Source organism: Vibrio rumoiensis (genome assembly GCF_002218045.2).
GTDB classification, from domain to species: domain Bacteria; phylum Pseudomonadota; class Gammaproteobacteria; order Enterobacterales; family Vibrionaceae; genus Vibrio; species Vibrio rumoiensis.
On sequence record NZ_AP018685.1, the window covers coordinates 2,705,464 to 2,763,134 of the forward strand.

Here is a 57,671-nt window from a genome sequence, read left to right on the forward strand (position 1 = left end):
AAATGGTCCTTCAGTAACGCGAACCACTTCACCTGCTTCAAATAACGTTTTCGGTCTTGGAGCTTCGCTCGCCTGCTCTAAACGATTCAAGATAGCTTCCGCTTCTTTATCCGTAATTGGAGCTGGACGGTCAGAGGTTCCACCAATAAAGCCCATAACACGTGGAATACTACGTACTAAGTGCCATGAATCATCATTCATTACCATTTGAACTAACACGTAGCCTGGAAAGAATTTACGTTCACTCTTACGACGTTGACCAGCGCGCATTTCCACCACTTCTTCAGTAGGTACTAATACATCACCGAAAAACTCTTCCATAGCGTGCATTTTGATATGTTCGCGAAGAGATTGTGCAACACGGCCTTCAAACCCAGAAAAGGCCTGAACGACATACCAGCGTTTTTTTGGTGCTTCACTCATGTTTAAAACCCCTTACACTCCAGTAGCTAGAGCAATTAAACGGACCATAATGCCGTCAATTCCCCATAACAATAGAGCCATTACAATACTTACAGCTAATACGATAAATGTCGTTTGCATTGTTTCTTGGCGTGTAGGCCAAACCACTTTGCGAACTTCAAGTTTTGCTTCTCGAGCAAACACGATCGTAGCTTTACCTTTCGTTGTTAATGCGGCAACACCAAGGGCTGCAGCAATCAAAATAACAACGGCTGCTGCACGAATTGCAACAGACATTTCACCATACAGGTAATTTCCCACAACAGCAGCAGCTAGCAGTGCAAAAGTGATAAACCACTTAAAAGCATCTGCCGCTTTTGAGCTCTCATGAGTTTCGGCTTTGGCTTTCATAAACAAACCTGTGAAAAGTTTTACTTAAAAACGACAATAACCCCGCGACTGGCAGGGCTAACTCATTAGTTTAGGACAAGCCATCAACTAAATAAATTAGATATAAATCTAATACAATTCTTTGCTGAGTCAGTTACAAAACGACCAATTTATGCCTTCATTTTGTTCAGCGTAGAAAAAGGGCATCAAATGATGCCCTTTTTGATAGTCGTTAGTCAAATACAATTCGTATTTAAACTTAAAGTTTGGCTAATTAAGCGATAACTTTCGCTACAACACCAGCACCAACTGTACGGCCACCTTCACGGATAGCAAAACGTAGACCTTCGTCCATCGCGATTGGCGCGATTAGAGTAACTGTCATTTGTACGTTATCACCAGGCATTACCATCTCAACACCTTCTGGTAGTTGGATGTCGCCAGTTACGTCAGTTGTACGGAAGTAGAACTGTGGACGGTAACCTTTGAAGAATGGAGTATGACGACCACCTTCATCTTTCGAAAGTACGTATACTTCTGATTCGAAAGTTGTGTGTGGGTTGATTGAACCTTTAGCAGCCAATACTTGACCACGTTCAACGTCATCACGCTTAGTACCACGTAGAAGTGCACCAACGTTCTCACCTGCACGACCTTCGTCAAGCAGTTTACGGAACATTTCAACACCAGTACAAGTCGTCAATGTAGTATCTTTGATACCAACGATTTCTACTTCGTCACCTACACGTAGGATACCACGCTCGATACGACCAGTTACAACAGTACCACGACCTTGAATTGAGAATACATCTTCAATTGGTAGTAAGAACGGTTGGTCTACTGCACGCTCTGGCTCTGGGATGTAAGAATCTAGTGCTTCAGCAAGCTCAATGATTTTTGCTTCCCATTGCTCTTCGCCGTTTAGTGCGCCTAGAGCTGAACCTTGGATTACTGGTAAATCATCACCTGGGTAATCGTATTCAGAAAGAAGTTCACGAACTTCCATTTCAACTAGCTCAAGAAGCTCTTCATCATCAACCATGTCACATTTGTTCATGAATACGATGATGTAAGGGATACCAACCTGACGACCAAGTAGGATGTGCTCACGAGTTTGTGGCATAGGACCATCAGTTGCAGCAACTACTAGGATACCGCCGTCCATTTGCGCAGCACCAGTGATCATGTTTTTAACATAATCGGCGTGTCCTGGGCAGTCTACGTGTGCGTAGTGACGTGCTGGAGTATCGTACTCAACGTGAGAAGTTGCGATTGTGATACCACGCTCGCGCTCTTCTGGAGCGTTATCGATAGATGCGAAGTCTTTAGCTACACCGCCGTACACTTTTGCAAGTGTAGTACAGATAGCAGCAGTAAGAGTTGTTTTACCGTGGTCAACGTGGCCGATAGTACCAACGTTTACGTGCGGTTTCGTACGTTCAAATTTTTCTTTAGACATGGATAGTCCCTCTAGGTACGGATTTAGGTGGCTTTGATGACCACGTAACCAAAAAAATGGTAATTAAGTATATATCAAAAGGAAAACATTGCTTAGAACTGGTGCTGATAGGCGGATTTGAACCGCCGACCTCACCCTTACCAAGGGTGCGCTCTACCAACTGAGCTATATCAGCAACATAAATACGGTTGGAGCGGGCAGCGGGAATCGAACCCGCATCATCAGCTTGGAAGGCTGAGGTAATAGCCATTATACGATGCCCGCACACGTGTAACTCTTGAGCGCTATTTTCGCAATTTATTTGCAATTATTTTTATAAAACAAATGCCAATATGGTGGAGGGGGACGGATTCGAACCATCGAAGGCGGAGCCGGCAGATTTACAGTCTGCTCCCTTTGGCCACTCGGGAACCCCTCCAAATTTTTTATTGCTTGCCATGTTCTTATTCTAAAGAAGAAATGGTGCCGACTACCGGAATCGAACTGGTGACCTACTGATTACAAGTCAGTTGCTCTACCTACTGAGCTAAGTCGGCGCAAGTGGTGCGAATTCTATTGAATGTTCGAAAAGCTTGCAAGGGTAAAATGCAAAAAACCATTATTTTCACTGATGGAATAATAAATCGGGCATAAATAGAGCAAAAATTAACGAATATCCTACCAAAGTCACCTAACACTTATTTGAAATCGCCGGCGCTTGGTGTATCTTCGCTCATCCTTTTTGGTTATTTTCGAGTCTTTTTATGAATCCATACCTTTCATACAACAGAAGTCAGTGGTCTGAGTTAAGAAATTCAGTTCCTATGACACTTACACCTGAAGACTTGGAAGAACTACAAGGGATTAATGAAAGCTTATCGATGGATGAAGTAACCAAAATTTATCTGCCGTTATCCCGCTTGTTAAACTTATACGTTGAAGCCCGCCAGAGCCGTAATCAGGTTTTACATCAATTTTTTAATAAAGAAGAAAAGTCACCTCCTTTTATTATTGGCATTGCAGGAAGTGTTGCCGTTGGAAAAAGCACAACGGCACGATTGTTAACCGCTTTGCTATCTCGTTGGGAAAATCACCCAAAAGTGGAATTAATCACCACCGATGGTTTTCTGCATCCCAACCAAACCTTACTTAATAGTAACCTAATGACTAAAAAGGGATTCCCAGAGTCGTACGATACAAAATCGCTCGTGGAATTTTTAAATGATGTCAAAGCTTGCAAAAGACACATACAGGTTCCTGTATATTCACACATTACTTATGACATCACAGATGAAGTAAAAACCGTTGATCAGCCTGATGTTTTAATTATTGAAGGGCTTAACGTTCTGCAAAGTGGTAGTGATTATCCAGAAAATCCTTTCAAAATTTTCATATCTGACTTCTTAGATTTTTCTATTTATGTCGATGCAGAGACGAAACAAATCGAAGAATGGTACATCTCTCGCTTTATGAAATTACGTAAAGGCGCCTTTACCAAACCAGGTTCTTATTTTAGTCATTACACAAAATTAACCGAACAAGAATCTATCGATAAAGCAAAAAGTATTTGGAACTCGATCAATGGTATTAACTTACAGCAAAATATATTGCCAACGAAAGACAGAGCGCAACTAATATTGCGCAAGGGTGCGGACCATATGGTCGAAGAGGTTCATTTGAGAAAATAGAACCTCAAATTTAGGGCAGTTATTCCACTTTTCTTAGCGAAATCTCACCACCAAGATAGGTCTCAAGCCCTTGCTCTGTTTCCAACAAAATACCACCTTGCTGGTTGATGCCTTTACCAATCCCTTGTATTTCCTTATGACCCATTAATAATTTAATTGCTTTATTTTTAAAGTTATCCAGTTCATTCCAGCGCTCAACAAAACCGGCCATACCTTGATTTTCGTACTGCTCTAATACTTGTTTCCAGGCCTCGATGAGTGCGATAACAATTTCACTTCTAGAGGGAATATCGCCAGTAAAAACCTGGTTTAAATTAGCCCATGGTTGGTCGATAGTACTTCCATCAACTTTCATATTAATGTTAAGTCCCATACCAATAACTAGATGCGCCACACCTCCTGTTTGCGCTGACATTTCAACTAAAATTCCGGCCAATTTTTTATCTTCAAAATAAAGATCATTCGGCCATTTCAACTTTAGTCCTTCAGCCCCCAAACCTTCTAACGCATCAACAATCGCGACACCAATAGCAAGACTCAGCCCCATTGCTGCGGCAACACCTGATTCTAATTGCCAATACATTGAAAAATACAAATTAGAACCAAAAGGAGAAGCCCATTGTCGACCTCTTCGTCCTCTTCCTTGCGCCTGGTATTCTGCAATACAAACAGATCCACTTGGCCGCTCATTAATATGATCAAGCAAATATTGGTTAGTCGAATCGATGACCGGAAATAACTCAACAGGCACAGAAGATCCAGACTGAATGATATCTAGATCTAATAAATCGATAGGGGAAGAAAGTTGATAGCCTTTCCCTTGAACTCGATAAATATCAATCCCCCACTCTTGAATGCCTTTGATATGCTTACTAATTGCGGCTCTTGATATACCTAACTGCTCGCCCAAACCCTCCCCCGAGTGGAAATATCCATCAGATAATTGTTTAATTATACGTAACTTAACATCGTGTAATTTAGGCTTGTTATCAGTCATGGCGGTTCCTAAATATTGAGACTAAAAACGTTCAGAAAAAATATTTTCTAAGCGCGTTTCCTGCTTATCATTAAAAAATCGGACTTCATGCTCTAATTCCACACCATATTTATCCTGTACCGCATGTTTAATAAACCAAGCAAGGTCTAAAACATCATTGGAGGTAGCGTTATCTACATTAACAATCACGAGGGCTTGTTGCGGGTGAACTTGAGCACCACCAATTTGATACCCTTTTAGCCCACACCGATCAATTAGCCAACCTGCGGCTATTTTAACTCCGCCATCAGCTTTATAACCGTTAAGATCTGGATAAAGAGCCTGTAATTGACGGTAGTTTTCATGAGTAATTACTGGGTTTTTAAAAAAGCTCCCAGCATTTCCCGTCACATTTGGATCAGGCAATTTAGAGCGACGTATATCGCACACAAGCTCAAATACTGATTGAGGAGAAGTCAGTAATTCTTTTTCCGTATTTAATGGGCCATAATTTAACGTCGGCTTCCATTGTGAAGAAAGCTTTAATCCAATTGAAGTAATGATAGCCTTACCCAACAAATCGTGCTTAAAGATCGAGTCTCGATAACCAAATTGACACTCTTGTGTACTTAGCCTCACTATATCCAATGACTCAAGGTCTAAATATTCTACATACTCACAAATATCTTTGAATTCGACACCATAAGCCCCAATATTCTGAATTGGTGCGCTACCAGCACAGCCGGGAATTAAAGCTAAATTTTCTAAACCCGGAATACCTTGTGTTAGAGCCCACTCGACAAGGTTTGGCCAATCCTCACCGCCAGAAACCTTTAGATATATATCTTCACCATCAGCACTAATGCTTTTACCTAGTAACTGATTAATAACAATCACACCATGAAAAGGCTCAGTAAATAAAACATTACTCCCTTTACCTAAGATTAATTTTGGTAAGTCTTGCCAATCAGGATGGCGATACACAGAAATTAAGTCATCAATAGAACTAGCTTCCACTAAAACATCACAAGGCACATCAATGCCAAAAGTATGGAACGGTTTCAGATTTACATTATTATTTACATTCATACATTTGATTACCTAAGCGTCTATCGTACTATTCTACCTTATACACCCAATAAACACAGCGCCTGTATGAGTGAAGTTAATTTTCAACAGATTGAAAGTATTAAGATCCCGCTGATTAAGCCTATCTATAAAGCTTTCTATCCTTCAGCAAAACCTAAAAAAAATGAACAAATAATCGTCGGCTATAAACAACAGCAAATTATTTGTGTTGTACGATTTCGTCCAATTGAACGCTATTCTCTTCTTACTGGCATGCTAGTTATTCCAGCCTACCGACAACAAGGCATTGCTAACCAATTATTGACATTTTGTCAGGCTCATAATTTATCTGAAAATAGTTTTTGTTTCGCTTATCAGCACCTTGAATCACTATATAAATCAGTGGGATTTCGCGTAATTGAAGTCGAACAGCTCCCCAATTCATTACAGCAATTATTTATACGCTACACCGGCTCAGGTAAAAAACTTCTACCAATGCGATATCTGCCTACAGTTCTGACATAACTTCTTGTTCATATATAGGAATAATGGCAATTAATTTGGTAAAATAATAGGCCAAGACATTAGCAGCATGTAAGGTTCATAAAAATATGATAGCTAGTAAGGAATTACTCGAACAGCTACCAACCATAGCTCAAGATCCAAACGCTTTTGAAGTGCTTTTTTCAGCGCAACAATTTCGTGATCGGCTATTGTCTGAAATTAAGCAAGCAACACAAAGAATTTACCTTGTCGCATTATACCTCGAAGATGACGAGGCTGGCCGCCAGATTCTGACCGAACTTTATGAAGCAAAGCAACACAATCCTGATCTTGATGTCACGGTTTGTGTTGACTGGCATAGAGCACAACGAGGATTAATTGGTGCGGATCAAAGTGAAGGAAACGCTGCTCTATACAAAGAGTTTGCTCGAAAGTATGAGCACCCTATTTCTATTTTAGGGGTACCAGTTCGTGGTAAAGAAGTTTTTGGTGTATTACATCTTAAAGGCTTTATCATTGATGATACCGTAATATACAGCGGCGCTAGCTTAAATAATATCTATCTGCACCATAACGACAAGTATCGCTTTGATCGCTACCACGTGATGGCAAACCCTACGCTAGCTAATTGCATGGTGCAATATATACAGCAGAATATTAGCAACAATATTGCCGTCAATTGTTTATCACAAGTAGAGCGCCCAACAACTAAAACGTTAAAGCCAGCGATCAAACAGTTCCGCTCTCTACTTACTCAATCTCGGTACGAATTCACTCCAGAACTTGTGAAACAGGGCGAAGTTGGTATCACTCCATTAGTGGGGGTGGGTAAGCGTCGTAATAAACTTAATCTTCACATTAATAATCTTATAGCCTGCGCTGAAAAAGAAATCACAATATTGACGCCCTACTTTAACTTTCCTAAAAGTATCGCCAAAGAAGTAAAAAGAGCAATAAAACGAGGCGTTAAGGTGACGATCATTGTCGGTGATAAAACCGCCAATGATTTCTATATTCCACCAGAAGAGGACTTCAAAACTATCGCGGGACTACCTTACTTATATGAGCTCAATTTACGTCATTTTGCTCGCATAAATGAAGGTTATATTGCTAGTCGCCAATTATCGATTCATCTTTGGAAGCATGATAATAATAGTTTCCACTTAAAAGGAATGTGGGTCGATAAGGAATACATGCTGATCACAGGTAACAACTTTAACCCTAGAGCGTGGAAACTAGATTTAGAAAATGGGTTGTTAATCAAAGATCCAAGTAAGTTACTCACAGAGCAATTCGAAAATGAACTATCTTCCATTCTGGAACATACAAACCTAATTGGTAGTTATAAGCAACTAGATACTATCGAAGATTACCCAGAAGATGTACAAAGGCTGCTACGAAAAATCAAAAGAGTCAGAGCCGATCGAATTCTAAAGCAAATACTATAACATCAGCTAGCCTAGGTTAATTTACCTAGGCTTTTTTATTCCCATGAGCACACTCATACGATAATAACCCCCTGTAACCAGTCTATTTTAACTTATACATAACCATTTCCCTTGTAGTCATGGACACTATCTATAACGCACTCGATAATCATAAAGATCTCCATTTTCTACAGACGAAAAAAAAACCTGATTCTTTCGAATCAGGTTTCTCAAAATAAGTGGCGGAGTGGACGGGACTCGAACCCGCGACCCCCGGCGTGACAGGCCGGTATTCTAACCAACTGAACTACCACTCCGCAGTGTCTATTCAGTATGTTGCAATTTAAAGCCTGGCGATGTCCTACTCTCACATGGGGAAACCCCACACTACCATCGGCGCTACTTCGTTTCACTTCTGAGTTCGGCATGGAATCAGGTGGGTCCAAAGCGCTATGGTCGCCAAGCAAATTCTTTTGTTAAAACATCCACTAGGATGATTTAACTTAATTCGGAAAGCTGTTTGTTCTCACACTCATTCAAGTATGTCTTATATCTATTCAGTCCAACCAAAACCCTTTAGGTGTTGTATGGTTAAGCCTCACGGGCAATTAGTACAGGTTAGCTCAATGCCTCGCAGCACTTACACACCCTGCCTATCAACGTTCTAGTCTCGAACAACCCTTTAGGACGCTTAAAGCGCCAGGGAAGACTCATCTCAGGGCTCGCTTCGTGCTTAGATGCTTTCAGCACTTATCGATTCCGAACTTAGCTACCGGGCAATGCCATTGGCATGACAACCCGAACACCAGAGGTTCGTCCACTCCGGTCCTCTCGTACTAGGAGCAGCCCCCTTCAATCTTCCAACGCCCACGGCAGATAGGGACCGAACTGTCTCACGACGTTCTAAACCCAGCTCGCGTACCACTTTAAATGGCGAACAGCCATACCCTTGGGACCGACTTCAGCCCCAGGATGTGATGAGCCGACATCGAGGTGCCAAACACCGCCGTCGATATGAACTCTTGGGCGGTATCAGCCTGTTATCCCCGGAGTACCTTTTATCCGTTGAGCGATGGCCCTTCCATTCAGAACCACCGGATCACTATGACCTGCTTTCGCACCTGCTCGAATTGTCATTCTCGCAGTCAAGCGGGCTTATGCCATTGCACTAACCACACGATGTCCAACCGTGTTTAGCCCACCTTCGTGCTCCTCCGTTACTCTTTGGGAGGAGACCGCCCCAGTCAAACTACCCACCAGGCACTGTCCTCACCCCAGATAATGGGGCTAAGTTAGAACATCAACACTACAAGGGTGGTATTTCAAGGTTGACTCCACAACCACTGGCGTGATTGCTTCAAAGTCTCCCACCTATCCTACACATGTAGGGTCAATGTTCAGTGCCAAGCTGTAGTAAAGGTTCACGGGGTCTTTCCGTCTAGCCGCGGGTACACTGCATCTTCACAGCGATTTCAATTTCACTGAGTCTCGGGTGGAGACAGCGTGGCCATCATTACGCCATTCGTGCAGGTCGGAACTTACCCGACAAGGAATTTCGCTACCTTAGGACCGTTATAGTTACGGCCGCCGTTTACCGGGGCTTCGATCAAGAGCTTCTCCGAAGATAACCCCATCAATTAACCTTCCGGCACCGGGCAGGCGTCACACCGTATACGTCATCTTACGATTTTGCACAGTGCTGTGTTTTTAATAAACAGTTGCAGCCACCTGGTATCTGCGACTCCCGGCAGCTTAGAGAGCAAGTCTCATCACCGCTAGGAGCGTACCTTCTCCCGAAGTTACGGTACCATTTTGCCTAGTTCCTTCACCCGAGTTCTCTCAAGCGCCTTGGTATTCTCTACCCGACCACCTGTGTCGGTTTGGGGTACGATTTCTTACAAACTGAAGCTTAGAGGCTTTTCCTGGAAGCATGGCATCAATGACTTCACTACCGTAGTAGCTCGACGTCGTGTCTCAGCCTAACAATTTCCCGGATTTACCTAAGAAATTAGCCTACGCACTTGAACCTGGACAACCATCGCCAGGCCCACCTAGCCTTCTCCGTCCCCCCATCGCATTTGTAAGAAGTACGGGAATATTAACCCGTTTCCCATCGACTACGCTTTTCAGCCTCGCCTTAGGGGTCGACTTACCCTGCCCCGATTAACGTTGGACAGGAACCCTTGGTCTTCCGGCGAGGGAGTTTTTCACTCCCTTTATCGTTACTCATGTCAGCATTCGCACTTCTGATACCTCCAGCAAACTTCTCAGTTCACCTTCAACGGCTTACAGAACGCTCCCCTACCCATCATAGTAAACTATGATGCCGCAGCTTCGGTGTATAGCTTAGCCCCGTTACATCTTCCGCGCAGGCCGACTCGACCAGTGAGCTATTACGCTTTCTTTAAATGATGGCTGCTTCTAAGCCAACATCCTGGCTGTCTGAGCCTTCCCACATCGTTTCCCACTTAGCTATACTTTGGGACCTTAGCTGGCGGTCTGGGTTGTTTCCTCTCCACGACGGACGTTAGCACCCGCCGTGTGTCTCCCGGATATTACTTACTGGTATTCGGGTTTGCAAAGGGTTGGTAAGTCGGGATGACCCCTAGCCTTAACAGTGCTCTACCCCAGTAGTATTCGTCCGAGGCGCTACCTAAATAGCTTTCGGGGAGAACCAGCTATCTCCAGGTTTGATTGGCCTTTCACCCTAGCCACAAGTCATCCGCTAATTTTTCAACATTAGTCGGTTCGGTCCTCAATTGATGTTACTCAATCTTCAACCTGCCCATGGCTGAATCACCTGGTTTCGGGTCTATACCTAGCAACTCGACGCCCAGTTAAGACTCGGTTTCCCTACGGCTCCCTATACGGTTAACCTTGCTACTAAATATAAGTCGCTGACCCATTATACAAAAGGTACGCAGTCACACCACGAAGGTGCTCCTACTGCTTGTACGTACACGGTTTCAGGTTCTATTTCACTCCCCTCACAGGGGTTCTTTTCGCCTTTCCCTCACGGTACTGGTTCACTATCGGTCAGTCAGGAGTATTTAGCCTTGGAGGATGGTCCCCCCATGTTCAGACAGGATATCACGTGTCCCGCCTTACTCGTTTTCACTTAGTATGCGTTGTCGGTTACGGGGCTATCACCCTGTATCGCGGCACTTTCCAGAGCCTTCACCTGACGCATATAAAGCTTAAGGGCTAATCCAATTTCGCTCGCCGCTACTTTCGGAATCTCGGTTGATTTCTCTTCCTTCGGGTACTTAGATGTTTCAGTTCCCCGAGTTCGCCTTATTAACCTATGTATTCAGTTAATAATACGTGCTTATGCACGTGGGTTTCCCCATTCGGAAATCGTAGACTCAAGTGGCTTTTACTGCCTAATCTACGCTTATCGCAAGTTAATACGTCCTTCATCGCCTCTGACTGCCTAGGCATCCACCGTGTACGCTTATTCACTTAACCATACAACCCAAAAGGGTCTTAATGTATGTTCAACTAAATAAGGTTTTAGTTTTTTGACCGTTAAGAGGGTAATCTTAACGGTCGTTTGCCGGACTCAATAGAATCAATTGCAAGCAATTGATTTGAATACAAGACACTTGAATGTGTGTTGTTGTGTTTATCACAAGGATAAACATTGAGAACTTTTATTAAGATAAACATTAAAATGTTTATCTAGTCAGCTTTCCAAATTGTTAAAGAGCATAAAGCATAAAAGCTTTAATCAATAACCTAAGTCATTTATTAAAGCTCTGCTTTAACTTATTTAAACCATCAATCTGTGTGGGTACTCATCAAAAATAATCTTTCGTATAAGGAGGTGATCCAGCCCCAGGTTCCCCTAGGGCTACCTTGTTACGACTTCACCCCAGTCATGAACCACAAAGTGGTAAGCGTCCTCTCGAAGGTTAAACTACCTACTTCTTTTGCAGCCCACTCCCATGGTGTGACGGGCGGTGTGTACAAGGCCCGGGAACGTATTCACCGTGGCATTCTGATCCACGATTACTAGCGATTCCGACTTCATGGAGTCGAGTTGCAGACTCCAATCCGGACTACGACGCACTTTTTGGGATTCGCTCACTATCGCTAGCTTGCTGCCCTCTGTATGCGCCATTGTAGCACGTGTGTAGCCCTACTCGTAAGGGCCATGATGACTTGACGTCGTCCCCACCTTCCTCCGGTTTATCACCGGCAGTCTCCCTGGAGTTCCCGACATTACTCGCTGGCAAACAAGGATAAGGGTTGCGCTCGTTGCGGGACTTAACCCAACATTTCACAACACGAGCTGACGACAGCCATGCAGCACCTGTCTCAGAGTTCCCGAAGGCACCAATCCATCTCTGGAAAGTTCTCTGGATGTCAAGAGTAGGTAAGGTTCTTCGCGTTGCATCGAATTAAACCACATGCTCCACCGCTTGTGCGGGCCCCCGTCAATTCATTTGAGTTTTAATCTTGCGACCGTACTCCCCAGGCGGTCTACTTAACGCGTTAGCTCCGAAAGCCACGGCTCAAGGCCACAACCTCCAAGTAGACATCGTTTACGGCGTGGACTACCAGGGTATCTAATCCTGTTTGCTCCCCACGCTTTCGCATCTGAGTGTCAGTATCTGTCCAGGGGGCCGCCTTCGCCACTGGTATTCCTTCAGATCTCTACGCATTTCACCGCTACACCTGAAATTCTACCCCCCTCTACAGTACTCTAGTTTGCCAGTTTCAAATGACCTTCCGAGGTTGAGCCCCGGGCTTTCACATCTGACTTAACAAACCACCTGCATGCGCTTTACGCCCAGTAATTCCGATTAACGCTCGCACCCTCCGTATTACCGCGGCTGCTGGCACGGAGTTAGCCGGTGCTTCTTCTGTTGCTAACGTCAAGCAACGCAGTTATTAACTACGAAACCTTCCTCACAACTGAAAGTACTTTACAACCCGAAGGCCTTCTTCATACACGCGGCATGGCTGCATCAGGCTTTCGCCCATTGTGCAATATTCCCCACTGCTGCCTCCCGTAGGAGTCTGGGCCGTGTCTCAGTCCCAGTGTGGCTGATCATCCTCTCAGACCAGCTAGGGATCGTCGCCTTGGTGAGCCATTACCTCACCAACTAGCTAATCCCACATAGGCGTATCCAGTAGCGCGAGGCCCGAAGGTCCCCCGCTTTGCTCCGAAGAGGTTATGCGGTATTAGCCATCGTTTCCAATGGTTATCCCCCTCTACTGGGCAACTTCCTATGCATTACTCACCCGTCCGCCGCTCGACGCCGAAGTAGCAAGCTACTTCTCGTTTCCGCTCGACTTGCATGTGTTAGGCCTGCCGCCAGCGTTCAATCTGAGCCATGATCAAACTCTTCAATTTAAGATTTTGTGACTCAACGAATACTGACTTCAAACTACCTAAGTAATTTAAAGCTATTATCATTCCAACAGAATGATAATGAATTGACTGTGCCAATTATTAGTAAACTAATAACTGATTGGTCACTCAGTTCATTGAAATCATTGTTGCTTCCTAAGAAGCTATATTGATTATCATCAACGAGTGCCCACACAGATTGATAGGTTTAAATTGTTAAAGAGCGTTGTTCTTCGTGACTGCGTCTCGTTGAACAGGGCGGCCATTCTAACGATTTGATTGAGAGTGTCAAACACTTTTTCAATTTAATTTCGTTAACCTTTTTGAGAAGGTTTGAACCGCTTGACTCGTTGCTGCAGCTAGGCTGCGTGCTCCGTGTCAGTGAGGGCGCATTATAGAGACCTAGTTCACATTGGCAAGGCTTTTTTTGTGTTTTTTTGCTTTTTTTGATCGTTTGGTTATTTTTAAATCAAAAAGCGCTATTTTATATAGTTTACTCATGGTATTTCTCCATAATCAAAGAAGATAAGGAGTAAAAATGAACAATATTCGTAGCTATAAAGGTATATCCCCTCTAATTGGTGAAAATGTATATATAGATGAATCATCCGTTTTAGTGGGAGACATTAAAATTGGTAAGGATTCTAGTATTTGGCCGTTGGTTGCCGCTCGCGGAGATGTCAATCATATTCACATAGGTGAACGAACAAATATCCAAGATGGGTCAGTTTTACATGTCACCCATAAAAATACCGAAAATCCAGATGGCTTCCCTCTTATCATTGGAAATGATGTCACTGTTGGGCATAAAGTCATGCTACATGGTTGTACTATTCATGACAGGGTTTTAGTTGGCATGGGAGCAATTGTTCTAGATGGGGCTGTCATTAATTCAGACATAATGATTGGTGCTGGTAGCCTAGTTCCACCCGGTAAGCATTTAGAAAGTGGTTACTTATATGTGGGTAGCCCAGTAAAGCAAGCTAGACCTCTTAAAGATGAAGAAAAAGCATTTTTACTTAAGTCTGCCGATAATTATGTGGTCAATAAAAACGACTATCTTACGGAGGTAAAATAGTCGTTAATGGACTAGCCCAACACAATATCACCCGTTGGGCTAAACTCCTCTTCTTCAATGGCTTTTTCCGCCATGTCTTCTAAGTCGAATCGAATACGCTCAAAAACCGTTAATGCGTTTTCTTTACTCACCTTTATATCGTCGAGTTTAGATAACAGACTTAATGACACAACGCAGTCAATAAGTTGTCCAGCTTGTTGCGCTTGGAACACAACCGCTTGGCGAGAATCATCCCACTCACTGCTATCCGAAAAAAGGATATTCTGATTCATTGTTTAACTCTCTAAATTACGGCGCAATTCTCTTAATACCTGTCGCATACTTGGACGCAATCCTCTCCAGAGCATAAAACTTTCCGCTGCTTGCCCGACTAACATGCCTAAACCATCATAGGCATTCTGCACTCCGTTTTGTTTGGCCCAATCGGTAAAATGTGTTTTACCTGCACCATAACTCATATCATAACTGACACTATGCGGTGTAAAAATCGCGCTAGTAATATCCGGTAATCCACCAGCTAGACCTGCAGATGTCGAATTAATAATAATATCAAAACCAGAATCAATACTTTGCATCGATTGAGCTGAGAGAGAACCATAAGGCTTGAAAGTTTCTGCTAACTCTTCTGCTTTACTTAAGGTGCGATTAGCAATCACGATATGTTGCGGTTGCTGATCAAGTAATGGCTTTAATACCCCGCGAGCCGCACCACCTGCACCAAGTAGCAATATTCTCGCCCCTTTCAGCTGAGCATGATTTTGTAGTAAATCCTGAACTAAACCCTCACCATCGGTGTTATCACCAATAATTAGACCATCATCAAGCTTCTTTAGCGTATTCACCGCTTGTGCTAATTCCGCTCTTTCCGTTAAGCGATCAGCAAACTGATATGCATCTAACTTAAACGGAGCAGTGACATTACACCCCTTACCATCGGCGGTAAAAAATTCCCGAGCGGCTAACTCAAAACCATCAATAGGCGCTTCAACGATGCCATATTCCATTGTTTGATGAGTTTGATGGGCAAACAAGGTATGAATAAAAGGGGACTTACTGTGTTTTATCGGATTACCGAATACCGCATATTGATCGAGTTTTTGCATGAATAGGTCCTTTCCTTGCCCTTAAATATTCAGTCGCTATGACCATTCTCGTGGCTGTAAGTAATGTTGATATAAATTGGCTTCTGCAGAATCTTTTTCCGGAGTGTAATCGTATTCCCAACGAGCTAAAGGTGGCATAGACATTAAAATTGATTCGGTTCGCCCACCGCTTTGCAAACCAAATAGCGTCCCTCGGTCATAAACTAAGTTAAATTCGACATAGCGGCCTCGGCGATATAACTGGAATTGTCGCTCACGTTCGCCATATTGGTGGTCACGCCTTTTATTTACGATAGGCAAATAAGCTTGAGTAAACCCTTCCCCGACTGACTGCATGTAATCAAAACAAACTGCAAAGTCCCATTGATTCAAGTCATCAAAGAATAAGCCTCCAACTCCTCGCGTTTCATTACGATGTGGCAAGAAGAAATATTTATCACACCAAGCTTTATGCTCAGAATACACATTTTTGCCAAACGGTGAACAAATCGCTTTAGCGGTATCATGCCAGTGTTGGCAATCCTCTTCGAAAGGATAAAATGGCGTTAAATCAAACCCACCACCAAACCACCAAATCGGCGCTTCACCTTCTTTCTCAGCAATAAAAAAACGTACGTTTGCATGAGAAGTCGGAATATAAGGGTTTTTAGGATGCAAAACTAATGACACGCCCATTGCTTCAAATTGGCGTCCAGCAAGCTCTGGTCGATGTGCGGTTGCCGATGCTGGCATTTTATCGCCAAACACATGAGAAAAATTGACACCACCTTGTTCAAACACCTGGCCATCACGGATAACTCGGCTACGACCGCCACCACCTTGCTCCCTTTGCCAAGCATCTTCGATAAACCGATTACCATCGACCGCTTCTAATTGAGTGCAAATCGAATCTTGCAAACTCATCAAAAATGCTTTTACTGCATGCTTATCGACCTGTTGAGCTCCATTCGTCATTAGTCTACTACCCTTGCCTTAATATGTTCGATGTTTTGGCATCACGAATTTCTGTTGGTTGAGTTCTTCCACCGACTTGCCCTTGAAGAATTGCTACCAACTTATCGCCTAATTGACGTTCGACCTCTTCGGTCGTGCGACAAGGCTCTAGCCCAGTTAAGTTAGCACTGGTGGACGTAATTGGCTTACCGAAAGCTAAACAGAGTTGTTGAACTAAAGGATGATCGGTTACACGCACCGCTATCGAATCAAACTGACCAGTAAGATGAGATGAAATACCCGCTTTCACTGGCATCACCCAAGTAACTGGGCCAGGCCAAGTAAAGTGGACCGTTTGAAGTTGCTCATCAGTTAGTTGAGATTCATCAATATAAGGCAATAACTGCTGATAATTAGCCGCAATAAGAATCAACCCTTTTTCTATCGGGCGTTGCTTTAATGCTAACAATTTATCGATGGCAGACACATTATCAGGATCACAACCTACTCCAAACACCCCTTCGGTTGGATAAGCGATGACTTCTCCTTGTTGTAAAGCCTCAACAACAAACTCAAAATTATTCACGATGATTTTCTTCCCTGTATAAGCAGTAATGACGCCAGTGTATAAAACCTTATTGCCGATGACTAAAATTTTTTTGCTTCAATGTCATTTATTCAGATCAGAATATGAAAACAACCTAACGCAAACGTTTTCCTTGTCAGGTTTTCTCAGTATAATGCAAGGGTCTATTGTTCTTTCGAGATTAAATTTTGTTCGAGATAAAAGCGTTTTAGGCTAGGCAAGTCGATTGTTGCTTAGTTGATCTAAGTTAATGAGACTTAACGACGTATAAAACGCTTTTAGCCGAATCCTTTAGACAGCGTTGGTTGGATATTTGTGCTGTGTTATCGGTTTCTCGTGTAGGCTAGCTACACAACGAAACCTCTGCCTTGCTCAAATACCCAACAATTCGCTGCAAAAATCATCTCGAAAGGTCAATAGACCCTAAGAATTATCTTTATTAATAGCTTGAGTCGTTAAGGAGTGTTCGATGACTGTTGGAATCATTATGGGTTCAAAATCTGATTGGCCAACCATGAAACTTGCCGCAGAAATGTTGGACCGTTTTAATGTACCGTACGAAACCAAAGTAGTGTCTGCTCACCGAACGCCTCACCTACTTGCAGAGTATGCCGAAAGCGCAAAAGAACGTGGTATTAAAGTGATTATTGCAGGAGCCGGCGGCGCCGCTCACCTTCCAGGAATGACCGCAGCTTACACTAGCTTACCTGTCCTTGGTGTACCCGTTCAGTCTCGTGCGCTATCTGGTGTGGATTCTTTGTACTCTATTGTTCAAATGCCAAAAGGGATCGCAGTAGGTACTTTGGCGATTGGTGAAGCGGGAGCCGCTAATGCTGGAATTTTAGCTGCGCAAATTATCGGAACTCACGATGAAAATGTAATGGCTCAAGTCGAGGCATTCCGTAAAGAACAAACCGATACTGTACTCGCGAATCCAAACCCAGCTGAGGATTAATACCGATGGCAAATAAACATGTTTTAGTGCTCGGTGCAGGCCAATTGGCACGAATGATGTCTTTAGCAGGTGCACCATTAAACATAGATATCTCCGCATTTGATGTTGGTAGCGAACAAATTATTCATCCATTGACCAAAAATGTCATTGGTCATGGTTTAAATAATGCGATTGCTTCTGCTGATGTGATTACTGCTGAGTTTGAACACATTCCGCATTCAATACTCGATATTTGCGAAAAAAGCGGCAAATTTCTACCAACGACCCAAGCCATCAAAGCCGGTGGTGATCGTCGCATCGAAAAACAATTACTTGATGATGCCAAAGCAGCTAATGCTAAATACGCCATTATCGAGAAGCGTGCCGATCTTGATGAGGCAATCAACTTTGTCGGTATTCCTATGGTCTTGAAAACTGCATTAGGCGGTTACGATGGTAAAGGTCAATGGCGCTTAACCGATGCCAAACAAGTTGATCAAATCTGGAAAAAACTTTCCGTTGCTATCGAAGCCACCCCTCATCAAGCAGTGGTGGCTGAAGAGTTTGTACCCTTTGAAAGAGAAGTATCACTTGTCGGTGCTCGCCGTGCTAACGGTGAAGTCGCGATCTACCCTCTTGCGGAAAATGTTCACGTCAATGGTGTATTAAGTTTATCCGTCGCAATTGATGAGCCGGAGTTACAATCTCAAGCTGCCACCATGTTTACGGCAATTGCAGAACAACTCGATTATGTAGGCGTATTGGCAATTGAATTTTTCGATGTCAAAGGCAAATTGCTGGTCAACGAAATCGCACCACGTGTACACAACTCAGGCCACTGGACACAGCAAGGTGCTGAAGTTTGTCAGTTTGAAAACCATTTACGCGCGGTGTGTAATTTGCCACTAGGTAGCACTCAAGCGATTCGTCATACCGCAATGGTCAATATTCTAGGACAAGATAATGTCCCAGCATCGGTACTCTCGATGCCACAATGCCATATTCATTGGTATGGAAAAGAGCAACGCCCCGGACGCAAGATGGGGCACATTAATGTTTGTGGTCACTCTCACCAAGAAATGAAACAGGCCCTGACTCAATTGGCCTCAGCTCTCGATCCAGTAGCTTTTCCTGAACTCAAAGAACGAGTCGCTAAGCTATAAATCAGAGACAACAAAAAAGACCCGCATCAGTTGATTTACCTGTTGCGGGTCTTGTTATATCAAAACGACACTGAATTTAACATTGTGTGTGCTGGCACTTACGGTCGGCGCACTGAATTTTAGTACCACTAGCTAAACGTTTTTCAATTAATAAGGGAAAGCCACATTGTTGACATTCACCTTCAATCGGGAGTGCATTGATAGAAAACTTACACTTTGGGTAAGCATCACAAGCATAAAAACTCTTACCAAAGCGAGATTGACGTTCAACCAATTTGCCCGTTTTACATTCAGGACATGCGACGTTCAATTCCGCGGCTTGCTCGGGCTGTGGATCGGAAGATTCAATATGGTGGCACTCCGGGAAACGACTACAGCCAATAAACATGCCATAACGTCCTTGCCTTAACACCAGTTCTCCCGGCAACTCATTACCGCCACATTCAGGACAAGGCACACCCAACTCTTTTATGATATGACCATCGTTTTGATGAAGCGGCCGAATAAAATCACACTCAGGATAACGTACACAACCCAAGAATGGCCCGTGCTTACCATGTCGTAATTGCAACGCCCCTTGATGCTCTTCGCCACACTTAGGACAAGCTTCATGCTCTAACGCATGCTCATGGGCGGAAAATAATTGTTGGTCGATTTTATTATTCATGAGAAACACTCAACTTAATGCACTAAACCTTGCTCGGTAGAGTAGAGTAATTCTTCCATTTGAGTGTAGGCGTTTTCATTGCCCGGTACATTAAACAGCACCATCAAGATCACCCACTTAAGGTCATCCAAAGTAAACTCTTGGGTTTCTAATCCCATCACACGGTCAATCACCATTTCACGAGTTTCAGTCGTCAGCACTTGAACTTGCTCAAGGAATAATAAAAAGCCACGACAAGACACATCTAAACGCAGCATTTCTTCTTGGGTAAAAATACGAGTTGAGCTAGAAGAGCTGGTCGCCATATCGAGGCGCTCACCTTGTTGCAAGGCCGCTAATCCTTCGAGCCAATTTAATGCTTTATAAATTTCTTGTTGGTGAAAGCCTGCCCGCAGTAACTCATCTTCCAATTCATCTTGATCGATCATGAGGTCTGCATCGCTATGAATATAGGTTTCAAACAGGTACATGAGAATGTCCATCATAGCTTTACCCTCCGCGGCAACACTTTATCTTGATTTATTCTTATTATTAAGAATATAACCTCCAGGAACAGAAATAACATGTCCAGCTAACTCAAGCTCTAATATTTGCATCATTACTTCGTGTATCGGTATATGGGTACGCTGAGACAAAATATCAACTGGTGTAGGTTCATTTCCTACGTTAGCTAACAGTTGGGGAAATGGCAATGGTTGGGAGTGATTAACTGTTATTTCTGGTGTCGTCTGTTGTGTTAAGTTTAGCTGAGTTTGTACCGGTTGATATACATAAGAAGACCGGGAGAGTACCGGATTTAATTCATCCAGAATATCTTGTGGGCTCAATGCTAAAATTGCCCCTTGCTTTAATAACTGGTTAGTCCCAGAAAAACCAGGCTGATAAATCGAACCCGGCAAAGCAAACACATCTCGGTTTTGTTCCAATGCATAACGGGCGGTAATCAACGAACCACTACGCTCTGCAGCCTCTACAACCAACACACCTTGCGATAAACCACTAATAATTCGATTGCGACGAGGAAAGTTTTCCGCGCGAGGTTTCGCATCCGGTCGAAGCTCAGAAACCAACGCCCCGTCTTGCTGTAAAATCCGTTCTGCCAAGCCTTTATGTCGAGAAGGGTAGATCTGATCAACACCAGAGCCTAACACCGCCACCGTCTTCCCATGCGCCATTAAAGCACCATCATGTGCATGACCATCCACCCCTAACGCTAAACCACTAGTAATGGTTAGCCCATGTTGAGCCAGTTGATAGGCAAACTCCTTTGATGCCCTTAAACCATCTAAACTGGCGTGACGGCTACCGACCATCGCAAATTGTGCAGAGTTCACCGCAGCTAGCTCACCTTTTACAAACAACACCGGAGGGTGAGACGACATTTGGCTTAATAGATGAGGGTAACTTTCATCTAAGGGCGTTAATATATGGTGGGATGGCGAGTGCTGCAGCCAGTGTAAACATCGCTCAACCTCTGGCGCAGCCTCTTGCTGTATATATTGGATTTGAGCCGATTTTAGGCCAAGTTTTTGCCATTGCAGCGGTGAATATTGAACCAAATTTTCTGGTGAATCGACACTCATCAAACGCGCCAGTGCCACACCTCCAAGTCTTGGCGTAAAGCTCAGGGTTAACCAAGCCGCCAATTGAGCATCATTCATTTGCAAGCTTTTCCATAATCAAGCTTTCTATAATCAAGATTGGCCAAATTAAGAAGCGTTATCAGCTTGCGGAACCGATGTATGACTAGCTTGCGCATCAACACCGTCAATCACAGGTTGCTCAGGTAATGGTGACACTGCCAAAGAATTGACACCTATCGGTTCTAAACTCTGAGTAATCAAAGCTAAGCTGAATTTAGCATAAGGACGAATCACGACCATATGGCCAATTGAAACCGGTGGCAAATCTGCAGAACTAAAGCCATTAACCCCAACTTCTTTTTCGTAACGATAATCACCTTTACTGCCATAAATAACCGCACCTTGCTTGGCTAAATGAAAGCTACTACCTTGGGTTAAACCATCATCTGAACCACGATCTATCACGACCACCTGATTCACCGCCATAAAATGATGGCTTTCCATCGAGCCTTTAATATTGGCGACTAACCCAACCGGAGCAGGGCTCGGTTGAAACACCGTCGATAAAGTTAAGTCATCGCCAATCACTGGCAATACAATATCGTTTTGCAAAATCTCTTGTTGTTGACTAACAACCTGCAACGCGCTGGCTTTATCATTCGATTCTTTTAATTGCGCTTTGGCCACTAAACGTAATGAATAAGCAGTGGCATCCACATCATCACCACTACGTTGATATTGCTCGACTAAACGATATACCGCCCAATCAGGATGAGTCACTTTACCGTCGATATAAATACGCTCATTGTGGCTTAAGAACTTACGTCCTTCACTGGTACCTAATACCCGCAGCGCGTCTTCTAGTTGTTGCGTCGTCAATAATTGATCGGATTTTAAATATGGTGAAACGAGGCCATCCGATAGCGTCGAAATGGCTTGCTTGCTACTTTTGCGTATATGTGGAGTGATCTTTTTCATTGGCTTTAAGCTCAATAATGGCTGACCATTTTGCCAGGTTAACGTCAGCTTATCACCGGGATAAATCAGGTGGGGATTCTCTATTTCAGGATTAACTTGCCATAAACGAGGCCACAACCATGGGCTGTCGAGGAATAAAGCCGAAATATCCCATAACGTATCGCCCTTCTTCACCACATAGGTACTTGGGGCGCCCTCTTTCAAGACTAACGGAGGTGTAGATTGAGTGGTGGCAACAACCGAAAAACTCACCACAAAAAAGACAAATAATTTCACTATAAATTGTGTAACTTTAGGCATGACCTGGATTCCTTGGTCGACATTTTGTCGCTTAATGTGATTGGATGCTGTCATTTGCCTTGTAAAATGTCTAGAATTGGAGCAATTAGGTTTAAGCTGTTTTCGGCACAGTTCAATATTTAGAGTGTATATGTCTGTATTACAAGTATTAACATTCCCAGATGATCGCCTTCGCACGGTAGCAAAACCGGTTGAAAAGGTAACACCTGAGATTCAAAAGATCGTTGATGACATGATTGAAACCATGTACGACGAAGAAGGGATCGGTCTTGCGGCAACTCAAGTCGATATTCACCAGCGCATCGTTGTGATTGATGTTTCCGATGAGCGTGATCAGCCAATGGTGCTGATTAACCCAGAAATCATCGAAAAACGAGGCGAAGATGGCATTGAAGAAGGCTGTCTTTCGGTTCCGGGTGCTCGCGCATTAGTGCCTCGTGCTGCGGAAGTGACGGTAAAAGCATTAAACCGCGAAGGTGAAGAATTCACATTTGAAGCGGATGATTTATTAGCCATTTGTGTTCAGCATGAGCTTGACCACTTAATGGGTAAATTGTTTGTTGATTATCTTTCGCCATTAAAGCGCAAACGCATTAAAGATAAGCTTGAAAAAATCAAACGCTTTAATGAGAAGCAACAATAATTACCCCAATTATTAATGAGGTTACCTTGAGCCAGTCTTTACGCATTGTCTTCGCAGGTACGCCAGATTTCGCCGCCCGTCACTTGGCGGCGTTACTTTCTGCACAGCAACTTTCTGCACAACAAAATACAGCACCTGAATATCAAATCGTCGCTGCTTATACTCAACCTGACCGCCCAGCGGGTCGCGGAAAAAAACTTACCGCGAGCCCAGTAAAGCAACTAGCGTTAGAGCACGATATTCCGGTATTCCAACCTGAAAACTTCAAATCCGATCAAGCGAAACAACAACTCAAAGAGTTGAATGCCGACCTTATGATTGTGGTGGCTTATGGCTTGTTGTTACCACAAGAGGTTCTGGATACTCCACGACTAGGCTGCATTAACGTACATGGCTCGATTCTACCTCGCTGGCGTGGCGCTGCACCGATTCAGCGTGCGATTTGGGCGGGCGATGCAGAAACGGGAGTCACCATCATGCAAATGGACATTGGTCTAGATACTGGTGATATGTTGAAAATTGCCACTATGCCCATTGAAAGTACTGACACTAGTGCCTCTATGTATGAAAAATTGGCTCAGCTAGGCCCGAAAGCCTTAATCGAATGCGTTGCGGAAATCAGTCAAGGGCAAGTTTTCCCGCAAAAACAAAATGATGATTATGCTAATTACGCCAAAAAGCTCAGCAAAGAAGAAGCCAAAATTAATTGGGCGGATGACGCTGAGCATATTGAACGTTGCGTTCGTGCATTTAACCCATGGCCAATGAGCTTCTTTAGTATTGCCGATAATAACGACCAGCAACATAACGTCAAAGTATGGCAATCACGAGTCGAGCCGCAGCAAGGAGAGTACCCGGTAGGGCAAATTATTCGCGCCGATAAAACCGGTATTTATGTCGCGACCGGTAAAGACACCCTAGTACTTGAACAACTTCAAATTCCAGGCAAAAAAGCATTGCCGGTACAAGACATTTTAAATGCCCGCAGCCAATGGTTTGAAGTCGGCAATATTTTAGGTTAATCGCTTATTAAGCGACAATAACCATCAAGTAAGGCGCAGCGATGTGCCTTGTTTATTTTATCCATGCAACTGATTTATCTAACTTGCAACTTGTGAGTTATCGACAAGAGAAACCATCATGAACGTTCGTGCCGCTGCTGCAAAAGTATTATTTGAAGTTGTCGATCAAGGTTATTCGCTCTCTTCTGCGCTTCCCACTGCACAGCAAAGTATTCGCCCAAGAGATCACGCACTATTACAAGAGATGTGCTATGGCGCATTGCGTTATCTTCCACGCCTAGAATCCATTGTTAACGAACTCATGGATAAGCCACTGAAAGGCAAGCAGCGCGTTTTCCACCACTTGATTTTGATTGGCATTTATCAATTAAGCTTTATGCGCATTCCACCCCATGCGGCGGTAGGGGAAACCGTAGAGGGTGCTCAAGCATTAAAAGGACCGCGTTTACGTGGCTTAATTAATGCCGTGTTGCGTAACTACCAACGCAACCAAGAACAACTGGATGCGCATGCGGTGAGTCACAATGCAGGAAAATATGCTCATCCAAGTTGGTTATTAAAACTATTGCAACAAGCCTACCCAGAACAATGGCAAAATATTGTAGAAGCCAATAACAGCAAGGCGCCAATGTGGTTGCGAGTGAATCGCCAGCATCACACTCGGGATCAGTACCTAGAACTATTAAAACAAAATGACATCGACGCAGAAATTCACCCACAAGCGCAAGATGCACTGCGTTTGCTTTCACCTTGTGATGTGATGACACTACCCGGTTTCGATCTAGGTTGGGTATCGGTGCAAGATGCCGCTGCTCAGTTATCGGTTGACTATTTAACGCCGCAAGATGGCGAATTGATTTTAGATTGCTGCGCCGCACCGGGCGGCAAAACGGCGCATATTTTAGAGCACACCACCAACACTGAAGTGGTTGCGATTGATTGCGATGAAAACCGCCTAAAACGCGTGCATGAAAACCTAGAACGTTTACAACTTCAGGCAGAAGTGATTTGTGGTGATGCGCGTTATCCAGAAGAATGGTGGAACGGTGAAAAATTTGACCGTATATTACTCGATGCCCCCTGTTCAGCGACTGGCGTGATTCGCCGCCACCCAGATATTAAGTGGCTACGCCGTGCCAACGACATTGAAGCATTGGCCGAATTACAAAGCGAAATTCTCGACGCGATGTGGCGTCAACTTAAACCAAACGGTACTTTAGTGTATGCGACCTGCTCAATTACACCCCAAGAAAACGCCCAGCAGGTTAGCGCCTTCTTAACCCGTACCAAAAATGTCGAATTGGTCGGCTCAGAAATTGAAAGCCCAGGTCGTCAAATTCTTCCTGGAGAAGACAATATGGATGGCTTCTATTACGCGGTGTTACGTAAGACCGCATAATATAGATTAAAAATCGTTGAGACTGTGACTTCATTTTTGAAGGGCATCAACTCAATATTGTGGTGAAAATCCCTCACCACTTTGCAAGGTTAACTCAAGGTTCACGAAATATTATGAAAATCATTATTCTTGGTGCAGGACAAGTTGGCGGCACACTAGCGGAAAACCTAGTGGGTGAAAACAACGATATTACCGTTATCGACCGCAATACTGATCGACTCAGAGAGCTACAAGATAAATATGATTTACGCGTGGTCAATGGCTATGCCAGCCACCCGGATACCCTTCGTGAAGCCGGTGCACAAGATGCCGATATGTTGGTGGCAGTGACTAACTCAGATGAAACCAACATGGCCGCCTGCCAAGTCGCCTTCACCTTATTTAACACTCCAAGCCGAATTGCTCGTATTCGCTCACCTGAATATTTAGCCGAAAAAGACGCCTTATTTCAATCGGGTGCCTTCCCTGTCGATCACCTAATTGCCCCAGAAGAATTAGTGACCAGCTATATTGAACGTTTGATTCATTATCCAGGCGCACTGCAAGTGGTGAGCTTCGCGGAGAAAAAAGTCAGCCTAGTGGCAGTAAAAGCCTACTACGGTGGTCCTTTGGTGGGGAATGCATTATCGACTTTACGTGAACACATGCCGCACATTGATACTCGAGTGGCAGCGATATTCCGTCAAGGACGCCCCATTCGTCCACAAGGCACCACCATCATTGAAGCCGATGATGAAGTCTTCTTCGTGGCAGCGAGTAACCATATTCGCGCGGTGATGAGTGAACTGCAACGCCTTGAAAAAACCTACCGCCGTATCATGATTGTCGGTGGTGGTAATATCGGTTCAAGCCTTGCCAAGTGTCTTGAAAAAGATTACAGCGTTAAACTGATTGAACGTAGTTACCAACGCGCAGAACAACTCTCTGAAGAATTAGAAAACACCATCGTATTCTGTGGTGATGCCGCGGACCAAGAATTACTGAATGAAGAAAATATCGATCAAGTTGATGTCTTCATTGCCCTGACAAACGAAGATGAAACCAACATCATGTCAGCGATGCTGGCAAAACGTCTTGGCGCGAAAAAAGTGATGGTATTAATCCAACGCAGTGCTTACGTTGATTTAGTACAAGGTGGTGCAATTGATGTGGCGATTTCTCCGCAACAAGCCACCATTTCCGCGCTACTGACTCACGTACGTCGCGCCGATATTGTTAACGTATCATCGTTACGTCGCGGAGCGGCAGAAGCGATTGAAGCGATTGCCCACGGTGACGAAACCACCTCAAAAGTGGTCGGCAAAGCCATTGGTGATATCAAACTCCCACCGGGTACAACCATTGGTGCGATTGTGCGTGGCGAAGAAGTGCTGATTGCCCATGATAGAACCGTCATCGAGCAAGATGACCACGTCGTGATGTTCCTAGTCGATAAGAAATATGTGCCAGACGTTGAACGCTTATTCCAACCAAGCCCGTTCTTCTTATAAGGTTACGATTTTCCATGGTTAACTATCGCCCTATATCGTTTGTACTCGGATTGGTGTTATCGAAAATAGCCCTATTTATGTACGTGCCAACTTTGATGGCATTTTTCACCGGTACAGACGGTTTTATTGAATTCGGCCAAGCATTATTAATCACCCATTTTGCCGCGTTTGTTTTTCTGTCACTTGGACGCACTAAAAATTTCCGTTTAGGGGTGCGTGATATGTTCTTGATCACCACCTTAGTATGGAGTGTCGCAAGTTGCTTTGCCGCCTTACCTTTCATGTTCATCAACCATATCAGCTTTACCGACGCTTACTTTGAAACCATGTCCGGTATCACCACAACCGGTTCAACCGTATTAAGCGGCTTAGATAACATGTCACCAAGCATTCTATTGTGGCGCTCTACTCTACAGTGGATAGGTGGAGTCGGGTTTATCGTAATGGCAGTCGCGATTCTACCTATGCTAAACGTCGGCGGGATGAAACTATTCCAAACTGAATCTTCTGATTGGTCAGATAAGAGTAGCCCGAGAGCCAAAAGTGTCGCGAAGAACATCGTGGTGGTTTACGTCACTTTAACTCTTTTGTGTATTCTTGGTTATCTATACACCGGAATGGGACTGTTTGACGCGATAAACCATGCCTTTACTACCCTTTCTACAGGCGGCTATTCCACCAGCGATCACTCAATGAATCACTTTTCCAATGGCGCACACTGGGTTGGTTCCCTTTTCATGTTTTTAGGTGGTCTGCCTTTCTTGCTGTTTGTCACCGCTTTGCGTAAAAGAACGCCTAAAGCCCTCTTCCTTGATGCACAAGTTCGCGGTTTCTTTTATCTCGTGGTGACAACTAGCTTATTGGTCGCACTGTGGATGACCTTTCGTGATCATTATGCTTTTTTAGATGCGATTCGAATTTCAACCTTCAACATTATCTCCGTATTAACCACCACTGGCTTTGGCTTAGATGACTTTACCGCTTGGGGGGGATTACCATCTGTGGTATTTGCTTTCTTAATGTTAGTCGGAGCATGTTCGGGCTCAACCGCTGGTGGGATTAAAATTTTCCGCTTCCAAATCGCGGCGACCTTACTTAATAAACAAATTATGCGCTTGATTCACCCATCCGGCGTATTTGTCCAACGTTACAACCAACGTCCGGTTAACGATGACATCGTACGCTCAGTCGTCGCCTTTGTATTAACCTTTATTCTGACGGTGATTTTTATCGCCGGAGCATTAAGTGCCATGGGATTAGACCCGATCACCAGTATCAGTGGTGCAATGACGGCAGTTGCCAACGTGGGCCCAGGAATGGGCAGTGTGATTGGGCCAACCGGTAACTTTGCCCCTCTGCCGGATGGCGCGAAATGGTTACTCAGCTTTGGTATGCTAATGGGGCGTTTAGAGATTCTGACTATCTTAGTGATTTTCTTCCCTGCCTTTTGGCGAACTTAGTCACTGCTACCCCTTTTATAAAAACAAAAATGGCGAACTCAATGAGCTCGCCATTTTTTATCGATAACTTTAACTATCGAGCGACCGGATCCACATAGCCATAGATGCTAATGAAGTGGCAAATACAGCCACCAAGCACGAACAAATGCCAAATCGCGTGATTATAAGGAATACGATTATTGGTATAGAAAAACACACCCAATGAATAAATCAGCCCACCCGCCACCAGCCATATCACAGCGCGAATATCTAAATGCGTCGCGAGTTGATACACCACCACCAAAGATAACCACCCCATAATGAGGTAACTGATCAGAGAAAGTGCTTTAAAGCGATAGACAAATGATACCTTCATGATCACGCCCAACACCGCAATCGACCAAATCACAATCATCAATCCAATCGCCAAATCGGTGCGCAAACCCACCAATAAAAATGGCGTATAGCTACCTGCAATCAAAAGATAAATGGCACTGTGATCTAAAGTTTTGAGCCAACGCTTGGCCGCCGGATAAGAAATAGAATGGTAGAGAGTAGAAGCGAGAAAAAGCACAATCACGCTGGCGCCATAAATACTCATACTCACATACGTCATGGTGTCAGCATCAACCGCATAAGCCTTGATTAACAACACCACTAGAGCCACCACACCAAATATCACCCCTAATCCATGGCTAATACTGTTGGCTAATTCTTCACGAGCGGTATATTCAGGAGATGACATAGGCTTACCTTCTAAAGCGCAAAAACGAATAACGCATTTTGGCACATTGAGCTTACAAGCGTAAGCCTAAAATAAAGATTCTCTTGATTAAGTGCTCTGATCTAAAAATTCGAGCACTTTTTTACCCGCTTCAATCGGAGATTCATCATGTTGTAACACCAGCTCACGCTTCAGTTTATTGCTGCCAATTAAGCTTGATAACATACCGCCCATTCCTTTCTTTTGACGATCCACTTCAAACCAAATTTTCAGCTCATGCTCGGTACGATAAGTCACGATTTCTAATTCACGCCAGCGGCCATGAAACTCGCCATGCACCGGCACAAATTCAAATTCTTGCACGAAAGGTAAATCAAAGCCTTTCACCGCTTCACACTCGACTTGGCGAATACGCAGTCCTGCTTCCTCTAAAGCAGAAAAAATACCATCTTCTAATGGATCTGGGCGCACCGTTAATACATCGGTATCTTTAGGGTCGGATGCCAAGGCAACATCTAATGTGGTATCCAACCACACCTTAGAGTCTCCTAACGTGATAGGGGTATTCCACGGTACCTGCAAATCAACCGAAAACACTTTATCTTCATGAGGCTTAATATCGAACGCTTGTGGCAAAGACCACTTGTCCAATACATAAGTGTGAGCGACTTTATTCCCATGAACTTTTCGTCCCTCAGGATTAACGAACTCATCACGATAACGGCAACACAATTTTAGATGAATATTATCAATCGACTGTTCGGTCGCCCCCCCATACACATGGATATCCACCGAGACCGTTTGTCCTGGATAAACCACATCTTGCTTTAAGATCGTATCGACTCGCGCCGAGCCAATACCTAAACTTGCTAATGTTTTCTTAAAAAACGACATACTGATTCCTCGCTTTTTTAAATCCCTGTCAATTTATTCACTTAGCGACAAAAAGGTTATCGCTTTAGCAATTCTTTGTGACTATACTATTACACAGTCGAAAAATTGTTCGATTACTGGTCATGATTAGGACAAACAACCAAAATACATAATGGTTGGATCAGGTAACAATTGCCATGGATGTGCGTTTTTATAGGCAATACACTATATGCGTCCCGTACCTGTTCGAGCTTCATTTTCTCGCGGTTCTGCTTCTCGTCGCCGCCACTGTTTCGCTACTGTTCCTGTAGCAAAACCAGCAAAAGCGCCAGTTGAAGCTCCTGACCAAAAGTAATGCGGTTCAAAACAATGCAACACCAAATTAAGATATCTCAAGAGCGTAGCATCATTTAGATGCTGCGCTTTTTTATACCCAAGTGACTTCAAGATGCAGAATTCAGAGCTATCATCCAAACCTTTAGGCAAGGAAGATTGGCGAAGGAATGTAGGCACCTTTCAAACCAATCTGACGCGGCATAAAGGTTTGAATGAAGCTCCCGAAGGGCAAGTTAAAACAAGCTTTATGCCGCGTTAAATTGAACAGAGATAGAATCACTATGATCATATTCAATTTGCCTTGCCTAAAGCTTGTTTTATTCTTGCTGAAACTCGCACCTTGACGTTACTTAGGTATATAATCTGCTACCGTACCGCAATAGTCCTTACTTTATCTATGGTGATGAAAATGAAATGCCACCGCGTTAATGAATTAATCGAATTACTCCATCCTGAATGGCAAAAAGATCCCGATCTTAATCTACTTGAGTTCATTATTAAGCTTAGTCAAGAAGCGGGCTACCAAGATAAATTAGAAAATCTTACCGATGATGTCCTGATCTACCATCTCAAAATGCGTAATAGCGGTAAAGAAGAAATGATTCCAGGCCTTGCAAAAGATCAGGAAGATGATTTCAAAACCGCGCTATTACGTGCGCGCGGTATCATTGAGTAACAATAAAATCAGCCAAGATTTAAAGCACTCGATTTGAGCTTGGCTTTTTTAGCACATTTTCAATGACAATAATCCCAAAGCTCGATCATGATTACGAATCATCACTCTTCAATCCGATATACTGTGGCACAATAATTCCCCCCATAGGTTGAGGCCATGTACCTCGACAAGAGGAAGCAACAATGAGCAAAGATAGAATCGATGTCAAAGTCATTACCCCAAAAACCAATCGGGATGCCAATGGCAAAATTTACGTCAGAAAAAGCCAAGGAACTTTCCAGAAAATGCGTCGCTATGGCGGCTGGTTTCTCATGCTTCTATTTGCCATTTTGCCTTGGATTACCTACCAAGATCGCCAAGCGATTTTATTTGATCTTGCTAAGCAACAGTTCGTTTTCTTTGGCTCAACCTTCTTCCCTCAAGATCTCACCTTATTGGCGTTAATTTTTGTCATCGCCGCCTTTGGCTTATTTTTTATCACCACCTTTTTAGGCCGAGTGTGGTGTGGTTACCTGTGCCCGCAAACGGTGTGGACTTTTATTTTCATTTGGCTGGAAGAGAAACTCGAAGGCCCTGCCAATAAACGACGCAAACAAGACAATAGTAAGTTCAGCCGCAACCTTATCGCGCATAAAACCATCAAACATATTGCTTGGTGGGCAATATCCATCATGACTGGATTAATCTTTGTTAGCTACTTTATCCCTGCAAGAGAGCTATTTAGTGCATTTTCTACCTTCGAATTAAGCTTTTGGCCTGCTTTTTGGGTGTGGTTTTTTGCGGCTTGTACCTATGGCAATGCGGGCTGGATGCGTTCCATTATGTGTTTACACATGTGTCCGTACGCTCGATTCCAATCGGCAATGTTTGATAAAGACACTTATATTGTCGGCTATGATACCAAACGAGGTGAACAAAGAGGCCCTCGCTCACGTAAAGCAGAAAAACCGGCAGGTTTAGGTGACTGTATTGATTGCAATTTGTGTGTACAAGTCTGCCCAACCGGAATTGATATCCGTAACGGTTTACAATACGAATGCATCAACTGTGGTGCTTGTATTGATGCTTGTGACGAAACCATGGATCGCATGGGCTATCCACGAGGTTTAATCAGCTACACCACCGAACATAAACTGGCTGGCAACAAAACCAAAGTGATGCGTCCTAAACTGATTGGATACGGTATCGCTTTACTATTAATGTTTGGGCTATTAATTACTCAAGTGATTAGTGTCGACCCAGTCAACATGAGCGTACTACGTGATCGCAACCAAATGTATCGTATCGATAATCAAGGTTGGATTGAAAATACCTACACCTTAAAAATATTGAATAAAACTCAACAAACTCAGCAATATCATATTGATGTGAATGGATTAACCGATGTGAAATGGTACGGTAGCCAAACGATCGAGGTTCCAGCGGGCCAATTAATCAGTGAGCCATTAACGCTGGCGGTCAATCCAGATGAACTCACCTCGCCGATCATCAAGTTTGAGTTTATACTCACCGACAATAATGGCTTCAACTTAAATGTAGAAAGTCGCTTTATTAAGAAGCTCTAGTACACATTGTAGGTTAACAATCACATAAGGAAGGGCTAAGCAATTGGCCCTTTTTATTTTATGAACGATATCCATAGCAACATGGCTTTTAACTTTGAAGCCTTAACACCAGATTTTATGTGGTATGCCATCGAAAGTATTGGTATTCGAGCCGAGTCAGGCTTGTTAGCCCTCAACAGCTATGAAAATCGGGTGTATCAATTTGTTGATGAAGATAAAAAACGTTATGTGGTGAAGTTTTATCGCCCGCAACGTTGGTCTCAAGCACAAATACTCGAAGAACATCAATTTACTCAAGAATTATTGGAACATGACATTCCGGTCGCGCCGCCTTGTGTGATTAACGGCATGACGTTACATCAATACCAAGGTTACTATTTTGCACTGTTTGAAAGTGTCGGTGGCCGTCAGTTTGAAGTGGATAACCTTGACCAAATGGAATGGGTAGGCCGCTTTATGGGTCGTATTCATCAAGTGAGCCAAGCTAAGCCGTTTCAACATCGCCCAACCATCAACTTAGATGAATACCTGTATCAACCGCGTCAATTACTTCAACAATCGACCTTTATTCCCAGCTATTTAGAGAAAAGCTTTTTTAGCGATCTTGATATGTTGATCGAACAACTAGAGCAACATTGGTTCGAACCTAAACAGCAAATACGCTTACATGGCGATTGTCATCCCGGCAATATTTTATGGCGCGATGGGCCAATGTTTGTTGATCTCGACGATGCGCGTAATGGCCCGGCAATACAAGATTTATGGATGCTACTCAGTGGCGAACGCTCAGAAAAACTGATGCAGCTCGATATTGTTCTTGAGGCTTATAGTGAATTTTCACATTTTGATACCAATCAATTGAAACTGATTGAACCATTACGTGGTCTGAGAATGGTCCACTACATGGCTTGGCTGGCAAAACGTTGGCATGATCCAGCTTTTCCGATTGCATTTCCTTGGTTTAACGATGCAAAATACTGGGAAAACCAAGTACTGGCATTTAAAGAACAAATATCAGCGTTGCAAGAACCGACGTTATCCTTAACACCACAATGGTAACTCACCTAAAATAAATGGAGTTAATTCTACGATGAAAAAAATATTTATCCTTTTTACTGCTCTTGTATTGAGCTTTGCGGCTCAAGCAGAACGCTTTCCTCAAGGTGATTACTACAAAGTGGTCGATCTACCAAAATCGACTTCACCAACTGTGACAGAATTCTTCTCTTTTTATTGCCCACATTGTCATGACTTTGAACCTATGATTGGTGCACTGAAAAAACACCTTGAGGGTAAAGCGGATTTTGAAAAAGTTCCGGTCTCTTTCATGGGCGGCAACATGGGAAAACCAATGAGTAAAGGTTACGCCACTATGGTTTCTTTAGGGGTCGAAGATAAGCTTATTCCGGTGATGTTTGCGCGTATTCACGATCAACGCAACCCACCCAAAGACGAAGCGGAACTGCGTCAAATCTTCCTAGATAACGGTGTATCGGCAGCTGATTTTGATGGCACTTACAACAGCTTTGCGGTTGATTCTATGGTGCGTCGCTTTGATAAAGCTTTTAAAGATAGCGGCCTTTCTGGTGTTCCAACCGTGGTGGTAAACAACAAATACATTGTTGATGCGAGTAAAATCAAAGACATTAACGAGTACTTTGATTTAATTGATTTCTTATTGAAAAAGTAATCATCGATACTTAGATAACGATACTTAGATAATAAAAAACGGGAAGCCATAAGCTTCCCGTTTTTTATTTCAATGTTCGCAAGAGCACTCCAATCATCCCGTCAATTAAGCCACCTTATCGAGACGAGAATCCACGGCTTGCTCAGCGTGATAAAGATGATCTAAATACTGATCTTTTTCTTTCCAGCGACCACTTAACCAAGCTTGAAATTCACGCTTAAAGCTTGGCTGGTTAAAGTAATCCCCTTGTGGGACTTGTGACATTGGGATCATATCAATCTTGACCACTATCTTAGTGAGCTTACCGGTGAGCATATCTCTAAATGGCATCTCGATATTATCAGGATACGCTAACGTAACATCCACGACATACTCAAACTGCTCTCCCATCGCCGCCAAAGTATACGCAATCCCGCCAGATTTCGGCGACAATAAATGTTGATAGGGTGAACGACGATGTTTCGCTTTATCATAACTATGACGAGTGCCTTCCACATAATTGACTACCGTGGTTGGCGTGTGTTGAAACTTGGCGCAAGAGCGGCGAGTAGTCTGTAAATCCTGACCTTTTTTATCAGGGTGTTTGGCAAGATACTCTTTGCTGTAACGACGCATAAACGGCATATCAAGTGCCCAACACGCAAGACCAACAAAAGGCACATACAACAATTCATATTTAAGAAAAAACTTCGGCATCGGAATTCGGTTACGCAACACGCTACACAGCACGACAATATCCGCCCAGCTTTGGTGGTTACAAATCACCAAATACCAACCTTGCTGAGTTAATGCTTCCCCACCTTCGATCTGCCATTCAACCGGATTAATGATATTCAGCGTGACATTATTGATGCTCGCCCATAGCCACATCACGCGATTTGCCCCGTAAGTCATGGCGCGCTGTAGCGCAGAAATTGGAATAACCCACTTCACTAGCGCCATTAAAAAAATGCCCAACGACGCCAACGCTGTATTGATTATTACGATCACGCAGCTGATTAAAAATCGAATAACCGTCACCACATCCTCACCATAGGTTTATAAAAAAGCACGGCATTATATACTTTTCTGCTGTTTTGTTGACCCTCTTTGAAAACATCCGCCTTATCTCTATACCGCCTGCGCCGTAAGTTGCTTTAGTAGGCGATCCATATTTCGATAACCTAACGCTTCCGCTAAATGGGCTTTTTCAATCCACTCAGATTGAGATAAGTCGGCAATAGTGCGAGCCACTTTTAATATCCGATGGTAAGCACGCACCGATAAACCCAATTGATGTAGTGCTTGTTCTAAAAACTCGGCATCCGCTTTATCGAGCTTACACACTTGCTCAATTTCACGACTGTTCAATAACGCGTTTACTTTACCATTGTGGGCTAACATCACTTGTCTAGCTTGCCATACACGCTGTTTCACCACTTGAGTCGATTCACCGCGATCGCCGCCTTGCGATAAGGTCCCTTTGGGCAGTGCAGGAATTTCAATCGACATATCAAAACGATCAAGCAAAGGGCCAGACAAACGGCTCAAATAACGCAGAATGGTTTGCGGATTCGCGCGGCTTTGTGAGCCTTCATAATAACCAGTCGGACTCGGGTTGAGCGCACCTACCAATTGAAAACGAGCAGGGAAACGGGTTTTGCCCGCTGCGCGCGAGATAATAATTTCACCCGACTCTAAAGGCTCACGCAAAGAATCCAGCACTTTACGATCAAACTCTGGCAATTTCATCTAAGAACAATAAGCCATTGTGCGCTAATGAAATTTCACCGGGTCTTGGGATAGATCCTCCGCCAACCAATGCTGCCATTGAACTGGAATGATGTGGTGAACGAAAAGGGCGATTTTTCCAATTATGATGATTGATTTCCAATTCTGTTAATGAGGCGACAGACGCACTTTCTAACGCTTCATCATCACTCATCTCAGGCAATAAATCGCACAAGCGAGACGCTAACATGGTTTTCCCTGTGCCCGGAGGGCCTAAAAATAACAAGTTATGCGAACCGGCCGCGGCAATCTCGAGCGCCCGTTTACCTTGTTGTTGGCCAATAATATCTTGCAAATCACGCTCGTTATTGGCTTTGGGTTGAGCTTTATCGGTGGTGAATAACCCCATCGTCTGTTGACCACATAGATCGGCGCACACTTCCAATAACGTCGTCGCCGATTTATGTACCTCTTGACCAACGAGCGCGGCTTGATCGCCATTATCTTTGGGCACCACTAAAATACGATCTTGTTTCATACAAGCTAAGGCGGCGGGAAGTACACCTTTGACTCTTCTAAGTTCGCCAGATAACGCCAACTCCCCAACAAATTCATGGCTGTCGAGTTTATTGATCGCAATTTGTTGAGAGGCCGCCAAGATCCCTAACGCAATCGGTAAATCAAAACGGCCACCTTCTTTGGGTAAATCGGCAGGCGCTAAGTTAACCGTGATCCGTTTGGCAGGAAATTCAAAGTTCGAATTTAAAATCGCGCTGCGCACTCGATCCTTAGCTTCCTTAACCGTGGTTTCCGGTAATCCCACCAAGGAAAACCCGGGCATGCCATTGCTGATATGTACTTCGACCGTCACTTCAGGGGCTTCAACCCCCACGCAGGCTCGGCTATGTATGATTGCTAATTCCATTTATCCATCCATTCTATTAAGATTTTTTGACTTGTTATACCTGTATACAAGCTTTGAACTGGCTCGGATGGTGAAAAAAGTGTGAGTTTTTGCTTGTAATATGAGCAAATTCTGTGATACCACTAACAGTACAGATTACGTTACGCTTTCAAATGGAATTGAAATGAACCCTATCGCTCGTATTAACACTCTGATTATTCTCCTAGTCGTGGTCATTATTCGGTCCGCGCGGGGATTAGTGAGCGATAAGTAACACCAAACACTATCAAGCCCCCGCACTTTAAGTCGGGGGCTTTTTTTATCTCTTTTTAATACTCAAAAATACACAATTGGTCATGACAACAATAATAAGATAGAGCCAACATAGCAGGACAAGGAATACGCCTAATGCAGACACTTAACATGGACAAGACGCCAAAGAACGCGCAGGAGACCAAACGATGAATGGAGCAGAGTTGGTAGTCAGCGCACTACAACAAGAAGGGATTAAAACCATATTTGGCTACCCTGGTGGAGCCATCATGCCAATTTACGATGCCCTTTATGATGGCGATGTTGAACACATCTTATGTCGTCACGAACAAGGCGCCGCAATGGCTGCTATTGGTATGGCACGTTCGACTCAAGATGTTGCCGTTTGTATGGCCACGTCCGGCCCAGGTGCCACCAACCTTGTTACGGGTTTAGCCGACGCTTTAATGGATTCGATCCCTATTGTGGCTATCACAGGACAAGTTGCCAGTAGCCACATCGGCACCGATGCTTTCCAAGAAATGGATGTGATCGGCATGTCGCTATCGTGTTGCAAACACAGTTACTTAGTCACCGATATCAACGAGCTTGCCCCAACACTTTCAGAAGCCTTTGAGCTAGCAAAATCCGGCCGCCCCGGCCCAGTATTAGTCGATATTGCTAAAGATGTTCAATTAGCCCAAGCTCCTACAAAAATTCTTCCTCCATTCACTCCACCGACGATTCCTGTCGCCTCTCAAGCCGCGATAGAAGAAGCTCAACAAGTCTTAGCCAACAGCCATAAACCAGTTTTATACGTCGGCGGTGGGGTTCAACTCGCTCATGCAACTGACACAGTGCGTGAGTTCTTAAAGCTAAATTCGATACCTGCCGTCAGTACCCTAAAAGGCTTAGGCACCATCGAACGCCACTACCCACATTATCTAGGCATGTTGGGAATGCATGGCACTAAAGCTGCGAACTTAGTAGTACAAGAGTGTGACTTATTGATCGTGGTTGGCGCGCGCTTTGATGACCGAGTAACCGGTAAACTGGATACCTTTGCGCCGCACGCCAAAGTGATTCATTTAGACATCGACGCCGCGGAATTTAATAAACTGCGCCATGCGCACGCGCCGTTACGAGGCGATCTCAATGTTTTATTGCCACAACTAGAAGTCAGTAATGATGTTTCCGAGTGGAATGAACATTGCGACCGTTTAAGAAAGAAATTCAAATGGCGCTACGATCACCCAGGTGATTTGATTTATGCCCCGAAACTTCTAAAACAGTTATCCGACATGATGCCGGACAGCTCAATGATTTCGACTGATGTAGGTCAACATCAAATGTGGGCGGCTCAACATATTCAGCCTCGCGCACCACAAAACTACATCACCTCAGCAGGTCTTGGCACTATGGGCTTCGGCTTGCCTGCAGCGATGGGCGCGAAAGTTGCTCGCCCAAATAATGAATCGATTCTGATCACTGGTGATGGTTCATTTATGATGAACATCCAAGAGCTTGGCACCTTAAAACGTCGCCAAATTCCGGTCAAAATGGTGCTGCTAAACAATCAACGTTTAGGCATGGTTCGACAATGGCAATCACTGTTTTTTGATGGCCGCCACAGCGAAACCATTTTAGATGATAACCCGGACTTCATCATGCTCGCCAAGGCATTCGATATTCCGGGAAAAACCATTACTCGCAAAGAAGAAGTCGAGCCTGCATTAAAAGAAATGCTCGCCAGTGAAACGCCTTACTTATTACACGTATTAATTTCAGAAGAAGAGAATGTTTGGCCATTAGTGCCACCGGGCGCCGCAAACCAAGATATGTTGGAGAACACCTAATGGACAGATATCAATTAAACATAAAAGCCGACGACAAACCCGTATTGTTAGAGCGAGTATTGCGCGTGATTCGACATCGTGGTTTTATAATCCGACAAGTGATCGCCACCGTGAACCACGAAAGTAATATTGCGACGGTAGAAATCATTGTCGACAGCAATCGCCCGATTACCATTTTGATCAATCAGATTGAAAAACTATGGGATATTCGCACTGTCGAAACGCAACTGCTGCAAACGCATTTAGTAGAAGAATAAAAACATCGTATTGAAAAGGAAGACCAAGATGGCTACAAATACCGCAGATTTTATTTGGTTTAATGGAAAAATGGTGCCTTGGGCTGAGGCCAACGTTCACGTCTTAACGCATGCTATGCACTATGGTACTTCGGTATTTGAAGGTATTCGTTGCTACAACACCCCTGATGGTCCGATTGTATTCCGCCACAAGGAACACATGGATCGTCTTAAAGATTCCGCCAAAATCTACCGCTTCCCAATTCCATATTCAGTAGAAGAGTTGATGGAAGCGTGCCGCGAAACACTACGTGTTAACAAGCTCGATTCCGCTTATATTCGCCCATTAGGTTTTGTCGGCAATGTTGGACTAGGAGTTTGCCCACCGGTCGATTCTGAAATGGAAGTGATTATTGCGGCTTTCCCATGGGGATCATATCTCGGTGAAGAAGCACTAGCCAATGGCGTCGATGCGATGATTTCTAGCTGGAACCGCGCCGCACCCAATACTATCCCAACCGCCGCTAAAGCGGGTGGTAACTACCTCTCTTCATTATTAGTGGGTGGAGAGGCCCGTCGCCATGGTTATGATGAAGGTATTGCACTAAGCGTCAGCGGTTATATTTCAGAAGGGGCTGGCGAAAATATCTTTGTGGTAAAAGATGGAAAAATCGTCACACCACCAGCCACCAGCTCGATTCTACCGGGTATTACTCGCGATTCTATCGTGACGCTAGCGCGTGATTTAGGTTACGACATCGTAGAGGCCAATATTGCTCGTGAGGCGCTGTACCTAGCCGATGAAGTCTTTATGACCGGTACTGCAGCGGAAATTGTTCCAGTTCGTAGTGTTGACCAAATCACCGTTGGTGCAGGCAAGCGCGGACCAATTACCGAGCACATTCAATCGACTTTCTTTGGCTTATTCAATGGTACCACCGAAGACAAATGGGGCTGGTTAGATCCAGTGTACCCGACAAAATAAATGACTTTCTAAGTCACTTTATCGAATTTAAATATATCACTCTATCTCCAAAGTAATTGAAGTTGCAGCGAGGCAACAAGTGAATGAGGCCCAATGAGCTTAGCTCGCCTAAGTGATTGGGGCGAATGAACGCAGTTAACAAAGCTGCAGCTTCAAGTACGAAGGAGATATTAAAAGGATTTAACACTATGCCTATTTATCGCTCCGCTACCACCACTCATGGTCGCAACATGGCCGGCGCACGTGCCTTATGGCGTGCCACTGGCGTAAAAGAAGAAGACTTCGGCAAACCAATCATTGCTGTGGTTAACTCATTTACTCAGTTTGTTCCTGGCCACGTACACCTAAAAGACATGGGTCAACTGGTCGCGGCTGAAATTGAAAAAGCCGGCGGGATTGCCAAAGAATTTAATACCATCGCTGTCGATGATGGCATCGCAATGGGCCACGGCGGCATGCTGTACTCATTGCCATCGCGTGAGCTAATCGCTGACTCCGTTGAATATATGGTCAACGCACACTGCGCTGATGCCATGGTATGTATTTCTAACTGTGACAAAATCACTCCGGGAATGCTAATGGCGTCACTGCGTCTTAATATCCCGGTAATCTTTGTCTCAGGCGGGCCTATGGAAGCGGGGAAAACCAAGCTTTCCGATCAATTAATCAAGCTCGATCTAGTAGATGCCATGATTCAGGGTGCTGATCCTAAAGTTTCCGATGAACAAAGTGAGCAAGTAGAACGCTCCGCATGCCCAACCTGTGGATCGTGTTCTGGCATGTTCACCGCTAACTCCATGAACTGTTTAACCGAAGCATTAGGGTTAAGTCAGCCGGGTAACGGTTCAATGCTCGCGACTCACGCTGACCGTGAACAACTGTTCTTAAAAGCCGGGCAACGCATTGTTGAACTGACTAAGCGTTACTACCTAGAAGATGATGAGTCCGCTTTACCACGCAACATCGCCAATAAAAAAGCCTTTGAAAATGCCATGGCGCTAGATATTGCGATGGGTGGCTCCACCAATACTGTACTGCACTTATTGGCAGCAGCGCAGGAAGGAGAAGTCGATTTCGTGATGGAAGATATCGACCGCATGTCTCGTCAAATCCCGAATATCTGTAAAGTGGCGCCATCGACACCGAAATACCACATGGAAGATGTACACCGCGCTGGTGGTGTGATGGCCATACTCGCAGAGCTTGATCGCGCCGGTTTAATTAACAACCAAACCAAGACCGTTCTTGGTCTCACCATGTCGGAGCAATTAGCCCAATACGACATCATGCAAACCGAATCAGAAGAAGTGAAAACATTCTTCCGCGCCGGTCCTGCAGGTATTCGTACTACCAAAGCGTTCTCACAAGATTGCCGTTGGGACACCTTAGATGATGACCGTGAAAATGGTTGTATCCGCACCAAAGAACACGCGTTTAGCCAAGATGGTGGCCTTGCGGTATTAAGTGGCAATATTGCGCTCGATGGTTGTATTGTTAAAACCGCTGGGGTGGATGAAAGCATTCTAAAATTCCAAGGTCCTGCGGTAGTCTTTGAAAGCCAAGAAGATGCGGTAGAAGGCATTTTAGGTGGAAAGGTCAAAGCCGGAGATGTGGTTGTCATTCGTTATGAAGGCCCGAAAGGTGGCCCGGGCATGCAAGAAATGCTCTACCCAACCACCTACTTAAAATCGATGGGCTTAGGTAAAGATTGTGCATTGTTAACTGATGGACGCTTTTCTGGTGGCACCTCTGGCTTATCGATTGGCCATGCCTCTCCAGAAGCGGCCAATGGCGGCACCATAGGTTTAGTGAATCAAGGCGATATCATCACGATTGATATTCCTAACCGTACTATTGAGCTACAAGTTAGCGAGCAAGAGCTTTCCGAGCGCCGCGCGAAACAAGATCAGTTAGGTTGGAAACCCGCCAACCGTGAACGCAAAGTGTCTTTGGCATTGAAAGCCTATGCGATGCTGGCAACCAGTGCCGATAAAGGTGCGGTGCGTGATAAATCTAAGCTAGAGGACTAATCCTTATGCCAGATGAACATCAATCACTCCATTTACCTCACACTGGCGCGGAATATCTGCGCCACATTTTGCGTGCGCCGGTTTATGAAGCCGCCATCGTGACCCCTTTTCAGGACATGACTCGCTTATCGGAACGCTTGGGAAATAAAGTACAACTCAAGCGTGAAGACCGCCAGCCGGTGCATTCGTTTAAATTACGCGGCGCATACAACATGGTGGCCAGTTTAACCGATGCGCAAAAACAAGCCGGGGTGATCACCGCCTCAGCCGGTAATCACGCTCAAGGTATTGCATTATCCGGCAGCTTACTGAATATCAAAGCCATCATCGTTATGCCAACCACCACTCCAGATATTAAAGTGACCGCAGTACGTAACTTTGGTGGTGAAGTGCGATTGCATGGCAGCAACTTTGATGAAGCAAAAGCAGAAGCCGAACGTTTAGCAGCAGAGCACGGCTATTCTTATGTACCACCGTTTGATCACCCACTAGTGATCGCTGGTCAAGGCACCATCGGCATGGAAATGCTGCAACAGAATGGCCACTTAGATTATATCTTTGTGCCCGTTGGCGGCGGTGGTCTCGCTGCGGGTGTCGCGGTACTGATCAAACAATTGATGCCAGAAATTAAAGTAATTGCGGTCGAACCGGAAGATTCTGCCTGCTTAAAAGCCGCTTTAGATGCTGGAAAACCGGTCGCCCTTGAGCGCGTCAGCATGTTTGCCGATGGCGTAGCGGTAAAGATTATCGGCAATGAAACCTTCCGCTTATGTCAGGAATACCTGGATGGGCACATTTGTGTTTCTAGTGATGAAATCTGCGCTGCGGTTAAAGACATCTTTGAAGATACTCGCGCCATTGCTGAACCTTCAGGAGCGTTGGCTTTAGCGGGCTTGAAAAAGTTTGCCGAGCAACATCAACTACAAGGCAAGCAACTCGGCACAGTACTGTCTGGCGCAAATACTAACTTCCACGGACTACGCTATGTTTCCGAACGCTGCGAACTAGGTGAAAAACGTGAAGGCTTATTGGCGGTCACTATTCCAGAGCGCAAAGGTGCATTTTTTGAGTTCTGTCATCTCATTGGTGGACGAGCGGTCACTGAGTTTAACTATCGCTATAACGATGATACTCAAGCCAATATTTTTGTTGGGGTCCGTTTACAAGATGGTCAGCAAGAGCTCGATCATATCGTGGAAGAGTTACGCCAAGGAGGCTACCCTGTCGCAGATTTGTCTGATGATGAAATGGCCAAACTGCACGTTCGCTACATGATTGGCGGTAAACCGCTGAAACCATTAAAAGAGCGTTTATACAGCTTTGAGTTTCCCGAATCCCCCGGCGCACTCCTGAACTTCCTAAGCACTCTCGGCACACATTGGAACATCAGTTTATTTAACTACCGTAATCATGGCGCAGATTATGGCCGGGTATTGTGTGGTTTTGAACTAGAAGACTCTGACTTAGAACGCTTCTCAGCCCATTTAAAAGAGCTGGGTTACCAATACAAGGATGAAAACGACAGCCCGTCGTATAAGTTCTTTTTAAGTTAACTTTAACAACAACTGAGTCTAAAAATAAAGGCACTTATCACCAACACTAAGCGATGATATATCCAAGTGTTTTTGGGGTAAGTGCTTTTTATTATTTTGAAGAAAACCGTTCGACATCCGAGCGAATTTCATCAATTAACACTCTGGCAATATCTTCTTTGTATTGAACTAGCTGAATAAACAACAAATCGGTAATCACGTTTTGCGCAGTACGCGATGCGATAGAAGAACTGCGGTTCTGACTTTCATCGGCAATGGTATCAAAACACAAGTCGGCGATTTTTCTTAGCTTACTGCGTTTTGGTGAAGTTAACGCGATCACTTTAGCGCCTTGTTGCTTGGCAGTTTCGGCAGCCAATAACACTTCTTTTCTATCCCCTGAAAATGAAATGACGATTTGCACATCTTGCGGGGTTAAAATGCGCGCGACCGCGACTTGAACATGACTATCCGACTCGGTTAACGCTGTGACACCTAGCTTAAGCAGTTTATAACTTAAATCTTTGGCGGTTAATGCAGAGCCACCAATACCAACAATCTGCACTCGCTCAGCATCATCAATCCAACGAATCGCTTGCTCACATACCGCCATCGACAACGCATTCGTCGTATTAATCATTGCATCAATCTTGCTCTGTACCAGCTTCTGAGCAATCACGGTAACCGGATCATCCGCCAAAATATTATGATGCAAAGGCGTCATTTGAGAAGAATGACGACGCACTAAATCTTCATTAATCGCCAATTTAAACTGACTATAACCTTTATAACCCAGCTTTTGAGTGAGCTTTACGATACTCGATTGGCTGACTTGAATGAAATCGGCCATCTCTTGGCTAGTTAAATGACAAGCCTGCTCAGGATTTTGGTTTATCCAATCAATAATTTTTCGTCCACTCGATGAAACCCCATCTCTTTGCTTAATCATTTTATGAAAAACCGACATACACCATCCTCAGTACAAACGCCGCAAAAAAGAATAAATTATTCCAATATCAGGAATAATAACAACTCAACCTAACCTATTAATTTAATTAAAAACACTTAAGTAACGGTGAGATATTAAACAAAAATATTGCGCCATTATTCCATAAAAAAGCCCAATAAGAATAACTTCAGCTGTGATCCCGATCACCGATAAGGAATAATTTATTCCATATTATCGCCATCAAATTCACCTTCCACCAGAGAGACACATTATGAAAATTGATTTAACCCAATTAGTGACGGAAAGCCGCAATACTGCCAGTGCTGAGATTGATACCCTTTCGACGCAAGACATGCTGACCATCATTAACCAAGAAGATCAAAAAGTGCCTCTGGCGGTAAAAGCTGAACTACCCAAAATCGCTCAAGCCGTGGATGTCATCACTCAAGCGTTTGCCACCGGTGGTCGATTGATCTACATGGGCGCAGGTACTTCGGGTCGACTTGGTATTCTCGATGCCAGTGAGTGCCCGCCAACTTATGGAAGTAACCCCGATCTTGTGGTCGGTTTAATCGCAGGTGGTCATCAAGCGATTTTAAAAGCCGTTGAGAATGCTGAAGACAATGTTGAACTCGGCCAATCAGATCTTGAATCATTAAATTTAACCAACAAAGATGTCGTCGTGGGAATCGCTGCCAGTGGCCGTACCCCTTATGTAATTGGTGGCTTGAAATACGCTAACTCAGTAGGCGCGACCACAGTATCATTGGCTTGTAACCCGGGTTGTCCAATGGAAGCCCAAGCCAAAATCGTGATCACGCCAATTGTCGGTGCAGAAGTGGTCACCGGTTCATCTCGCATGAAAGCTGGCACGGCGCAAAAACTGGTTCTGAATATGCTCACCACAGGTGCGATGATTCGCAGCGGTAAAGTTTATGGCAATCTGATGGTGGATGTGGAAGCGACCAACGCCAAGCTTATTCAACGCCAAACCAATATTGTCGTTGAAGCTACCGGTGTAACCAGTGAACAAGCTGAACAGGCGCTTAATGCTTGTGACCGTCACTGTAAAACCGCCATTTTGATGCTCTTAGCTGACATTGATGCAGAGCAAGCAAAACAACGTTTAACCCAACATAACGGCTTTATTTGTGCCGCTTTAATTAACTGATTTCACAATCATTCAAGGAATAAAGTCATGGCGAAAATTACTTCAGCAATGATGGAAACCATCTTAGCGACCGTTGGCGGCAGCGCAAATATCAATAAATGCGGCAACTGCATGACTCGTTTACGTCTATCCCTCAACAACTATGGGTTGATTGATTTAACAGGATTAAAGTCTGTCGCTGGCGTGATGGGGGTGGTTGAAAGTGATGAACAACTGCAAATTATTTTAGGTCCAGGCAAAGCACAAACCGCTGCTGATCTGATGAATGATTTAATCACTAATTCAAGCTCTGAAGCAGTGCAACCATTAGAAAACCAAGACTTATCGAGCATTGCTTCTGATCAAAAAAAGCAGATGAAGAGTAAGCAAACTAGCGGTGTGCAACGCTTCTTAAGTAAGTTTGCCACCATCTTTACTCCCTTGATTCCGGGCTTTATTGCCGCCGGTTTACTACTCGGTTTTGCCACGCTGCTTGAGCAAATTTACGTTCTTGATCAAACGCCAAATGTTTTCATGGTCGATCTAATCGCTTATATGAAAGTATTTGGTAAAGGGCTATTTGCTTTCTTAAGTATTTTAATTGGCTACAACGCTCAACAAGCTTTTGGGGGTTCAGGGGTTAATGGTGCCATCTTGGCGTCGCTATTTGTCCTTGGGTACAACCCCGATGCTACATCTGGCATTTATTCTGGTATGAGTGAGTTCTTCGGCATGGCGATTGATCCACGCGGTAATATTATCGGCGTATTGATGGCGGCGATCATTGGTGCTCAAGTCGAAAAGTTTGTCCGTAAATACATGCCGGATGACCTTGATATGATCTTAACCTCGGTTGTCACATTATTGATCATGGGGGTTGTCACTTTTGTGGTGATTATGCCAATTGGTGGTGAATTGTTTAAAGGCATGTCTTGGTTATTCTTAAACCTAAATGACAACCCTATCGGTGCAGCCATTCTCGCGGGTTTGTTCTTAATCTCGGTGGTGTTTGGTATCCACCAAGGCTTTGTCCCTGTCTACTTTGCGTTAATGGAAACACAAGGTTTTAACTCACTGTTCCCTATTCTGGCGATGGCGGGCGGTGGTCAAGTCGGCGCTTCAATGGCGCTTTACTTTAAAGCGAATAAAGATGCTCTGCTAAGAACACAAGTAAAAGGCGCAATTATTCCGGGAATCTTAGGCATTGGTGAGCCGCTGATTTACGGTGTGACACTACCTCGCGTTAAACCTTTTGTGACCGCATGTTTAGGTGGCGCGGCTGGTGGCTTCTTTATTGGTTTAGTGTCTTACATGGGGTTACCTGTTGGCCTTAATACCGTTTTTGGACCGTCTGGTATTGTTGCACTTCCACTCATGACATCCGCTAGCGGTATCTTCCCGGCTATGATGGTGTTCTTGGTAGGGCTGCTGATTTCTTACCTTGTTGGCTTCCTTGCCACCTACTTCTTTGGCACCAAAGATGTGGATTTAAGCTAACCGTCTTTAAGCTAGTCCCCCCTAGACCCTAGCTTGCGCCTTTACCTGTAAAATCATTTAATGGTAAAGGCGCTTTTTTTATTTATCTTAAAGGTACCAATTGGTAAAAATAACCGCTCACTTAAGCCAATCTTGATACATTTGCTCGCTATCCCCCAGATAATCAATTAACCACTCCACCAGCTTATTATCTTGGTTTTTACGCCATACCAAACAACAGGCACTAAGTGGTTTATCGCCGGTGAGATTCACTTCAATTAAATCGCCTTGCTCGATAAAAAACGTCGCCATATGACGCGGCATATAACCCATGCCGACTTTATTTTTTAAACACTCAATCGCACTAAACCAATTGGGTAGTAATAAACGACGCTGCTGAGCAGAATGCCAAGTGTGGCGTTTAGGTAAAATGGTGGAAGTGTCATCTAAACAAATTGCGGGAATCGCGGCTAAATCTTGATCGGTTAATTCGGTTTGACTCGCTAATGGGTGATCGGCGGCCATTACATACGCCCAATCAATACTGCCCATCGCTTTAACCCCATAATCACCACTCACTGGGATCGCCGAAGTGGCTCCTATTACCACATCAGCACGCCCTTCTGAAATTGCTTCCCACGAGCCATTAAACACCTCCATGTTGATCTGCAATTCGGCATAATCGAAGGTGTTATAAAAGTCTTCAATCAAAGGCTTCAGGTGTTCAAGCTTAACTATGTTATCTAGCGTTAATTTAACGGTTTTATGGTAACCACTTTCAACTCGTTTGGTTTGCGCCTTCACCTCTTCCATCTGACGCAACAACTGGCGAGCTTCTTTAATGAAGTGCTCGCCGGCTTCGGTTAATTCTACTTTACGGGTTAATCGATGAAACAGTTTCACACCAAGCTCTTGTTCAACCTGTCTAACCGCATAGCTTATCGCTGAAGGAACTTTGTGTAATTGCTCTGCTGCAGCGGTAAAGCTCCCCATACGTGCCACGGTATCGAGCATTTGTAATGATTGCTTTGAATACATATTCCCCTCCATTAACCCATCAAAAAATTTGAACGATAGGTTAAAATTATAACGTTTAATTTCTTAGATAGAAGAATTTATAATCCCACCATCAAGATCGGCATTTAGCCTGTTTACCCACTTTAATGGTCGTTTTATGAATATCGCAAAAACACAATTATTTTATCTTGCTGCATTATCCATGTTGGGGTTTGTCGCCACCGATATGTACCTTCCGGCATTCAAAGTATTGGAAACCCATTTTTCTACTGGCCCAGAATCGATTGCTTTATCTTTATCAATCTTTTTAGCCGGTATGGCTTCTGGTCAGCTGTTATGGGGTTTAGCTTCAGATAAGTTTGGACATCGTAATACCTTGGCAACTGGCTTAGTGCTGTTTTCTTTGGCATCACTGGGTTTAGGTTTTAGCCAAGAAGTATGGCAATTATTGAGCCTACGTTTTATTCAAGCGATTGGGGTTTGTGCGCCAGCAGTGATCTGGCAAGCCATGGTAATTAAGCGTTATTCAAGTTCGGTCAGCCAGCAAGTGTTTGCTTCGATTATGCCGTTAGTGGCGCTCTCTCCTGCCATCGCCCCACAGCTTGGCGTGTTCTTAATGAGCCACTTTGGTTGGTCGAGCATCTTTATTTTCTTAACTGTGGTTGGTGCCTCCTTAACTTGGATGACACTAGCACAGCCTAAAGACGAAGCAGCCGAACCAAAACAGACATCAATTAAGCAAGATATTAAGGGCCTATTCAGTTCTCGTGTTTATCTCGGTAACGTATTAATGTTTGCCATGGCATCAGCCACTTTCTTTGCCTATCTAACCGGCATGCCTGAGATCATGACGTCTATGGGCTATGATGCAAAAGATATCGGCTTAAGCTTTGTACCTCAAACCATTGCGTTTATGGCGGGCGGTTACTTTGGCAAACGTTATGTAGCAAAACTGGGTAACAGCAAGGTATTAAAAGCCTTATTAGCACTATTTACCGTTTCATCTATCGTAATGTTCGTTGCCTCTCAAATGAATATCAGCACGATTTGGCCTGTATTGATCCCGTTCTGTTTTATTGCCGTTGCCAACGGAGCGCTTTACCCAATCGTCGTTAACCGTGCGCTTTCAAGTTGTAAGAATAGCCCAGCGACGGCTGCGGGTTTACAAAACAGTTTACAGATTTGCATCAGCGGTTTAGCCAGTGCTTTAGTGGCGGCATTTGCTAGCCAAGCGCTACCAACCACCGGTTTTGTCGCGGTATTATGTACCGTCGGGCTATTGGCTGGGTATTTCTTCTCAGTATCAAGAATGGAAATCTCTGCCGAGTTAGCGGAAGAAGTTTAGTTTCTCGTTTCTCGTTTCTCGTTTCTCGTTTCTCGAGACAAGATATACAACAAAGCCCACTCGATACTGAGTGGGCTTTTTTAGATCTTTTGCGAACGTCAAGAAACCGCTCTTTACGAACATCTTCCTATTTTTTAGTCGGACGTTTCCAACCTGCAATCACTCGTTCTTTGGCTCGCGTGATCACTAATTCATTTTCAGAAACATCTTTGCTTAATGTGGTACCAGCACCAATCGTAGCACCATCAGCAATGGTGACAGGCGCGATCAGTTGAGAATCTGACCCCACAAACACGTCATCACCAATGGTGGTTTTAAATTTATTGGCACCATCGTAGTTACAAGTGATCACACCCGCTCCCACATTAACGCGCTCACCAATTTGCGCATCACCGAGATACGTTAAGTGACCAGCTTTGGAAGCTTGCCCAAGTGTGGCATTTTTGATTTCGACAAAGTTACCGACATGAGCGGCTTTTTTCAGCTCAGAGCCCGGGCGTAAACGCGCATAAGGGCCGACTGTACAGTCTTCCCCAACAACAGACTCTTCAACAATGCTATAAGGGTAAAGAATCGCATTATCTTTAATCTCACAATCTTTTAATATGCAGCCGGCACCGATTTGGACATTATTCCCAATGGTAACTTTACCTTTTAAGATAACATTAACATCAATTTCAACATCCATTCCAAAGTGCACTTCTCCACGTAAATCAAAACGTGCCGGATCACGTAGCATAACACCTTGTTCTAATAGTCTTTGCGCCTGCATTGACTGATAGGCTCTTTCAAGTCTTGCTAACTGAGCTCTATCGTTAACCCCTTCCACTTCTATCGGGCTTACAGGATGAACCGCTTCAACCGCTCGGCCTTCTTTATGTGCTGCGGCAATAATATCGGTTAAATAATATTCGCCTTGAGCGTTTTCATTTTTAAGTGCTGATAGCCAGCGCTTTAAATCCCCACCGGTCGCGACCATCACACCAGTGTTGATTTCTTTGATTAGCTTTTGCTCTTCAGTCGCATCTTTTTGTTCAACAATCGCCACTACTGGGCCATTTTTACGAATGATACGGCCATAGCCATCCGGCTTTTTCAAGATAACCGTTAATAATGCGATACCACCGTTTGGCTGTGCCTCTAATAAGTTTTCAATGGTTTCTTGAGAGATTAATGGCACATCACCATACAAAATAAGTACTTTTTCATCATCAGAAAAATCAGGAGCCGCTTGATTCACCGCGTGACCCGTTCCCAGTTGTTTTTCTTGTAGCACCCAATTGACAGGCTCAGCTCCTAAAGCCTCCTTCATTTGATCGCCACCGTGGCCATAAACCAAATGAATATTTTGAGCACCAAGCTTTGCACAAGTATCAATGACATGTTTTGCCATCGGACGACCAGCCAAGCGGTGCAGGACCTTAGGTTTTTCAGAATACATGCGAGTGCCTTTACCCGCAGCAAGAATGACAGCGCTAAAATTCATAAAGCATTACCTATAAGATTAATCTGCAAAGATTCTACCTTAAAAATAACCACTTTGACCAAAGTTTGAGACGCACTGACAAAAAAACAACAAAAAAGGCGACCTTAGGCCGCCTTTTATTCTTACTCTATTACCGCTAACAGTTAGCGACGCGATTTGCGCGTTAATTCAATTACTCGTAGTTGAGCAATAGCTTTCGCCAGATCACTAGTCGCTTTAACGAAGTCGATATCGCCATGCTGATTTTGAATATTCTCTTCAGCTTTGCGTTTGGCTTCTTCAGCCTTAGCTGCATCTAAGTCTTCACCACGAATTGCCGTATCAGCCAGTACAGTTGCCGTACCAGGCTGAACTTCAACCATACCACCAGAAACATAAATGATTTCTTCGTGGCCGTGTTGCTTAACTAAACGCACCATACCAGGCTTAATAGCAGTCAGAAGTGGAGTGTGTCCTGGGTAGATACCCAATTCACCTTCACTACCTGTCACCATGAAAGATTCAACAGTACCTGAGAAAAGTTTTTTCTCCGCACTGACGATATCTAGGTGAAAAGTCATAGCCATGTTGCCTCCTAATTAGCTTTAATGCTTAAAAAGACTTAAAGCTTCTTAGCATTCTCAACTGCGTCATCAATAGAACCACAGTACATGAATGCTTGCTCAGGAATATCATCATAGTCACCAGCGATCAGACCTTTAAAGCCGCGTAGTGTTTCTTTTAGAGAAACGTATACGCCAGGGTCACCAGTAAATACTTCCGCTACGTGATAAGGCTGAGTTAGGAAACGTTCAATCTTACGAGCACGAGATACAAGCTGCTTATCTTCTTCAGATAATTCATCCATACCTAGGATCGCGATGATGTCTTTTAACTCTTTATAGCGTTGTAGAGTAGTCTGTACACCTTGAGCCACATCGTAGTGCTCTTGACCTACCACTAGCGGATCCAACATACGAGATGAAGAATCTAGTGGGTCAATCGCAGGGTATAGACCCATTGCCGCGATGTTACGGTTAAGTACAACCGTTGCGTCCAAGTGAGCAAACGTCGTCGCTGGAGATGGGTCAGTTAAGTCATCCGCAGGTACGTATACCGCTTGCACAGAAGTGATAGAACCATTCTTAGTCGAAGTGATACGCTCTTGAAGCACACCCATTTCTTCCGCTAGCGTTGGCTGATAACCTACCGCAGATGGCATACGACCTAGTAGAGCCGATACCTCTGTCCCCGCAAGGGTATAACGGTAAATGTTATCGATGAACAGTAGTACGTCACGGCCTTCATCACGGAATTTCTCCGCCATTGTTAGACCAGTCAATGCTACGCGCAGACGGTTACCCGGTGGCTCGTTCATTTGACCGTAAACCATTGCTACTTTTGATTTTTCAGGCTCTTCGATGTTTACAACACCGGCTTCCTGCATTTCAAAGTAGAAGTCGTTACCTTCACGAGTACGCTCACCAACACCAGCAAACACTGATAGACCAGAGTGCTGTAGTGCGATGTTGTTGATAAGTTCCATCATGTTAACGGTCTTACCTACACCTGCACCACCGAATAGACCGATTTTACCACCCTTAGCGAATGGGCAAATCAAGTCGATTACTTTTACACCGGTTTCTAGAAGTTCAGTTACATTTGACTGCTCTTCATAGCTTGGTGCTGCACGGTGAATCGCATAGTTTTCTTCTGCGCCAATTTCACCACACTCATCGATAGCATCACCTAATACGTTCATGATGCGACCAAGTGTTTTTGTTCCTACTGGTACTGAGATTGGAGCGCCTGTATTAACCACTTCCAAACCACGACGTAAACCATCAGAGCTACCCATTACGATTGCGCGAATTACGCCACCGCCAAGTTGTTGTTGAACTTCAAGAACAAGACGTTCTTTCGCATCAACAACGTTCAGGGCATCGTATACACGAGGTACACTGTCCTGTGGGAACTCTACGTCGACTACTGCACCGATGATCTGTACGATCTTACCTGTAGCCATCGTTAATCCTCTAAACTATTAATTTACCTAAGCTTCATTCAAATAACGAAACCTGATTTAACAATAAAATTAAACTGCTGCTGCACCAGATACGATTTCTGATAGCTCTTGTGTAATCGCCGCTTGACGCGCTTTGTTATACACAAGTTCTAAATCTTCAATCAGATTACTCGCATTATCTGTTGCGGCTTGCATCGCAATCATTCGGGCTGCCATCTCACATGCGAGATTTTCCACCACGCCTTGATACACTTGAGATTCAACATAACGTCGAAGCAAAGTATCTAATAACGGCTTAGGCTCAGGCTCATAAATATAATCCCAAGAATGAGTGCGTTTCATGTCATCGCTATCCGATTTAGGCAAAGGTAGCAATTGATCGATCTTAGGTTCTTGAACCATAGTGTTAACGAACCGGTTAAATACTACGTATAGGCGATCAAGTTCACCTTCGTCGTATTTTTTCAGCATCACACCGACTGAACCAATCAAAGATTCAAGGCTAGGTTCATCACCTAAACCTGAAATTTGAGCGGATACTTTAGCGCCAGTATGTCTGAAGAAGGCGGTAGCTTTACTACCAATCACCGCAAGTTCAACACTTGCACCTTTATCAGACCATGCTTTCATGTCGTTTAATGCCGCTTTAAACAAGTTAATGTTCAAACCGCCACATAAACCACGGTCGGTTGACACGATAATGTAGCCTACTTTTTTAGCTTCACGCTCCTCAAGATAAGGGTGCTTATACTCGAGGTTAGCATTGGCTACATGACCGATCACTTTACGCATTGTTTCTGCATATGGTCGAGACGATTCCATCGCGTCTTGTGTACGACGCATCTTGGAAGCCGCAACCATTTTCATTGCCTTCGTAATTTTTTGTGTGCTTTTAACACTACCAATTTTAGTACGAATCTCTTTTGCGCCGGCCATCGTTACTCTCCTTTAATGGACATTCGCGAACTGGTGATGCTGATAATTAAGTGTAAATTAACCAAAAACATCACCTACGAATTACCAGGTCTGGGTTGCTACGAAACCATCAACCAACTTCTTAAGTGTGGCTTCGATTTCATCGTTATATGCACCCGTCTTGTTGATTTCAGCAACGAAATCAGCAAATTGACCGTGAGCGTACGATAGAAGTGCGGCTTCAAAATCAGCGAGTTTGTTTAGCTCGATTGTTTCTAAATAACCGCGCTCAGCAGCAAAGATAACCAATGCTTGATCAAATACAGAGAATGGAGCGTATTGCTTCTGCTTCATTAACTCAGTTACTTTTTGACCATGGTTCAACTGCTTCTTAGTCGCAGCATCAAGATCAGATGAGAACTGAGCAAACGCGGCTAGTTCACGATACTGTGCAAGTGCAGTACGAATACCACCAGACAGTTTCTTAATGATCTTAGTTTGCGCTGAACCACCTACACGAGATACTGAAATACCTGGGTCAACCGCAGGGCGAACACCAGCATTAAATAGCTCTGTTTGTAGGAAGATCTGACCATCGGTAATCGAGATTACGTTAGTCGGTACGAATGCAGATACGTCACCAGCTTGCGTTTCAATGATAGGAAGCGCAGTTAAAGAACCGGTCTTACCTTTCACTTCACCGTTCGTGAATCTTTCTACGTAATCTTCATTTACACGAGCAGCACGCTCTAGTAGACGAGAGTGAAGGTAGAAAACATCACCTGGGAAGGCTTCACGGCCTGGTGGACGTTTTAGAAGTAGAGAAATCTGACGGTAAGCCACCGCTTGTTTAGATAGGTCATCATAAACAATCAGTGCATCTTCACCGCGATCACGGAAGTATTCGCCCATCGCACAACCTGAGTATGGAGCCAGGTATTGCAATGCCGCAGATTCAGAAGCCGATGCAACAACCACGATAGTGTTTGCTAGTGCGCCGTGCTCTTCAAGTTTACGTACTACGTTGGCAATTGTTGATGCCTTTTGGCCAATCGCTACGTAGATAGAGAAGATTCCAGAATCTTTTTGGTTAATGATTGCATCGATCGCCATTGCTGTTTTACCAGTCTGACGGTCACCGATGATAAGCTCACGCTGACCACGGCCGATTGGAATCATTGAGTCAACAGACTTATAACCAGTTTGTACTGGTTGGTCTACTGATTTACGATCGATAACACCTGGTGCAATCATTTCTACAGGAGAAGTGAGTTTTGCATCAATAGGGCCTTTACCATCAATCGGTTGACCTAGTGTGTTTACCACACGGCCTAGCAATTCAGGACCTACAGGTACTTCAAGGATACGACCAGTACCCGTTACTTTCATGCCTTCCTGAAGGTTAGCATACGGGCCCATGACAACCGCACCCACCGAGTCACGCTCAAGGTTAAGTGCAAGCGCATAAAGACCGCCTGGTAGTTCAATCATTTCACCCTGCATCACATCGGCTAAACCGTGGATGCGGATAATACCATCGCTCACAGAGACGATAGTACCTTCATTGCGAGCTTCACTAACAACGTCAAATTTCTCGATACGTTGTTTGATCAGTTCACTAATTTCTGTGGAATTAAGTTGCATGCTCCAATCCCCATTAAGACATTAATGCGTCACTCAAACGGTTCAAACGACCGCGAGTTGAGTTGTCGATTATTAAGTCTCCGGCTCGAATAATAACTCCACTAAGTAGAGTCTCATCTACACTGCAATTCAGCTTTACTTTACGATCAAGACGCTGCTCGAGTTTTTTGCTGATTTCTGCCATTTGTGTCTCTGTTAATGCCGTAGCCGAAACCACATTTACATCAACTTGATTTTCTAATTCTTTTTTAAGAATCAAAAACTCTTCACAAATTTCAGGAAGGGCCTTTAAGCGGCCATTCTCGGCAAGCACTTTTAAAAAGTTTTTACCGTTTTCATCAAACTCAGCACAAATCGAAACAAAGATTTCAGCTAATTGATCAGCGGCAAGCGCTTTGTTCAATAAGCTAACCACACCTTCATTTCTTGCGACTTCAGCAGCAAAAGAAAGCATTTCAGACCATTGGTCTACCGCTTCTTTCTCAACCGAAAATTCAAAAGCTGCTTTAGCATAGGGGCGTGCGATTGTAGTCAAATCAGACATATGCTGCCCCTCTAGTTACAATTTTGCAGTAATATCGTCGAGAATATCTTGGTTTACGCTCTGATCAATAGAACGCTCCAGAATTTTCTCAGCACCGGCGATCGCTAATACAGCGACTTGCTTACGAAGTTCATCGCGAGCGCGATTGCGTTCAGTTTCAATTTCAGCACGGCCTTGATCTAGGATCTTTTGACGCTCAGTTTGAGCTTCAAGTTGGCTTTCTTCTAAAATCTGACTTTTACGCTTATTCGCTTGCTCGATGATCTCAGCAGCCGCTTTTTTTGCTTCTTTCAATTTATCTGAAGCATTAGCTTGCGCCAGGCTCAAGTCTTTAGCTGCGCGGTCAGCGGCTGCTAAACCATCAGCAATATTTTTCTGACGATTTTCGATTGCTGCCATTAGTGGCGGCCATACATATTTCATGCAGAACCACACAAACAGCACGAATGCTATCGCTTGACCTAACAGAGTTGCGTTAATGTTCACCGCACACTCTCCTTTGTTTGCAATTTAAAAACAAATACCGGGATGAAAAGTTATCCGGCGACCGCAAACATCACATACAGACCTAGACCAACAGCGATCATTGGAATCGCATCCACAAGGCCCATTACGATGAAGAACTGAGTACGTAGTAGAGGGATAAGATCTGGTTGGCGAGCTGCACCTTCTAGGAATTTACCACCTAGCATACCGATACCGATAGCTGCACCAATTGCCGCTAGACCCATCATGATAGCCGCAGCAATGTACAGCAGATCCATGTTTAAGTTTTCCATTTATAACTCCAAGTTTTATCTGAATGTTATGTAAAAAATTTTTTGATTAATGTTCTTCTGATGCTTGCGATAGGTACACTATCGTCAAAATCATAAAGATAAATGCCTGTAGGGTGATGATCAATATGTGGAAAATCGCCCATGGCACGGAGAGAACCCATTGAGACCACCAAGGCAGAAGCCCTGCGATCAGAATGAAAATCAACTCACCCGCATACATATTACCGAATAAACGCAAGCCTAAAGAGACCGGTTTAGCCAGTAAAGTTACCCCTTCCAAAATTAGGTTAATTGGAATAAAAGCCCAATGATTGAAAGGTTGTAAACCTAACTCTTTAGCAAACCCTGTGATACCTTTCATTTTGATGCTATAGAATAAAATCAAAATAAATACACCAAGAGACATCGACATCGTAATGTTA

The 57,671-nt window shown here is 44.1% G+C and carries 51 protein-coding genes, 5 tRNA genes, 3 rRNA genes and 1 pseudogene (2 of these 60 only partly in view); 24 read left to right on the forward strand and 36 right to left on the reverse strand.

Annotation, left to right across the window (positions count from 1 at the left end; translation table 11 throughout):
* From nusG to VRUMOI_RS12325, 7 genes are all read right to left on the reverse strand, one after another.
* Positions 1-423: the 5' portion of a transcription termination/antitermination protein NusG gene (gene nusG, locus VRUMOI_RS12295; protein ID WP_089137636.1), read on the reverse strand. Its footprint begins 126 nt before the window's first position; only the first 423 of its 549 coding nucleotides appear in the window; it begins with the start codon at positions 421-423; the stop codon falls past the left edge of the window.
* Between the two features lie 12 nt (positions 424-435).
* On the reverse strand, positions 436-813 hold the full coding sequence (gene secE / locus VRUMOI_RS12300; protein WP_027695385.1) for a preprotein translocase subunit SecE: 378 nt from the start codon (positions 811-813) through the stop codon (positions 436-438).
* Positions 814-1,066: 253 nt separating this feature from the next.
* A complete protein-coding gene (gene tuf, locus VRUMOI_RS12305) occupies positions 1,067-2,251 on the reverse strand; it encodes an elongation factor Tu (protein ID WP_089137635.1) in 1,185 nt (394 codons plus the stop codon).
* A 99-nt stretch (positions 2,252-2,350) separates the two neighbouring features.
* Positions 2,351-2,426: transfer RNA gene (locus VRUMOI_RS12310), tRNA-Thr, on the reverse strand.
* A 14-nt stretch (positions 2,427-2,440) separates the two neighbouring features.
* Positions 2,441-2,515: transfer RNA gene (locus VRUMOI_RS12315), tRNA-Gly, on the reverse strand.
* A 69-nt stretch (positions 2,516-2,584) separates the two neighbouring features.
* Positions 2,585-2,669, reverse strand: a tRNA-Tyr gene (locus tag VRUMOI_RS12320).
* 42 nt (positions 2,670-2,711) lie between these two features.
* Positions 2,712-2,787, reverse strand: a tRNA-Thr gene (locus VRUMOI_RS12325).
* 207 nt (positions 2,788-2,994) lie between these two features.
* Between VRUMOI_RS12325 and coaA the strand changes: the two genes are divergently transcribed.
* Complete coding sequence (coaA, locus tag VRUMOI_RS12330) at positions 2,995-3,918, forward strand: type I pantothenate kinase (RefSeq protein ID WP_089137634.1); 924 nt, start codon at positions 2,995-2,997, stop codon at positions 3,916-3,918.
* 19 nt (positions 3,919-3,937) lie between these two features.
* On the opposite strand, the gene birA is transcribed toward coaA, so the two are convergent.
* Positions 3,938-4,915: a bifunctional biotin--[acetyl-CoA-carboxylase] ligase/biotin operon repressor BirA gene (gene birA, locus VRUMOI_RS12335; protein ID WP_089137633.1), complete on the reverse strand. Its 978-nt coding sequence runs from the start codon at positions 4,913-4,915 to the stop codon at positions 3,938-3,940.
* Between the two features lie 21 nt (positions 4,916-4,936).
* Complete coding sequence (gene murB, locus VRUMOI_RS12340; protein ID WP_089137632.1) at positions 4,937-5,983, reverse strand: UDP-N-acetylmuramate dehydrogenase; 1,047 nt, start codon at positions 5,981-5,983, stop codon at positions 4,937-4,939.
* A gap of 66 nt (positions 5,984-6,049) precedes the next feature.
* Between murB and VRUMOI_RS12345 the strand changes: the two genes are divergently transcribed.
* Complete coding sequence (locus VRUMOI_RS12345) at positions 6,050-6,487, forward strand: GNAT family N-acetyltransferase (protein ID WP_089137631.1); 438 nt, start codon at positions 6,050-6,052, stop codon at positions 6,485-6,487.
* Between the two features lie 86 nt (positions 6,488-6,573).
* A complete protein-coding gene (gene pssA / locus VRUMOI_RS12350; RefSeq protein WP_089137630.1) occupies positions 6,574-7,914 on the forward strand; it encodes a CDP-diacylglycerol--serine O-phosphatidyltransferase in 1,341 nt (446 codons plus the stop codon).
* A gap of 219 nt (positions 7,915-8,133) precedes the next feature.
* Here pssA and VRUMOI_RS12355 read toward each other — a convergent pair.
* From VRUMOI_RS12355 to VRUMOI_RS12370, 4 genes are all read right to left on the reverse strand, one after another.
* Positions 8,134-8,210: transfer RNA gene (locus VRUMOI_RS12355), tRNA-Asp, on the reverse strand.
* Positions 8,211-8,241: 31 nt separating this feature from the next.
* Positions 8,242-8,357, reverse strand: a 5S ribosomal RNA gene (gene rrf / locus VRUMOI_RS12360).
* 123 nt (positions 8,358-8,480) lie between these two features.
* A 23S ribosomal RNA gene (locus VRUMOI_RS12365) occupies positions 8,481-11,361 on the reverse strand.
* Between the two features lie 351 nt (positions 11,362-11,712).
* Positions 11,713-13,255 (reverse strand): 16S ribosomal RNA (locus VRUMOI_RS12370).
* The 16S, 23S and 5S rRNA genes sit together here with 1 tRNA gene alongside, the layout of an rRNA operon.
* Before the next feature lie 535 nt (positions 13,256-13,790).
* On the opposite strand from VRUMOI_RS12370, the gene VRUMOI_RS12375 reads away from it, so the two are divergent.
* A complete protein-coding gene (locus tag VRUMOI_RS12375) occupies positions 13,791-14,330 on the forward strand; it encodes a gamma carbonic anhydrase family protein (protein WP_089137974.1) in 540 nt (179 codons plus the stop codon).
* Between the two features lie 11 nt (positions 14,331-14,341).
* Here VRUMOI_RS12375 and VRUMOI_RS12380 read toward each other — a convergent pair whose 3' ends face one another.
* The 4 genes from VRUMOI_RS12380 to VRUMOI_RS12395 are packed head-to-tail and all read right to left on the reverse strand — an operon-like array spanning position 14,342 to position 16,952.
* A complete protein-coding gene (locus VRUMOI_RS12380; protein ID WP_089137975.1) occupies positions 14,342-14,602 on the reverse strand; it encodes a DUF1488 family protein in 261 nt (86 codons plus the stop codon).
* A gap of 3 nt (positions 14,603-14,605) precedes the next feature.
* Positions 14,606-15,433 carry a shikimate dehydrogenase gene (gene aroE, locus VRUMOI_RS12385; RefSeq protein ID WP_089137976.1) on the reverse strand — a complete coding sequence of 276 codons (828 nt, stop codon included), beginning with the start codon at positions 15,431-15,433 and terminating at the stop codon, positions 14,606-14,608.
* A gap of 36 nt (positions 15,434-15,469) precedes the next feature.
* Entirely contained in the window at positions 15,470-16,387 is a 918-nt protein-coding gene (gene hemF / locus VRUMOI_RS12390; RefSeq protein ID WP_089137977.1) for an oxygen-dependent coproporphyrinogen oxidase, read from the reverse strand.
* A 7-nt stretch (positions 16,388-16,394) separates the two neighbouring features.
* The gene (locus VRUMOI_RS12395; protein ID WP_089137978.1) at positions 16,395-16,952 is read right to left on the reverse strand and encodes a Sua5/YciO/YrdC/YwlC family protein; all 558 of its coding nucleotides are present in this window, start codon (positions 16,950-16,952) and stop codon (positions 16,395-16,397) included.
* A 469-nt stretch (positions 16,953-17,421) separates the two neighbouring features.
* On the opposite strand from VRUMOI_RS12395, the gene purE reads away from it, so the two are divergent.
* Entirely contained in the window at positions 17,422-17,907 is a 486-nt protein-coding gene (gene purE, locus VRUMOI_RS12400; RefSeq protein WP_089125143.1) for a 5-(carboxyamino)imidazole ribonucleotide mutase, read from the forward strand.
* 5 nt (positions 17,908-17,912) lie between these two features.
* A complete protein-coding gene (locus VRUMOI_RS12405) occupies positions 17,913-19,049 on the forward strand; it encodes a 5-(carboxyamino)imidazole ribonucleotide synthase (RefSeq protein ID WP_089137979.1) in 1,137 nt (378 codons plus the stop codon).
* 76 nt (positions 19,050-19,125) lie between these two features.
* On the opposite strand, the gene VRUMOI_RS12410 is transcribed toward VRUMOI_RS12405, so the two are convergent.
* The 4 genes from VRUMOI_RS12410 to VRUMOI_RS12425 are packed head-to-tail and all read right to left on the reverse strand — an operon-like array spanning position 19,126 to position 22,577.
* Complete coding sequence (locus VRUMOI_RS12410; RefSeq protein WP_089137980.1) at positions 19,126-19,716, reverse strand: DNA topoisomerase family protein; 591 nt, start codon at positions 19,714-19,716, stop codon at positions 19,126-19,128.
* A 14-nt stretch (positions 19,717-19,730) separates the two neighbouring features.
* Complete coding sequence (locus tag VRUMOI_RS12415; protein WP_089137981.1) at positions 19,731-20,201, reverse strand: DUF494 family protein; 471 nt, start codon at positions 20,199-20,201, stop codon at positions 19,731-19,733.
* 24 nt (positions 20,202-20,225) lie between these two features.
* A complete protein-coding gene (gene dprA, locus VRUMOI_RS12420; RefSeq protein ID WP_089137982.1) occupies positions 20,226-21,377 on the reverse strand; it encodes a DNA-processing protein DprA in 1,152 nt (383 codons plus the stop codon).
* A gap of 48 nt (positions 21,378-21,425) precedes the next feature.
* Positions 21,426-22,577 carry a LysM peptidoglycan-binding domain-containing protein gene (locus tag VRUMOI_RS12425; protein ID WP_089137983.1) on the reverse strand — a complete coding sequence of 384 codons (1,152 nt, stop codon included), beginning with the start codon at positions 22,575-22,577 and terminating at the stop codon, positions 21,426-21,428.
* 130 nt (positions 22,578-22,707) lie between these two features.
* Here VRUMOI_RS12425 and def point away from each other — a divergent pair, with 130 nt between their 5' ends.
* From def to VRUMOI_RS12450, 5 genes are all read left to right on the forward strand, one after another.
* The gene (gene def, locus VRUMOI_RS12430) at positions 22,708-23,220 is read left to right on the forward strand and encodes a peptide deformylase (protein WP_231897463.1); all 513 of its coding nucleotides are present in this window, start codon (positions 22,708-22,710) and stop codon (positions 23,218-23,220) included.
* A 26-nt stretch (positions 23,221-23,246) separates the two neighbouring features.
* Positions 23,247-24,242, forward strand: a complete 996-nt coding sequence (gene fmt, locus VRUMOI_RS12435; protein WP_089137985.1) for a methionyl-tRNA formyltransferase — start codon at positions 23,247-23,249, stop codon at positions 24,240-24,242.
* Between the two features lie 118 nt (positions 24,243-24,360).
* The gene (gene rsmB, locus VRUMOI_RS12440; RefSeq protein ID WP_089137986.1) at positions 24,361-25,641 is read left to right on the forward strand and encodes a 16S rRNA (cytosine(967)-C(5))-methyltransferase RsmB; all 1,281 of its coding nucleotides are present in this window, start codon (positions 24,361-24,363) and stop codon (positions 25,639-25,641) included.
* Positions 25,642-25,754: 113 nt separating this feature from the next.
* Positions 25,755-27,131 carry a Trk system potassium transporter TrkA gene (gene trkA, locus VRUMOI_RS12445; RefSeq protein ID WP_089137987.1) on the forward strand — a complete coding sequence of 459 codons (1,377 nt, stop codon included), beginning with the start codon at positions 25,755-25,757 and terminating at the stop codon, positions 27,129-27,131.
* A gap of 14 nt (positions 27,132-27,145) precedes the next feature.
* Positions 27,146-28,591: a TrkH family potassium uptake protein gene (locus VRUMOI_RS12450; protein ID WP_089137988.1), complete on the forward strand. Its 1,446-nt coding sequence runs from the start codon at positions 27,146-27,148 to the stop codon at positions 28,589-28,591.
* Between the two features lie 73 nt (positions 28,592-28,664).
* On the opposite strand, the gene trhA is transcribed toward VRUMOI_RS12450, so the two are convergent.
* Positions 28,665-29,315, reverse strand: coding sequence for a PAQR family membrane homeostasis protein TrhA (gene trhA / locus VRUMOI_RS12455; RefSeq protein WP_089137989.1), 651 nt, complete (start codon positions 29,313-29,315; stop codon positions 28,665-28,667).
* 87 nt (positions 29,316-29,402) lie between these two features.
* Positions 29,403-30,188 carry a sporulation protein gene (locus VRUMOI_RS12460; protein WP_089137990.1) on the reverse strand — a complete coding sequence of 262 codons (786 nt, stop codon included), beginning with the start codon at positions 30,186-30,188 and terminating at the stop codon, positions 29,403-29,405.
* 208 nt (positions 30,189-30,396) lie between these two features.
* Between VRUMOI_RS12460 and VRUMOI_RS19620 the strand changes: the two genes are divergently transcribed.
* The 5 genes from VRUMOI_RS19620 to VRUMOI_RS12480 all read left to right on the forward strand — a co-directional run bounded on the left by VRUMOI_RS19620 (position 30,397) and on the right by VRUMOI_RS12480 (position 34,434).
* Positions 30,397-30,522: a hypothetical protein gene (locus VRUMOI_RS19620; protein ID WP_269459973.1), complete on the forward strand. Its 126-nt coding sequence runs from the start codon at positions 30,397-30,399 to the stop codon at positions 30,520-30,522.
* Positions 30,523-30,912: 390 nt separating this feature from the next.
* A complete protein-coding gene (locus VRUMOI_RS12465) occupies positions 30,913-31,179 on the forward strand; it encodes a YihD family protein (RefSeq protein ID WP_089137991.1) in 267 nt (88 codons plus the stop codon).
* A gap of 182 nt (positions 31,180-31,361) precedes the next feature.
* Positions 31,362-32,744, forward strand: a complete 1,383-nt coding sequence (gene ccoG / locus VRUMOI_RS12470) for a cytochrome c oxidase accessory protein CcoG (RefSeq protein WP_089137992.1) — start codon at positions 31,362-31,364, stop codon at positions 32,742-32,744.
* A 60-nt stretch (positions 32,745-32,804) separates the two neighbouring features.
* Positions 32,805-33,803: a serine/threonine protein kinase gene (locus tag VRUMOI_RS12475; protein WP_162598377.1), complete on the forward strand. Its 999-nt coding sequence runs from the start codon at positions 32,805-32,807 to the stop codon at positions 33,801-33,803.
* A gap of 31 nt (positions 33,804-33,834) precedes the next feature.
* Positions 33,835-34,434: a thiol:disulfide interchange protein DsbA/DsbL gene (locus VRUMOI_RS12480; RefSeq protein ID WP_089137993.1), complete on the forward strand. Its 600-nt coding sequence runs from the start codon at positions 33,835-33,837 to the stop codon at positions 34,432-34,434.
* A gap of 105 nt (positions 34,435-34,539) precedes the next feature.
* On the opposite strand, the gene VRUMOI_RS12485 is transcribed toward VRUMOI_RS12480, so the two are convergent.
* Both VRUMOI_RS12485 and VRUMOI_RS12490 read right to left on the reverse strand, forming a co-directional pair.
* A complete protein-coding gene (locus tag VRUMOI_RS12485) occupies positions 34,540-35,457 on the reverse strand; it encodes an acyltransferase (RefSeq protein ID WP_089137994.1) in 918 nt (305 codons plus the stop codon).
* Between the two features lie 87 nt (positions 35,458-35,544).
* Positions 35,545-37,069 (reverse strand): annotated as a pseudogene (locus VRUMOI_RS12490) (YifB family Mg chelatase-like AAA ATPase).
* Between the two features lie 440 nt (positions 37,070-37,509).
* Here VRUMOI_RS12490 and ilvG point away from each other — a divergent pair.
* From ilvG to ilvA, 5 genes are all read left to right on the forward strand, one after another.
* Entirely contained in the window at positions 37,510-39,156 is a 1,647-nt protein-coding gene (ilvG, locus tag VRUMOI_RS12495) for an acetolactate synthase 2 catalytic subunit (RefSeq protein WP_089137995.1), read from the forward strand.
* Complete coding sequence (ilvM, locus tag VRUMOI_RS12500; protein ID WP_027695044.1) at positions 39,156-39,413, forward strand: acetolactate synthase 2 small subunit; 258 nt, start codon at positions 39,156-39,158, stop codon at positions 39,411-39,413. Before ilvG ends, ilvM begins: the two co-directional genes overlap by 1 nt.
* Positions 39,414-39,441: 28 nt before the next feature.
* Positions 39,442-40,377 (forward strand): branched-chain amino acid transaminase, encoded by a 936-nt coding sequence (locus VRUMOI_RS12505; protein WP_089137996.1) that lies wholly within the window; start codon positions 39,442-39,444, stop codon positions 40,375-40,377.
* A gap of 188 nt (positions 40,378-40,565) precedes the next feature.
* Complete coding sequence (gene ilvD / locus VRUMOI_RS12515) at positions 40,566-42,407, forward strand: dihydroxy-acid dehydratase (RefSeq protein WP_089137997.1); 1,842 nt, start codon at positions 40,566-40,568, stop codon at positions 42,405-42,407.
* A gap of 5 nt (positions 42,408-42,412) precedes the next feature.
* Positions 42,413-43,960, forward strand: a complete 1,548-nt coding sequence (ilvA, locus tag VRUMOI_RS12520; protein ID WP_089137998.1) for a threonine ammonia-lyase, biosynthetic — start codon at positions 42,413-42,415, stop codon at positions 43,958-43,960.
* Between the two features lie 91 nt (positions 43,961-44,051).
* Here ilvA and VRUMOI_RS12525 read toward each other — a convergent pair whose 3' ends face one another.
* Positions 44,052-44,906, reverse strand: a complete 855-nt coding sequence (locus VRUMOI_RS12525; RefSeq protein WP_089137999.1) for a MurR/RpiR family transcriptional regulator — start codon at positions 44,904-44,906, stop codon at positions 44,052-44,054.
* Positions 44,907-45,159: 253 nt separating this feature from the next.
* On the opposite strand from VRUMOI_RS12525, the gene murQ reads away from it, so the two are divergent.
* A complete protein-coding gene (gene murQ / locus VRUMOI_RS12530) occupies positions 45,160-46,059 on the forward strand; it encodes an N-acetylmuramic acid 6-phosphate etherase (protein ID WP_089138000.1) in 900 nt (299 codons plus the stop codon).
* A 27-nt stretch (positions 46,060-46,086) separates the two neighbouring features.
* Entirely contained in the window at positions 46,087-47,535 is a 1,449-nt protein-coding gene (gene murP / locus VRUMOI_RS12535) for a PTS N-acetylmuramic acid transporter subunit IIBC (protein WP_089138001.1), read from the forward strand.
* Between the two features lie 117 nt (positions 47,536-47,652).
* Here the strand turns inward: murP and punR are convergent, their stop codons facing one another.
* Complete coding sequence (punR, locus tag VRUMOI_RS12540; RefSeq protein WP_089138002.1) at positions 47,653-48,552, reverse strand: DNA-binding transcriptional activator PunR; 900 nt, start codon at positions 48,550-48,552, stop codon at positions 47,653-47,655.
* A 136-nt stretch (positions 48,553-48,688) separates the two neighbouring features.
* Between punR and punC the strand changes: the two genes are divergently transcribed.
* Positions 48,689-49,876: a purine nucleoside transporter PunC gene (gene punC / locus VRUMOI_RS12545; protein WP_089138003.1), complete on the forward strand. Its 1,188-nt coding sequence runs from the start codon at positions 48,689-48,691 to the stop codon at positions 49,874-49,876.
* A gap of 127 nt (positions 49,877-50,003) precedes the next feature.
* On the opposite strand, the gene glmU is transcribed toward punC, so the two are convergent.
* The 9 genes from glmU to atpB form a co-directional block, all read right to left on the reverse strand.
* Positions 50,004-51,362 (reverse strand): bifunctional UDP-N-acetylglucosamine diphosphorylase/glucosamine-1-phosphate N-acetyltransferase GlmU, encoded by a 1,359-nt coding sequence (gene glmU / locus VRUMOI_RS12550; RefSeq protein ID WP_089138004.1) that lies wholly within the window; start codon positions 51,360-51,362, stop codon positions 50,004-50,006.
* 143 nt (positions 51,363-51,505) lie between these two features.
* A complete protein-coding gene (locus VRUMOI_RS12555; protein WP_089138005.1) occupies positions 51,506-51,928 on the reverse strand; it encodes a F0F1 ATP synthase subunit epsilon in 423 nt (140 codons plus the stop codon).
* Between the two features lie 35 nt (positions 51,929-51,963).
* On the reverse strand, positions 51,964-53,367 hold the full coding sequence (gene atpD, locus VRUMOI_RS12560; RefSeq protein ID WP_089138006.1) for a F0F1 ATP synthase subunit beta: 1,404 nt from the start codon (positions 53,365-53,367) through the stop codon (positions 51,964-51,966).
* A 69-nt stretch (positions 53,368-53,436) separates the two neighbouring features.
* Entirely contained in the window at positions 53,437-54,303 is an 867-nt protein-coding gene (gene atpG, locus VRUMOI_RS12565) for a F0F1 ATP synthase subunit gamma (RefSeq protein WP_089138007.1), read from the reverse strand.
* Positions 54,304-54,384: 81 nt separating this feature from the next.
* The gene (gene atpA / locus VRUMOI_RS12570) at positions 54,385-55,926 is read right to left on the reverse strand and encodes a F0F1 ATP synthase subunit alpha (protein ID WP_089138008.1); all 1,542 of its coding nucleotides are present in this window, start codon (positions 55,924-55,926) and stop codon (positions 54,385-54,387) included.
* A gap of 13 nt (positions 55,927-55,939) precedes the next feature.
* Positions 55,940-56,470 (reverse strand): F0F1 ATP synthase subunit delta, encoded by a 531-nt coding sequence (gene atpH, locus VRUMOI_RS12575; RefSeq protein WP_089138009.1) that lies wholly within the window; start codon positions 56,468-56,470, stop codon positions 55,940-55,942.
* A 15-nt stretch (positions 56,471-56,485) separates the two neighbouring features.
* On the reverse strand, positions 56,486-56,956 hold the full coding sequence (atpF, locus tag VRUMOI_RS12580; protein ID WP_089138010.1) for a F0F1 ATP synthase subunit B: 471 nt from the start codon (positions 56,954-56,956) through the stop codon (positions 56,486-56,488).
* Between the two features lie 50 nt (positions 56,957-57,006).
* Positions 57,007-57,249, reverse strand: coding sequence for a F0F1 ATP synthase subunit C (gene atpE / locus VRUMOI_RS12585; protein WP_017024253.1), 243 nt, complete (start codon positions 57,247-57,249; stop codon positions 57,007-57,009).
* Between the two features lie 46 nt (positions 57,250-57,295).
* Positions 57,296-57,671, reverse strand: the 3' end of a protein-coding gene (gene atpB / locus VRUMOI_RS12590) for a F0F1 ATP synthase subunit A (RefSeq protein ID WP_089138011.1). It continues 401 nt past the right edge of the window; only the last 376 of its 777 coding nucleotides appear in the window; its start codon lies off the right edge, out of view; the stop codon is at positions 57,296-57,298.

What these genes read in the sequence shown, in the direction of transcription:
- VRUMOI_RS12380 (WP_089137975.1), bottom strand. Translation starts at nt 14,602, where the DNA reads ATGAATCAGAATATCCTTTTTTCGGATAGCAGTGAGTGGGATGATTCT.
- purE (WP_089125143.1), top strand. Translation starts at nt 17,422, where the DNA reads ATGACTGTTGGAATCATTATGGGTTCAAAATCTGATTGGCCAACCATG.
- VRUMOI_RS12480 (WP_089137993.1), top strand. Translation starts at nt 33,835, where the DNA reads ATGAAAAAAATATTTATCCTTTTTACTGCTCTTGTATTGAGCTTTGCG.
- VRUMOI_RS12465 (WP_089137991.1), top strand. Translation starts at nt 30,913, where the DNA reads ATGAAATGCCACCGCGTTAATGAATTAATCGAATTACTCCATCCTGAA.
- coaA (WP_089137634.1), top strand. Translation starts at nt 2,995, where the DNA reads ATGAATCCATACCTTTCATACAACAGAAGTCAGTGGTCTGAGTTAAGA.
- pssA (WP_089137630.1), top strand. Translation starts at nt 6,574, where the DNA reads ATGATAGCTAGTAAGGAATTACTCGAACAGCTACCAACCATAGCTCAA.
- murB (WP_089137632.1), bottom strand. Translation starts at nt 5,983, where the DNA reads ATGAATGTAAATAATAATGTAAATCTGAAACCGTTCCATACTTTTGGC.
- VRUMOI_RS12450 (WP_089137988.1), top strand. Translation starts at nt 27,146, where the DNA reads ATGGTTAACTATCGCCCTATATCGTTTGTACTCGGATTGGTGTTATCG.
- ilvD (WP_089137997.1), top strand. Translation starts at nt 40,566, where the DNA reads ATGCCTATTTATCGCTCCGCTACCACCACTCATGGTCGCAACATGGCC.
- VRUMOI_RS12505 (WP_089137996.1), top strand. Translation starts at nt 39,442, where the DNA reads ATGGCTACAAATACCGCAGATTTTATTTGGTTTAATGGAAAAATGGTG.
- ilvA (WP_089137998.1), top strand. Translation starts at nt 42,413, where the DNA reads ATGCCAGATGAACATCAATCACTCCATTTACCTCACACTGGCGCGGAA.
- VRUMOI_RS12460 (WP_089137990.1), bottom strand. Translation starts at nt 30,188, where the DNA reads ATGTCGTTTTTTAAGAAAACATTAGCAAGTTTAGGTATTGGCTCGGCG.
- VRUMOI_RS12345 (WP_089137631.1), top strand. Translation starts at nt 6,050, where the DNA reads ATGAGTGAAGTTAATTTTCAACAGATTGAAAGTATTAAGATCCCGCTG.
- murP (WP_089138001.1), top strand. Translation starts at nt 46,087, where the DNA reads ATGGCGAAAATTACTTCAGCAATGATGGAAACCATCTTAGCGACCGTT.
- atpD (WP_089138006.1), bottom strand. Translation starts at nt 53,367, where the DNA reads ATGGCTACAGGTAAGATCGTACAGATCATCGGTGCAGTAGTCGACGTA.
- tuf (WP_089137635.1), bottom strand. Translation starts at nt 2,251, where the DNA reads ATGTCTAAAGAAAAATTTGAACGTACGAAACCGCACGTAAACGTTGGT.
- ilvM (WP_027695044.1), top strand. Translation starts at nt 39,156, where the DNA reads ATGGACAGATATCAATTAAACATAAAAGCCGACGACAAACCCGTATTG.
- VRUMOI_RS19620 (WP_269459973.1), top strand. Translation starts at nt 30,397, where the DNA reads ATGCGTCCCGTACCTGTTCGAGCTTCATTTTCTCGCGGTTCTGCTTCT.
- aroE (WP_089137976.1), bottom strand. Translation starts at nt 15,433, where the DNA reads ATGCAAAAACTCGATCAATATGCGGTATTCGGTAATCCGATAAAACAC.
- punR (WP_089138002.1), bottom strand. Translation starts at nt 48,552, where the DNA reads ATGTATTCAAAGCAATCATTACAAATGCTCGATACCGTGGCACGTATG.
- atpE (WP_017024253.1), bottom strand. Translation starts at nt 57,249, where the DNA reads ATGGAAAACTTAAACATGGATCTGCTGTACATTGCTGCGGCTATCATG.
- atpH (WP_089138009.1), bottom strand. Translation starts at nt 56,470, where the DNA reads ATGTCTGATTTGACTACAATCGCACGCCCCTATGCTAAAGCAGCTTTT.
- atpA (WP_089138008.1), bottom strand. Translation starts at nt 55,926, where the DNA reads ATGCAACTTAATTCCACAGAAATTAGTGAACTGATCAAACAACGTATC.
- dprA (WP_089137982.1), bottom strand. Translation starts at nt 21,377, where the DNA reads ATGAATGATGCTCAATTGGCGGCTTGGTTAACCCTGAGCTTTACGCCA.
- hemF (WP_089137977.1), bottom strand. Translation starts at nt 16,387, where the DNA reads ATGACGAATGGAGCTCAACAGGTCGATAAGCATGCAGTAAAAGCATTT.
- def (WP_231897463.1), top strand. Translation starts at nt 22,708, where the DNA reads ATGTCTGTATTACAAGTATTAACATTCCCAGATGATCGCCTTCGCACG.
- VRUMOI_RS12405 (WP_089137979.1), top strand. Translation starts at nt 17,913, where the DNA reads ATGGCAAATAAACATGTTTTAGTGCTCGGTGCAGGCCAATTGGCACGA.
- VRUMOI_RS12475 (WP_162598377.1), top strand. Translation starts at nt 32,805, where the DNA reads ATGAACGATATCCATAGCAACATGGCTTTTAACTTTGAAGCCTTAACA.
- VRUMOI_RS12425 (WP_089137983.1), bottom strand. Translation starts at nt 22,577, where the DNA reads ATGCCTAAAGTTACACAATTTATAGTGAAATTATTTGTCTTTTTTGTG.
- VRUMOI_RS12375 (WP_089137974.1), top strand. Translation starts at nt 13,791, where the DNA reads ATGAACAATATTCGTAGCTATAAAGGTATATCCCCTCTAATTGGTGAA.
- trkA (WP_089137987.1), top strand. Translation starts at nt 25,755, where the DNA reads ATGAAAATCATTATTCTTGGTGCAGGACAAGTTGGCGGCACACTAGCG.
- VRUMOI_RS12555 (WP_089138005.1), bottom strand. Translation starts at nt 51,928, where the DNA reads ATGGCTATGACTTTTCACCTAGATATCGTCAGTGCGGAGAAAAAACTT.
- murQ (WP_089138000.1), top strand. Translation starts at nt 45,160, where the DNA reads ATGAAAATTGATTTAACCCAATTAGTGACGGAAAGCCGCAATACTGCC.
- punC (WP_089138003.1), top strand. Translation starts at nt 48,689, where the DNA reads ATGAATATCGCAAAAACACAATTATTTTATCTTGCTGCATTATCCATG.
- VRUMOI_RS12525 (WP_089137999.1), bottom strand. Translation starts at nt 44,906, where the DNA reads ATGTCGGTTTTTCATAAAATGATTAAGCAAAGAGATGGGGTTTCATCG.
- glmU (WP_089138004.1), bottom strand. Translation starts at nt 51,362, where the DNA reads ATGAATTTTAGCGCTGTCATTCTTGCTGCGGGTAAAGGCACTCGCATG.
- birA (WP_089137633.1), bottom strand. Translation starts at nt 4,915, where the DNA reads ATGACTGATAACAAGCCTAAATTACACGATGTTAAGTTACGTATAATT.
- rsmB (WP_089137986.1), top strand. Translation starts at nt 24,361, where the DNA reads ATGAACGTTCGTGCCGCTGCTGCAAAAGTATTATTTGAAGTTGTCGAT.
- atpG (WP_089138007.1), bottom strand. Translation starts at nt 54,303, where the DNA reads ATGGCCGGCGCAAAAGAGATTCGTACTAAAATTGGTAGTGTTAAAAGC.
- ilvG (WP_089137995.1), top strand. Translation starts at nt 37,510, where the DNA reads ATGAATGGAGCAGAGTTGGTAGTCAGCGCACTACAACAAGAAGGGATT.
- VRUMOI_RS12410 (WP_089137980.1), bottom strand. Translation starts at nt 19,716, where the DNA reads ATGAATAATAAAATCGACCAACAATTATTTTCCGCCCATGAGCATGCG.
- VRUMOI_RS12415 (WP_089137981.1), bottom strand. Translation starts at nt 20,201, where the DNA reads ATGATGGACATTCTCATGTACCTGTTTGAAACCTATATTCATAGCGAT.
- secE (WP_027695385.1), bottom strand. Translation starts at nt 813, where the DNA reads ATGAAAGCCAAAGCCGAAACTCATGAGAGCTCAAAAGCGGCAGATGCT.
- ccoG (WP_089137992.1), top strand. Translation starts at nt 31,362, where the DNA reads ATGAGCAAAGATAGAATCGATGTCAAAGTCATTACCCCAAAAACCAAT.
- trhA (WP_089137989.1), bottom strand. Translation starts at nt 29,315, where the DNA reads ATGTCATCTCCTGAATATACCGCTCGTGAAGAATTAGCCAACAGTATT.